The sequence below is a fragment of the Paenibacillus sp. FSL R5-0766 genome, from assembly GCF_037971845.1.
In the GTDB taxonomy this organism is placed as follows: domain Bacteria; phylum Bacillota; class Bacilli; order Paenibacillales; family Paenibacillaceae; genus Paenibacillus.
The window spans coordinates 1,038,087-1,095,757 of sequence record NZ_CP150227.1 but is presented as its reverse complement, the minus strand read 5'-3'; the positions used below and the strand labels follow the sequence as shown (position 1 = coordinate 1,095,757).

48 protein-coding genes (2 of these 48 cut by a window edge) are annotated in these 57,671 nt (G+C 46.0%); 17 read left to right on the top strand and 31 right to left on the bottom strand.

Features of this window, described 5'->3' with window-relative positions:
• The 6 genes from MKY66_RS04935 to MKY66_RS04910 all read right to left on the bottom strand — a co-directional run.
• Window positions 1–349 carry the 5' portion of a diaminobutyrate--2-oxoglutarate transaminase gene (locus MKY66_RS04935; protein ID WP_076213323.1) on the bottom strand. 1,007 nt of this gene lie to the left of the window's left edge, so only the first 349 of its 1,356 coding nucleotides appear in the window; its start codon is at window positions 347–349; the stop codon falls past the left edge of the window.
• 173 nt (window positions 350–522) lie between these two features.
• Window positions 523–1,539 carry a hypothetical protein gene (locus tag MKY66_RS04930; RefSeq protein WP_076213320.1) on the bottom strand — a complete coding sequence of 339 codons (1,017 nt, stop codon included), beginning with the start codon at window positions 1,537–1,539 and terminating at the stop codon, window positions 523–525.
• Between the two features lie 579 nt (window positions 1,540–2,118).
• Window positions 2,119–2,940, bottom strand: a complete 822-nt coding sequence (locus MKY66_RS04925; RefSeq protein WP_076213318.1) for an ABC transporter ATP-binding protein — start codon at window positions 2,938–2,940, stop codon at window positions 2,119–2,121.
• Between the two features lie 13 nt (window positions 2,941–2,953).
• Window positions 2,954–3,997: an iron ABC transporter permease gene (locus MKY66_RS04920; protein WP_076213315.1), complete on the bottom strand. Its 1,044-nt coding sequence runs from the start codon at window positions 3,995–3,997 to the stop codon at window positions 2,954–2,956.
• Window positions 3,994–5,007 (bottom strand): iron ABC transporter permease, encoded by a 1,014-nt coding sequence (locus MKY66_RS04915; protein ID WP_076213312.1) that lies wholly within the window; start codon window positions 5,005–5,007, stop codon window positions 3,994–3,996. The genes MKY66_RS04920 and MKY66_RS04915 overlap by 4 nt, the downstream gene beginning before the upstream one ends.
• Window positions 5,008–5,104: 97 nt before the next feature.
• Window positions 5,105–6,118 carry an iron-siderophore ABC transporter substrate-binding protein gene (locus MKY66_RS04910; RefSeq protein WP_076213310.1) on the bottom strand — a complete coding sequence of 338 codons (1,014 nt, stop codon included), beginning with the start codon at window positions 6,116–6,118 and terminating at the stop codon, window positions 5,105–5,107.
• Between the two features lie 423 nt (window positions 6,119–6,541).
• On the opposite strand from MKY66_RS04910, the gene MKY66_RS04905 reads away from it, so the two are divergent.
• Both MKY66_RS04905 and MKY66_RS04900 read left to right on the top strand, forming a co-directional pair.
• The gene (locus MKY66_RS04905) at window positions 6,542–7,123 is read left to right on the top strand and encodes a hypothetical protein (RefSeq protein WP_076213307.1); all 582 of its coding nucleotides are present in this window, start codon (window positions 6,542–6,544) and stop codon (window positions 7,121–7,123) included.
• A gap of 262 nt (window positions 7,124–7,385) precedes the next feature.
• Window positions 7,386–9,158, top strand: a complete 1,773-nt coding sequence (locus MKY66_RS04900; protein ID WP_076213305.1) for an alpha-glycosidase — start codon at window positions 7,386–7,388, stop codon at window positions 9,156–9,158.
• 389 nt (window positions 9,159–9,547) lie between these two features.
• Here the strand turns inward: MKY66_RS04900 and MKY66_RS04895 are convergent, their stop codons facing one another.
• Genes MKY66_RS04895 through MKY66_RS04885 form a run of 3 tightly spaced genes read right to left on the bottom strand, consistent with a single transcriptional unit; the run spans window position 9,548 to window position 13,715 of the window.
• Window positions 9,548–10,927: a fatty acid--CoA ligase family protein gene (locus MKY66_RS04895; protein ID WP_076213302.1), complete on the bottom strand. Its 1,380-nt coding sequence runs from the start codon at window positions 10,925–10,927 to the stop codon at window positions 9,548–9,550.
• Window positions 10,921–12,339, bottom strand: a complete 1,419-nt coding sequence (locus MKY66_RS04890; protein WP_076213300.1) for a hypothetical protein — start codon at window positions 12,337–12,339, stop codon at window positions 10,921–10,923. Before MKY66_RS04890 ends, MKY66_RS04895 begins: the two co-directional genes overlap by 7 nt.
• Window positions 12,336–13,715 (bottom strand): alpha/beta hydrolase-fold protein, encoded by a 1,380-nt coding sequence (locus MKY66_RS04885; RefSeq protein ID WP_076213297.1) that lies wholly within the window; start codon window positions 13,713–13,715, stop codon window positions 12,336–12,338. Before MKY66_RS04885 ends, MKY66_RS04890 begins: the two co-directional genes overlap by 4 nt.
• A gap of 447 nt (window positions 13,716–14,162) precedes the next feature.
• On the opposite strand from MKY66_RS04885, the gene MKY66_RS04880 reads away from it, so the two are divergent.
• Window positions 14,163–16,319: an alpha-amylase family glycosyl hydrolase gene (locus MKY66_RS04880; RefSeq protein WP_143760347.1), complete on the top strand. Its 2,157-nt coding sequence runs from the start codon at window positions 14,163–14,165 to the stop codon at window positions 16,317–16,319.
• 156 nt (window positions 16,320–16,475) lie between these two features.
• On the opposite strand, the gene MKY66_RS04875 is transcribed toward MKY66_RS04880, so the two are convergent.
• The 4 genes from MKY66_RS04875 to MKY66_RS04860 all read right to left on the bottom strand — a co-directional run bounded on the left by MKY66_RS04875 (window position 16,476) and on the right by MKY66_RS04860 (window position 21,681).
• Window positions 16,476–17,762: an MFS transporter gene (locus MKY66_RS04875; RefSeq protein ID WP_083657210.1), complete on the bottom strand. Its 1,287-nt coding sequence runs from the start codon at window positions 17,760–17,762 to the stop codon at window positions 16,476–16,478.
• A 147-nt stretch (window positions 17,763–17,909) separates the two neighbouring features.
• Window positions 17,910–18,746, bottom strand: a complete 837-nt coding sequence (locus MKY66_RS04870) for a sugar ABC transporter permease (RefSeq protein WP_017690474.1) — start codon at window positions 18,744–18,746, stop codon at window positions 17,910–17,912.
• Window positions 18,743–20,098, bottom strand: coding sequence for a sugar ABC transporter permease (locus tag MKY66_RS04865; RefSeq protein ID WP_076213293.1), 1,356 nt, complete (start codon window positions 20,096–20,098; stop codon window positions 18,743–18,745). The genes MKY66_RS04870 and MKY66_RS04865 overlap by 4 nt, the downstream gene beginning before the upstream one ends.
• 296 nt (window positions 20,099–20,394) lie before the next feature.
• On the bottom strand, window positions 20,395–21,681 hold the full coding sequence (locus tag MKY66_RS04860) for a maltose ABC transporter substrate-binding protein (protein ID WP_076213291.1): 1,287 nt from the start codon (window positions 21,679–21,681) through the stop codon (window positions 20,395–20,397).
• A gap of 403 nt (window positions 21,682–22,084) precedes the next feature.
• Here MKY66_RS04860 and MKY66_RS04855 point away from each other — a divergent pair, with 403 nt between their 5' ends.
• Window positions 22,085–23,119 (top strand): LacI family DNA-binding transcriptional regulator, encoded by a 1,035-nt coding sequence (locus MKY66_RS04855; protein WP_076213288.1) that lies wholly within the window; start codon window positions 22,085–22,087, stop codon window positions 23,117–23,119.
• Between the two features lie 173 nt (window positions 23,120–23,292).
• Here MKY66_RS04855 and MKY66_RS04850 read toward each other — a convergent pair whose 3' ends face one another.
• A complete protein-coding gene (locus tag MKY66_RS04850) occupies window positions 23,293–24,051 on the bottom strand; it encodes an SDR family oxidoreductase (RefSeq protein WP_076213286.1) in 759 nt (252 codons plus the stop codon).
• Between the two features lie 192 nt (window positions 24,052–24,243).
• On the opposite strand from MKY66_RS04850, the gene MKY66_RS04845 reads away from it, so the two are divergent.
• On the top strand, window positions 24,244–24,840 hold the full coding sequence (locus MKY66_RS04845) for a TetR/AcrR family transcriptional regulator (RefSeq protein ID WP_076213283.1): 597 nt from the start codon (window positions 24,244–24,246) through the stop codon (window positions 24,838–24,840).
• Between the two features lie 144 nt (window positions 24,841–24,984).
• Entirely contained in the window at window positions 24,985–25,611 is a 627-nt protein-coding gene (locus tag MKY66_RS04840) for a hypothetical protein (RefSeq protein WP_339806952.1), read from the top strand.
• A gap of 121 nt (window positions 25,612–25,732) precedes the next feature.
• Here the strand turns inward: MKY66_RS04840 and MKY66_RS04835 are convergent, their stop codons facing one another.
• The 3 genes from MKY66_RS04835 to MKY66_RS04825 all read right to left on the bottom strand — a co-directional run bounded on the left by MKY66_RS04835 (window position 25,733) and on the right by MKY66_RS04825 (window position 29,542).
• The gene (locus MKY66_RS04835) at window positions 25,733–26,872 is read right to left on the bottom strand and encodes a toxic anion resistance protein (protein WP_017690481.1); all 1,140 of its coding nucleotides are present in this window, start codon (window positions 26,870–26,872) and stop codon (window positions 25,733–25,735) included.
• A 237-nt stretch (window positions 26,873–27,109) separates the two neighbouring features.
• Complete coding sequence (locus tag MKY66_RS04830) at window positions 27,110–28,798, bottom strand: VWA domain-containing protein (RefSeq protein WP_076213278.1); 1,689 nt, start codon at window positions 28,796–28,798, stop codon at window positions 27,110–27,112.
• A gap of 12 nt (window positions 28,799–28,810) precedes the next feature.
• Entirely contained in the window at window positions 28,811–29,542 is a 732-nt protein-coding gene (locus tag MKY66_RS04825) for a hypothetical protein (protein WP_143760354.1), read from the bottom strand.
• Window positions 29,543–29,923: 381 nt separating this feature from the next.
• Here MKY66_RS04825 and MKY66_RS04820 point away from each other — a divergent pair, with 381 nt between their 5' ends.
• Both MKY66_RS04820 and MKY66_RS04815 read left to right on the top strand, forming a co-directional pair.
• A complete protein-coding gene (locus tag MKY66_RS04820) occupies window positions 29,924–30,523 on the top strand; it encodes a sigma-70 family RNA polymerase sigma factor (RefSeq protein ID WP_076213273.1) in 600 nt (199 codons plus the stop codon).
• On the top strand, window positions 30,474–31,436 hold the full coding sequence (locus MKY66_RS04815) for a hypothetical protein (protein ID WP_083657209.1): 963 nt from the start codon (window positions 30,474–30,476) through the stop codon (window positions 31,434–31,436). The genes MKY66_RS04820 and MKY66_RS04815 overlap by 50 nt, the downstream gene beginning before the upstream one ends.
• 422 nt (window positions 31,437–31,858) lie before the next feature.
• On the opposite strand, the gene MKY66_RS04810 is transcribed toward MKY66_RS04815, so the two are convergent.
• Complete coding sequence (locus MKY66_RS04810) at window positions 31,859–34,180, bottom strand: beta-L-arabinofuranosidase domain-containing protein (RefSeq protein WP_076213265.1); 2,322 nt, start codon at window positions 34,178–34,180, stop codon at window positions 31,859–31,861.
• Between the two features lie 182 nt (window positions 34,181–34,362).
• Here MKY66_RS04810 and MKY66_RS04805 point away from each other — a divergent pair, with 182 nt between their 5' ends.
• Window positions 34,363–35,127, top strand: coding sequence for an AraC family transcriptional regulator (locus MKY66_RS04805; RefSeq protein WP_143760345.1), 765 nt, complete (start codon window positions 34,363–34,365; stop codon window positions 35,125–35,127).
• Between the two features lie 129 nt (window positions 35,128–35,256).
• A complete protein-coding gene (locus MKY66_RS04800; RefSeq protein ID WP_076213262.1) occupies window positions 35,257–35,769 on the top strand; it encodes a GNAT family N-acetyltransferase in 513 nt (170 codons plus the stop codon).
• A gap of 361 nt (window positions 35,770–36,130) precedes the next feature.
• On the opposite strand, the gene MKY66_RS04795 is transcribed toward MKY66_RS04800, so the two are convergent.
• Window positions 36,131–37,174 carry a 2,3-butanediol dehydrogenase gene (locus MKY66_RS04795; protein ID WP_076213243.1) on the bottom strand — a complete coding sequence of 348 codons (1,044 nt, stop codon included), beginning with the start codon at window positions 37,172–37,174 and terminating at the stop codon, window positions 36,131–36,133.
• 331 nt (window positions 37,175–37,505) lie between these two features.
• Here MKY66_RS04795 and MKY66_RS04790 point away from each other — a divergent pair, with 331 nt between their 5' ends.
• Complete coding sequence (locus MKY66_RS04790) at window positions 37,506–38,417, top strand: LysR family transcriptional regulator (protein ID WP_076213241.1); 912 nt, start codon at window positions 37,506–37,508, stop codon at window positions 38,415–38,417.
• 115 nt (window positions 38,418–38,532) lie between these two features.
• Here MKY66_RS04790 and MKY66_RS04785 read toward each other — a convergent pair whose 3' ends face one another.
• The gene (locus tag MKY66_RS04785) at window positions 38,533–40,287 is read right to left on the bottom strand and encodes a HAMP domain-containing methyl-accepting chemotaxis protein (RefSeq protein WP_076213238.1); all 1,755 of its coding nucleotides are present in this window, start codon (window positions 40,285–40,287) and stop codon (window positions 38,533–38,535) included.
• Between the two features lie 328 nt (window positions 40,288–40,615).
• Here MKY66_RS04785 and MKY66_RS04780 point away from each other — a divergent pair, with 328 nt between their 5' ends.
• Both MKY66_RS04780 and MKY66_RS04775 read left to right on the top strand, forming a co-directional pair.
• Complete coding sequence (locus MKY66_RS04780; RefSeq protein ID WP_076213236.1) at window positions 40,616–41,245, top strand: TetR family transcriptional regulator; 630 nt, start codon at window positions 40,616–40,618, stop codon at window positions 41,243–41,245.
• Complete coding sequence (locus tag MKY66_RS04775) at window positions 41,242–42,216, top strand: alpha/beta hydrolase (protein WP_076213233.1); 975 nt, start codon at window positions 41,242–41,244, stop codon at window positions 42,214–42,216. The genes MKY66_RS04780 and MKY66_RS04775 overlap by 4 nt, the downstream gene beginning before the upstream one ends.
• Before the next feature lie 105 nt (window positions 42,217–42,321).
• Here the strand turns inward: MKY66_RS04775 and MKY66_RS04770 are convergent, their stop codons facing one another.
• The 3 genes from MKY66_RS04770 to MKY66_RS04760 form a co-directional block, all read right to left on the bottom strand.
• A complete protein-coding gene (locus MKY66_RS04770; RefSeq protein ID WP_076213231.1) occupies window positions 42,322–43,674 on the bottom strand; it encodes an amino acid permease in 1,353 nt (450 codons plus the stop codon).
• 134 nt (window positions 43,675–43,808) lie between these two features.
• Window positions 43,809–43,937, bottom strand: a complete 129-nt coding sequence (locus MKY66_RS04765) for a hypothetical protein (protein WP_256704278.1) — start codon at window positions 43,935–43,937, stop codon at window positions 43,809–43,811.
• 166 nt (window positions 43,938–44,103) lie between these two features.
• The gene (locus MKY66_RS04760; protein WP_076213228.1) at window positions 44,104–44,559 is read right to left on the bottom strand and encodes a GNAT family N-acetyltransferase; all 456 of its coding nucleotides are present in this window, start codon (window positions 44,557–44,559) and stop codon (window positions 44,104–44,106) included.
• Between the two features lie 255 nt (window positions 44,560–44,814).
• On the opposite strand from MKY66_RS04760, the gene MKY66_RS04755 reads away from it, so the two are divergent.
• Window positions 44,815–45,390, top strand: a complete 576-nt coding sequence (locus MKY66_RS04755; protein ID WP_179088549.1) for a GNAT family protein — start codon at window positions 44,815–44,817, stop codon at window positions 45,388–45,390.
• A complete protein-coding gene (locus MKY66_RS04750) occupies window positions 45,387–45,734 on the top strand; it encodes a DUF1801 domain-containing protein (RefSeq protein ID WP_076213225.1) in 348 nt (115 codons plus the stop codon). Before MKY66_RS04755 ends, MKY66_RS04750 begins: the two co-directional genes overlap by 4 nt.
• Before the next feature lie 71 nt (window positions 45,735–45,805).
• Here MKY66_RS04750 and MKY66_RS04745 read toward each other — a convergent pair whose 3' ends face one another.
• From MKY66_RS04745 to MKY66_RS04710, 8 genes are all read right to left on the bottom strand, one after another.
• A complete protein-coding gene (locus MKY66_RS04745; RefSeq protein WP_076213223.1) occupies window positions 45,806–47,110 on the bottom strand; it encodes a DUF1963 domain-containing protein in 1,305 nt (434 codons plus the stop codon).
• A gap of 107 nt (window positions 47,111–47,217) precedes the next feature.
• Complete coding sequence (locus MKY66_RS04740; RefSeq protein ID WP_076213219.1) at window positions 47,218–48,396, bottom strand: alanyl-tRNA editing protein; 1,179 nt, start codon at window positions 48,394–48,396, stop codon at window positions 47,218–47,220.
• 318 nt (window positions 48,397–48,714) lie between these two features.
• Complete coding sequence (locus MKY66_RS04735; RefSeq protein WP_076213216.1) at window positions 48,715–49,467, bottom strand: ATP-binding cassette domain-containing protein; 753 nt, start codon at window positions 49,465–49,467, stop codon at window positions 48,715–48,717.
• Window positions 49,464–50,528, bottom strand: coding sequence for an iron chelate uptake ABC transporter family permease subunit (locus MKY66_RS04730; protein WP_076213214.1), 1,065 nt, complete (start codon window positions 50,526–50,528; stop codon window positions 49,464–49,466). The genes MKY66_RS04735 and MKY66_RS04730 overlap by 4 nt, the downstream gene beginning before the upstream one ends.
• Window positions 50,525–51,550: an iron chelate uptake ABC transporter family permease subunit gene (locus tag MKY66_RS04725; protein ID WP_076213211.1), complete on the bottom strand. Its 1,026-nt coding sequence runs from the start codon at window positions 51,548–51,550 to the stop codon at window positions 50,525–50,527. Before MKY66_RS04725 ends, MKY66_RS04730 begins: the two co-directional genes overlap by 4 nt.
• A gap of 16 nt (window positions 51,551–51,566) precedes the next feature.
• Entirely contained in the window at window positions 51,567–52,604 is a 1,038-nt protein-coding gene (locus MKY66_RS04720) for a siderophore ABC transporter substrate-binding protein (RefSeq protein ID WP_076213209.1), read from the bottom strand.
• Between the two features lie 394 nt (window positions 52,605–52,998).
• Window positions 52,999–54,768, bottom strand: coding sequence for a dihydroxyacetone kinase subunit DhaK (dhaK, locus tag MKY66_RS04715; RefSeq protein ID WP_076213206.1), 1,770 nt, complete (start codon window positions 54,766–54,768; stop codon window positions 52,999–53,001).
• Window positions 54,768–55,910, bottom strand: a complete 1,143-nt coding sequence (locus tag MKY66_RS04710; protein WP_017690500.1) for a glycerol dehydrogenase — start codon at window positions 55,908–55,910, stop codon at window positions 54,768–54,770. Before MKY66_RS04710 ends, dhaK begins: the two co-directional genes overlap by 1 nt.
• 305 nt (window positions 55,911–56,215) lie before the next feature.
• Here MKY66_RS04710 and MKY66_RS04705 point away from each other — a divergent pair, with 305 nt between their 5' ends.
• Window positions 56,216–57,250, top strand: coding sequence for a PocR ligand-binding domain-containing protein (locus tag MKY66_RS04705; RefSeq protein ID WP_076213204.1), 1,035 nt, complete (start codon window positions 56,216–56,218; stop codon window positions 57,248–57,250).
• 105 nt (window positions 57,251–57,355) lie between these two features.
• On the top strand, window positions 57,356–57,671 hold the start of the coding sequence (locus MKY66_RS04700; protein ID WP_076213201.1) for an aldo/keto reductase family protein. Its footprint extends 674 nt past the window's final position; only the first 316 of its 990 coding nucleotides appear in the window; the start codon lies at window positions 57,356–57,358; its stop codon lies off the right edge, out of view.

Sequence of the window (57,671 nt, the reverse complement as noted above, 5' to 3'; positions counted from 1 at the left end):
TTGGACCACAGAACTGGATTTTGGCTTTGTCTCGCATCTCTGCCGGAAGAATGGAGAATAGTTCTTGCATATATGAAAGCTTCAGCGGTGTTGCCAGATCCAGTGTATGAAGCGGAATCTGCTGATCCAGCACATCGCGAATGGCGTTGACCACCGTGTCATGGTTATGCCCCAGCGCCAATGTTCCTGCACCAGCCAAGCAGTCGTAGAATACGCGGCCTTCCGTATCGGTAATCTTCACCCCATGGGCCTTGTTAATGACAAGCGGGAAATGTCTGGGGTACGATCTTGCATTGGATTCCTTCTCATTTTGCATCTTCAGATATTCCGTCTGCACCTCTACTGACATAGCCCTCTAACGCTCCTTATAATCGATTCAGGCTGAACCTGCTGCCTGTGTTTCTTGTTCTGCATTTTGTATGTGAAATGGTATTGGTTCAAAATCATGGTGAGGTCCGAATTAAATGATGGTATTCGTCATCTGTTATCCGTTATAACTTGTCATCTATACGTTGTTATAAGCTATATTTCTTTATATTCAAGTTGCTCCTGACACAGATATTCCAGGTATAACCGAACCACATCACGAGTTGTTCCACCATGAGGAAAGACGTGGTGTGTCAGATCTGGCAAGGCGTTCACTTCCAGGATGCCTCCCTGATCTCTGGAGATCGGGGTGCGGATATCACGACAACGAACATCAACTCCTGCTACATCGATCTGAAGAGTCTTTGCCGCCTGAATGATCATTCGGGCATTTTCGGGATGAATGATTTCGGTACAATCCTTGTAGAATTCACTGATTTTTCCGGCGGCAGAATTGCGGAGATCGTATAATTCGATTTCTTTTCCCGCGGCAGGAACTTCATCCAGTGTTGTCCCTTGTGCATGTAGTACCTCGAGCAGTCGTTCCTTTTCTGCATTAACCTCGGGAAACGCTTCATACTCGCCAATGGGTGTCATCTCGATTCGTTCCTGATTCAACTGCTCAATTAACGCCCAAACGGTTGAAGTTCCGTCTCCCTCAACATAGACAGGCCGATACTGGTTCACAGCCGCCACTTCTCCGTTGATGATCAGCACTCTATAATCGATCCCGTTCACATATTGCTGTAACATAATGCTGCTGCCGTGGACACTCGCAAGACGAATGGCTGCCTTCAGTTCATCTGCGGTACGCACATCCAACGTCACGCCCATGCTGCTGCTCGCATCCAGCGGTTTAACCACAATGGAGCCGTATCTATTCAGAAAAGCTACTGCTTCGCTCCCCATCTCCGGGATCACGATAAATGATGGTACAGGCATGCCCTGTTCATGCAACAACATATTACATGCCTGCTTGTTCTTCGCGAGCAGTCCAGCGATTAACGGCAGACGATGAGATCTGGTTTTGTTAATGATGATCTCTTGGTCCCCTACAGACAGCTTCAGGAAATCTTCGCATCCCTCAAGAAGTGGCTCACAGGTGATGCCCATTTCTCTCGCTTTGCTTATAATGAGTCGGTTTTGCAGATTATGAATCCCTTTCGGAAACACTGAAAATCCTCCTCGATCGAATGAAGGTACTGGCTCCTATATAAGTTGAATAACTGCTTTTACACGAAACCACTGCGCGGTCAGAACCATCTTCCGATCGCTGTTATCACCAGATTTTTTGAATCCCTTATTCAAAGGGGAAATCCGGTGATAAAGGCGAAGCTTATGCTTACGATGCAGCTTTCTTGCAGAAAGCTTTTAGCTTCGCTTTTTCAGGTTTTTTCTGTCCTCTCCGTTGCATGTAAATGATTAATTCAACTTATATTGCTCATACGTTCATCAATTTTTATTGTAATTTAATATTGATAATGATTATCAATATCATATAAAATCTATTTTATGGCAATTCGAGTTATATTGTCAATAATAAACTTTTAAGGAAAAATAAGATTGAATTTAGTGTAGGTTTAAGTCGATGCAGGTATGCTTTTATCGAATAATAGGCACAACAAACCGGGCAAGCCTGGGACATGGTTTTACCAACGGCTTGCCTAATTTGTCATCTGCATGGTCATGCAATGGAGTTGATGTGGAGTTTTGAATAACTTTTGAACGAATCAAAAGCGGACTTGTTGATCTTCAAGCCAATTGTGTATAACGCTGTTCCCCATTCAGCTTCCTTCCCCGTCCGTGCGGGATACAGGTTGGTGTGCCAAAGAGTGGATCAACTGCAATCTCACACTCCATCTGGAAGACTTTACGGACCATGTCCTGTGTAACAATATCTTCCGGTTTACCTTCTGCGTAGATCGACTTGTTGTGAACAGCCACAATGTGATGCGCATAACGACATGCCAGATTCAGATCATGAAGTACCATGACAATCGTGCGTCCTTCTCGTTCGTTCAACTCAAACAACAGATCAAGGATATCAATCTGATGTGTCATATCCAGATAGGTTGTAGGTTCATCCAGCAGCAGCGTTTCGGTACCCTGCGCAAGTGTCATCGCAATCCAGGCACGCTGACGCTGTCCACCAGACAGTGCATCCACAGGCCGATCCGCTAGGTCAGTCAGATGTGTGGATTCAAGTGCCAGCTTAACCATGCGCTCATCCTCACGAGACCATTGCTTCAGCCATGTTTGATGTGGATAACGTCCTTGCTTAACCAGTTGGTTCACCGTCAGGCCCTCCGGAGCAGTGGGACCTTGTGGCAGGATGGACATGCGTCTTGAAATTTCCTTGGTCGGCAGCTTTGCAATCTCTTCGCCATCCAGCAGCACCGAACCGGAGCTGGATTTCAGCAACCGAGCCATCGTACGCAGCAGCGTAGATTTACCACAGCCGTTGCTGCCAATCAGGACGGTAATCTGTCCCTTGGGAATGGTCAGGTTCAAATTTTCAATAATGGGATCTGCTCCATAGGAGATCGTAAGCTCCTTGGCTTCCAGAATACTCACAGCTCTCTCCTCCTCAAAACTGATTTCGATTCTTGAACAACAAATACAGGAAAAACGGTGCTCCTACGCCTGCGGTGAATACCCCTGCGGGAACATCAAGCGGCAGAAAGGCAGTGCGGGCAATCAGATCTGCCACAAATACAAGCAGAGCACCAACCAGTCCAGACACAATCAGCATACTGCCAAACATCCGTCCAACCAGCTTTCGGGCAATATGTGGAGCGATCAGGCCTACAAAACCAATGGTTCCGGCAACCGCAACGGCGATTCCCGCCAGCAATACACTGCATAACAACAACGCCGAACGATGCCGTTGAACGGTAACACCCAATCCCGTAGCCAGATCATCCCCGAACTCCTGTGCATTCAGACTACGGGCGAACCAGATCGCCAGCGGTACAACGATTACGATAACCGGTAAAATCGTTTGGACATCAGTCCACGATGCTCCATATACACTTCCTGTCAGCCAGATATAGGCTTGACCTGCCGTGTAGAACGGACTCAGGATCAGCATAAAGGTGGTTCCGGCTCCGGTAATAGCTGAAACTCCAATTCCGATCAGCACCAGACGGATCGGACTGACTCCCTTTTTCCAGGCAAGCACGTAGATGATCAATGCCGTCACAATTGCGCCAGCGATGGCGAACAATGGCAACAACTTGATACTTACCGCTCCACCCAGCAACGTAACAAAACCTACAGCTGCAACGGCCGCGCCGCCGGTGATGCCGATGACATCCGGTGAGGCCAGCGGATTACGGATAATGCCTTGCAGAAGTGCGCCTGACATACCGAGGGCTGCTCCTACGAGCAGAGATAATAACACCCGTGGCAGTCTTAAGGTCAGCACGACGAAGTCATGCTCTCCTGCATTCAGACCAAATATCGTTCTGAGCACATCCAGCGGAGAAATAAAGTCACTGCCTACACTGGTACCGACCACTCCTGCCATCAGGAACAAGAGGATACATACACCGATGACAACCAGTGATTTTCGTTCCATTTGCACTGAGACAGTGTCTTTTTTGTTGCGAAAAGTCAACACCTTCCTCATATCTTCGTCACCCCCTTGCGGGCAATATACACGAAGAAGGGTCCGCCAATCAGTGCAGTCATGACACCGAGTGGAACTTCCTGCGGCATGATCACCAACCTTGCAACCACATCCGCGGACAACAGCAGAATCGCTCCCCCTACAATAGAGTAAGGAACGAGCCAGCGGTAATCATTTCCCACCAGTGCACGCATGATATGTGGGACAACCAGACCGACGAGCCCGATCGAACCGGCTACGGCAACCGAACCACCCGCCAGCAATACCGTAACAATTCCCATGAGCACCTTGACCAAAAGTACATTCTGTCCCATGCCTTTGGCGATATCGTCACCCGTCAAGAGCAGATTAATGGCTCTGCCCATGAACAGAGAGACAATGGCTGCGGCTGTCATGTACGGCAGAACAGGATATAACATATCCAACGTCCGACCACTTACTGAACCGGCAAGCCAGAACAGTACATCCTGCAATCCGGTTCCATCCAACACCAGAATGGCCTGTGTGAACGAGGCAAACAACGCTGAGATAGCCGTACCTGCCAGTACAATTTTGATCGGTGTCAGGCCATCACGACCGAGGGAACCCAGTGCGTATACAATCGCCGCGGCAACCGCAGCTCCGGCAAAACCAAACCACATCATGGTAGTGAGCGAAGATACGGACAATACCACAATAGCAATGACAATAAAAAAGATCGCACCTGCATTGATCCCGAATACACTTGGTGATGCCAGCGGGTTACGTGTCAATGCCTGCATGAGTCCGCCCGCCACGGCCAGACTTGCTCCCACGACGGCAGCAATAACTGTACGTGGCAACCGTTCCGTCAGCAGAACCACATGTTCCACAGAACTCTCGTCATAGAATTGCAATGCTTCCCATGCCATCTGAAACGTGATATGTGTACGTCCCAGAATCATACTGGCTAGGCAAGCAAGTAGAAGTAATATGAATAAACCAGCCAGTCCATAGATCTTGGCGCTTGCCTTTGTAAAAAGGGGAAACATACTCTCACTCTTTCATCTGTAAAATGATAAAAGACCTGCCTGCCCATACACTTCGTTAACGAATGTCTTGGTGCATGGCAGGTCCTGCTCCTGTTAGTTAGTTCAGGTTGAACTGCTTATATAAATCGTCCAGCATCATGTTGGCCGATGTGTATCCACCTGCCATGTTCCAGGCCACTTCATCGACCTGAACCAGTTGGTTGTTCTTGACTGCATCAAGGTTTTTCCACAGTGGACTGCTGGTCCAATCATCATAATTTTTCTGGATGGCATCTGTTTCTGTGCCTGAGTTGAAGTTGAAGATCATGTCTGCATTCATATCCGGAATGTTTTCTTTGGAAGTCAATTCAACTCCCCATGTGTCTGCGTCATGTCCCGCAGGTCTCGTGAACCCAAGCTCCTTCAGAATTTTACCTGCGTATCCCATGTAGAAAATACGAACCTGATCGGCTCTGAAGTTCGTGATGGTTGCTTCAATTGGCAGACGATCCCCCATTTTCTCTTTGAAATCAGCTACACGGCCATCCCAATCAGACAACAGTTTATCCGATTGCTCAACCATATTCATCGCTTCACCCGCTACTTTCACCGTTTCTTTCCAGTCAAACAGGGTCTCCGTCACTACCGTTGGTGCGATCTGTGATAGTTGCTCATAGATCTCTTCATGTCTGATCTTCGTAGCAATAATCAAGTCGGGTTTCAACTTGTTGATCTCTTCCAGATTGGGCTGCGATTCCTGTCCTACTTGTGGAACTCCGTCCAGATCTGCTCTCAGATATTCATATACCGGCTGCTGAACCCATGATTCCACCACGCCTGTCGGTTTCACGCCAAGTGCAACAACGACATCATTTGCACCCTGGAACAGTGTCACGATCTTTTGCGGGGTTCCCTTGATTGTGGTTTCGCCCATGGCATGTTTGATCACACGGGTCTGATCTTCAGTCGCACTGGCGGTTGTATTACTTTCATTACTGCTCTCATTGCTGCTTGCAGCTTGGCTGGACGTATTCGTTGTCTCGGCACTTCCACCCGAAGCACAACCAGCAAGTAGTGAAATCATCAGAATAAGTGCTGCATAAATGTATAGCTTTTTCTTTACTTTATACATGAAATCCGTCTCCCCTTTTTATCTAAATGATATTGAATCTCATTATCAATTGTATTGTAATGGAGATGAAATCATTATACAAGCATTTTATTTGGAAAAACTTCTCACTCCCTGTCGAACTCTTCAACTTCATAAAACAACATTAAATGAAGATATATTAACCCAACCAATACAATATATATCGATATAATACGGATATACATAAACCATATATGTAATTTTTTCTCTATAACTTAACACGCACATTTCTCTTCTTACTTGTAGCTTCATCTAATATATGTCCTTTTGGCTAGTGAATCATTATTCATTCATATGCGATTAACTGATGAATCAACTGTAAAACAATTCCTGTAATTTCTTGTTGTACTATGTTAGATTATCCATTGGAATAAAATCACATCTATAGATAGGGGAATTTTTAACGTGAAGAAATCTTGGATTTTATCATTTATTATGAGTTTTGTATTGCTCGGCGGGGTGTTCGCACCTGCAGGGTCCTATGCCGCTGCTGCGGATGACTCAACCACTACATATTCGGAAGACGAATACTATGAAGAAGTTGACACGTCAGAACAAGAACCGATTCCTACAGTCGAAGAAGAAGATTTCCTCAACTACCTGGATGCATTGACTGATCCTGCCGTATACGAGAAAAAAGCCTTGAATGCAGTGGGTGGCAGCACGTACATCACATCTTCCAATCGCAAATCCTTCTATCTGAAACTAAATAATACAGCCATCCCTAACTACACCAAGTATGTCTCCATGCTGAAACAGATCAAACCGGAGAACGCTGAACTGAAAAAAATCCATGCCAAACTGATCAAAGGCAGCTATGCTCAGCTTGAAGGATATCAATTGTTCAAAAAGTCTGTTGCCAAAACAAAAGTAAACAGCAAGCTCCTTAAACAAGGTAATGACAAGATTGCATTAGGAATCAAAAGCATTCAACAATACCATGCTGAAATCAGAGCCTATGGCGAAAAACTCGGCTACCAAATGTAAAGCAGCCACACATGTATAACGTCAGACTGCACTATTCTGGCGTTCACGTGTGAATGGAATCATCGTTTTATCCTTTTTAAGAATTTTTGAAATTTAAGGAAAAAAAGTGTTTTCTTTTGCTGCGTTAGTTCGTATAATAGCACTATAATCAAAAGGCTATGCTGCCGAAAGGTACAACCTCGTGAACAATTGAGGTTGTGCCTTTTTTGCGTTTAATGGCCGCTTTTATCTGAATTTCATCATCTGACGAGGAGTGATTTACATGATTCTTGAAGCCATCTACCACCGCCCCAAACTCAATTGGTCTTATGCTTATGACCGCTCGACCATGCACCTCCGACTTCGGTCCAAACGTGGGGATCTGGATGCGGTGATTGCCATTACCGGTGACAAATATGCCTGGGATCGGACGATCACACATATCCCTATGCACATCTTTGCCCGGGATGAAATGTTCGATTATTGGGAAGCTGAGACTTCACCTCCCTATCGCAGATTGCGGTATGGATTCCAACTGATTCAGGGAGAGGAATCAGTCTGGATGACAGAACGTGGATTCGAGCAGGCGCTGCCTGATCATCCACTTGAATTTTTTGATTTTCCATTTATGAATCCAGTCGACATTTTTGAACCGCCTGCCTGGGTTAAGGACGCTGTGTTTTATCAGATTTTCCCTGAACGTTATGCCAATGGCGATCCATCCATCAGTCCCAAAAATGCAAAACCCTGGGGAGGAGAACCTACACCGGTGAACTTCTTCGGCGGTGATCTCCAAGGTGTGCTGGATCATCTGGATCATATAAGTCAGCTTGGCATCAATGCCATCTACTTCTGTCCGCTGTTCGAGGCCACGACGAATCACAAATACAATACAGGCGATTACATGAAAGTTGATCCTCACTTCGGAACCAATGAACAGTTCAAGGCGTTCGTGGACGCCTGTCATCAGCGCGGCATACGTGTCGTTCTGGATGCGGTATTCAATCATTCCGGCAGAGAGTTCCCTCCTTTTATCGATGTCATGAAGAATGGAGCCTCTTCCCCCTACGCAGATTGGTTCTATATCAAGGACTGGCCGCCACGTGTGGAGGATGGCATACCGACTTATGACACTTTTGCCTTTGAACCGCTCATGCCGAAGCTAAATACGGAACACCCTGAAGTGAAGGCATATCTGCTGGAGGTAGGACGTTTCTGGATTGAGGAGATGGACATTGACGGCTGGAGGCTCGATGTAGCCAACGAGGTGGATCATCAGTTCTGGCGCGAATTCCGTCAGACGGTAAAAGCCATCAAGCCTGACGCCTATTTGCTTGGTGAGATCTGGCATGACTCGCTCATGTGGCTTCAGGGAGACCAGTTCGATGCCGTGATGAATTATCCGTTTACCAATTCGGTATTGGACTATACGGTGCATGGCAAGCTCGATGGACTTGGATTCGCCAATGAGATCGGCAAACTGCTTGCAGCCTATTCACAGCCTGTAACGGAAGCCGCCTTCAATCTGCTTGGAAGTCATGATACACCCAGACTGCTGTCCTTGTGTGATGGAGATGAGCGCAAGATGAAACTTGCCGTTACGTTACTACTTACGTATCCAGGTGTGCCATGTATCTATTATGGAGACGAAGTGGGGCTTGACGGGGGATATGATCCGGGTTGCCGCAAGTGTATGGAGTGGGATGAGACCAAGCAGAATCGCGAGCTTCTGGAATTCTTCACCCGTACGATTTCCCTTCGCAAACAGCACCCTGCCCTGCGCAGCACGGAACTGAAGATTGTATATGCAAAAGCCGGAGACCCTTGTCTTGCCATCGAACGATTGGATTCGCAGACGGGAGAGCGCATGCTTCTTGTGCTGAATGCGGGTGATGAGCCGTGTACCCTTGAACTCCCTTTGGCAGATCGTAACGTCTGGCGAAATCTGTTCACATCAAACACCGTGGAAGCTCGGCAAAATAAACTGACCCTCGATCTGGAAGCATACGGATTCTCCCTGATGCAACTTGAGGTTAAACAACCAGCTGAGGCCTGAGATAAATACAGCTAACAAGGGAAAATAACTTCAAAAAGGCTGTCCTCCAGCTGATATGCTCCCCATAAAGTAGACAGGTAAAATAATAAAATCCTGTTACTGTATGGGTAGCATATCAGACCAAGGACAGCCTCTTCTGTATCTTATACGTCATATTCTAACGAACCCAGCTCACCTTATTCGCTTCATTATACGCGGGTTAAATGCCTAACGAATCAGAGAGACCTTATTTTGTCCAATACGTCGATTTTCGAGACCAGAAGCCGTATTTTTGAAGCAATAACGTTACTGAGATTCGTTAGGTTTTTACTTTTCTTGTTTATCCCATCAATACGATGTTTAGGGTTCGATAGCGATTCAAGCAAGGTGAAACTCTTCGAAGCAGCGACCTATTTCCCAGCCGAGGCGAAGGGTGCCGAAGTCATCGGTTTTCGTATTTTCTTCATTCTTGAACTTACAAGCGCTCCCTGTGTAATTACGATTTTCTGCGGAATCTTGTATGAAGGCAGCTTGTCCCGACAATATTCCCAGATGGATCGCCGCAGATCGGTGAGAGTACATTCTGTAGCCAGCCGGATGGTCACCTTCACCCTCTGACCAGTGATGCCACTCTGTTCTCCCGAAACTACGGCCGCTTCAATACATTCCATCTCTTCCAGAACACCCTCGACCTCGGCAGGATATACTTTCCGTCCCCCTACATTAATGATCTCGGAACGACGTCCCAGAATTCGAATATACCCCTCTTCCAGCACAGCTTCATCACCTGTTCGCAGCCACCCATCCTCTGTAAAGGGTGATGGTGCATTCAGATATCCAATCATCGCTGTTGCTGTATGAATCTGCAATTCTCCTTCCACTACCCGGTACTTGACCCCTTCATCTTGAATGGAAAACAGCAATGAGCCTGGCTCTTTGGAGCGAGTTGGCAGAATGCCCAGTTCAGACATGCCATAGGCTTGTATCGTCCTTAGTTGTGGAAATCTCCGGTTCCATGCTGCCAGTACGGATTCAGGCATCACTTCCGATCCGTATGACACAACTTCGAGACTGGATAGATCATACCCCTCATCATTTCTACCCAGCAGCAACAGATTCATGAATGTTGGAGAGACCGGAAGAGCCTGCACACGAAACTTCTCAATCGTTCGGCACACTTCTTCGGGAGATCGATCCGCAATGATACACAGACACCCCCCACTGGACAGGGATTGCAGCATGGTATTCACACCACCGATATGATCAAACATCATGAATGGAATCGTTCGCAAAGGCCGAACCTGCCGCCGAAAACCATGTAACAGTCGATCTGCACGATGCACAGTCGCTTTACTCACTCCGGTTGATCCGGATGAAAAGAGTACCAGTCCCCCTACGCCTTCCTGTGCCAGCGAGGATAACAATACAGGAACCTCTCCAGATAATTCACACGTTTGCCGAATGCACAACTTGCCTTCTTCAACGCCCAAACGCCATTTCACCTGTGCCAGTTGGATATATTCCTCTCGTTTGGCTTCAACCAGGTACCGATCCATGGGAAGCACGATACACCCTTGTCCGAGCAAAGCAACCAATGCTGCCGCCGCATAGGGGGAATAGTCTTCCTCCAGCGTTACAAGTTGCCCAGTCAGCCCTTCTGCTGTAATCCACTCACCCATAATGCCAACCTGTTCCAGCAGCCACCGATAGCTGTACTCCTGATCTTTCCAAATCAGCGCAGGTTGCTGCCCCTGCTCCGCGAATCGTTCAAGCAAAAATTGGTTCAACATCTTGCATCCTCCTCACGGTCAGGCGCCCATTGCTGTGCGAGATAATCAACAAGTGAACCCACGGTCTGATATGGGCTTTCCGGCATGGAAGCAGCAGCCATCTCGGCCAGTGCGGCTCCCATCCCCGTCCCCCATCGATCTTCGATTCCCTGCTCTACCACTGCAAGCAATGACACGAGTTCCAGCGAATCCAGTTGCCCACTTCGTCCGTACAGTGGAGCGTTACCACCCTCACCAAGTGGAATCGTTGTATTATGGTACGCGTTTAACTCCCGACAACTATCCAATACGATACGGAGCAAATCCTCCCTGTGTTCTTGTCCGATCATCGACACAGCCTGGCGCGGGAAGCAATCTGCCTGAGGTATGGAGTGCCGAAGTGACTCATACCAGTGCCATTCATCCGTGACCAACATTTTAATTACACCTGTTAGCTGTACTTTCCAGTGCTTACGCTGCTTTATCCGACTGACCTGAAGCATATTGTAGGCCTTCTCCCAACGTACGATAATTTCGCTAAATTCTCTCGCATATTGATCAAGTGGAGAACCGAGCCATAAGGCAGACTCCTGAAGAAGATCTCGAAGAAAATATCGACTCCATCGCATATCAAACAGCAGACCGGATATCAGCATTTCATTGCCCTGCTCCCCTTCATTCGCCTCATGCAGTGCATGTAACAGTTGCAGCGATACCGCATGTCCAAAATAATAATTGCGCTCTTCTTGTGTAATCGTACTGCCTGTAAGAAATTCTTCAATCTGAGTTGTCAGCGCTTGGGTCAACATTTCGCGGTAACCCGCAGAGTCAAGCTTCACAGTCGCCCGAATGTCCATGGTGCCAAACGTTCGGAGTTCTTCTTTGCGCTTGGCCTGAGCAAGCTCAGGGATGCTTTGATTTCCTTTCCAGAAGTCATGAAAGGCCCTTTGAGCAACCTTTCCCTTATACTTGGAGGGCACGGGATCGTAGACGTGAACATGCTCATCTTCCAAACCATATACGGCAATCCAATGGTCTACCAGATGTAGTCGGGAGCCCTGTTTCACATGTTTGCGAATGTACTCGGGATTCTGATAATCCTCACAGTAAGGCAGATGATAACTGGTCCCTGTAGCCAAAAAAAGCCCACCTTCGCCAATATACTGCCGGATCTGCGTCTTGCCTTCCTCGAAGCTGTCCAGCTGTCGCTGACCATACATCTCCCAGATGGGCTCTACATAATCCAGTTTGTGAAAATAAGGCTTCACCAGTCCGTTATCCCCGCACGAAGGAAGGCTGTACAACCGACTTGCCGCCAGCAGTGCCAGACTTGTGATGGATCCTTGTCGATGGAGCACTTCATGAATCAGAGGAAAATTGCAGGGATAATAATAGGGAATGTCCAGCACTGGAGCGAATGAAGGAATGATCATTTTGGGCCTCCTGTTCCCGTTTTGGCTGACGTACTGCCCCAGGATTGGATTAGGTAATGCACAGACATATCATCTGTCGCTCGAAATACCCGATTGGCAATAGGTTTGCCATCTACATCGGTCTCGAAACGACGAAAACCGCGAGTAAATCGGAAGGAGAAACCACTATCACGCGGGACTCGGTAACTACCTTCATATCGACCTTTACCAGAACGAACAAGCTTCATGCCCATACCACCATATATCGTTTCCTCCGAGTCTTCGTCGGGAGCTACCTCTGCACGAATGCAGACCTCCACATGAGTGGACAATTCAGGAATGACCGTATAGATGCGTGTAGCAGACAGTTCCCCAACAGTCAGCGTGATGGATGCATTTCCAATACCGACAGGAACCAACTCTCCACTCGCATGCACCTGAAGTATATTCGGGTCACTCGAAGTATAATTCCCATGCAGCAGACTCTGAACCAATCCACTCTCGTAGTGCATTTGTGCATTGATACACACGGTCATTCCACCCTCTAGTCCGATGACATCCCTTCCAAGCAGTTCGAGCGAGGAGGGCTTATCCACGTGGCCGAACATGTACAGTAACGGGAGGTGAACGCGTGCTCCCCAGTCACCTTCCTGATGACAGGCACCCTGCTGTTCCAGAAATGCCAATTCCTCACACGATCCTACTCCGCGTTCAAGTAATTGATGAGCTACTCTTCTGACCTGGGAAGGCAGAAACAGACCTTCCGTGTCTCCAATATCCATCCACATCCGAACGTCGGGTACCTCTTCTGGCAAGCGATACATATTTTCTTCCAACAGCCCGCTTTCCGATGTTTCGTCCAGCTGCACATCCACATAGAATGGCGACATCATGATCAGTTTTCCAAAAACATCCGGATTTCGCATCCCCATGTGCAATGTACAAAGCGCCGCGGCAGATGAACCTAACAGCCCGGTATTCTGCTTGTCTGGCAATGTCCGGTAACGATGATCAATGATCGGCTTGAGCTCATGAATGATGAAATGTTCATAGGCGATGCCTGAGCACCCCACACTCACGGCCTCTCTCTCCGGAGCGATGAAGTGGTAGAATTCGTTGTGCGTGACTGGACGAACATGCGTAATGCCGACAATAATCAGTGATTCAATCTGCCCGGAGGAAATAAGACCGTCTGCTGCCTGGTCCATATTCCATGTTTCATTGCCTGGACCGGATGGACCAAAAGCCCGTTGCCCCGCATGAACGTACAGAACCGGATAATGCCGAACTGTCTGCTCATGATAACCGGGCGGGAGGTACACATAAATGTTGCGGATATTGCCCAGCCGCGACGCCTGAATGCCTTCCAAACATTCGATGACAGAATGGGTACTCAACGATCATCAACCGCCTCTCTTCTCCCGATTCGACTGCATAATACAAATAACCCCGCCTCAGAAGAGACGGGGTTGTCCCAGAACACACGTAAGTGTTCCGGGATACATAGCCCTTATATTGTGAATCTGCGAATAGTTTAAATCCCCAGACATGCTTTTGTAAACATAAAAATAGAAAATAAATGCTCTCAAAAAAGTTATTGACATAAGATCCAATATTTCTTACGATAGCGTTGTGATCATAACTCGAGGGCCATGCTTTTAAACCTGAGCGGTTTAGGACAACCCCGGTAACTCCCGAAGGAGATGCCGGGGTTGTTGGCGTGTCAAAAGGAGGGAAGTCTTCAATCCACTGCGTAACATCCCGCTGTATTGAAAGCGCTGTTATTCAAGATCCAGGTTGGTTGTTTATCTAAACTACTACATTTACGAGAAGGGTGGATTACTATGTTTCAAATGGCCAAACGTGTACTCCTCAGCACAACACTGACACTCAGTTTACTTGCAGGGGGCGCACTTCCCTATCTGCCTGCTTCTGCCATCTATGCCGATGCAGATACCGCGGTTACCAACAAGCAAAACTTTAGTACAGATGTTATCTATCAGATCTTTACGGACCGCTTCCTGGACGGCAATCCTTCCAACAATCCTACCGGCGCTGCCTACGATGCCACTTGTAGTAACCTGAAGTTGTATTGCGGAGGCGACTGGCAGGGTTTGATCAACAAAATCAACGATAACTATTTTAGCGATCTGGGCGTTACGGCCTTGTGGATCTCCCAACCGGTCGAAAATATCTTCGCCACAATCAACTACGGCGGCGTGATCAACACAGCGTATCATGGTTACTGGGCACGTGATTTCAAGAAGACCAATCCGTATTTCGGAACGATGGCTGACTTTCAAAATCTGATTACGACTGCTCATGCCAAAGGTATCAAGATCGTAATTGACTTTGCACCAAACCACACGTCTCCTGCCATGGAAACCGATACGTCCTTTGCTGAGAATGGCAAGTTATACGATAATGGTAATCTTGTTGGCGGATATACGAACGATACGAATGGTTACTTCCATCACAACGGCGGCTCCGATTTTTCCTCCCTGGAGAATGGTATCTACAAAAACCTCTATGACCTCGCTGATCTGAATCACAATAACAGTACCATTGATCAATATTTCAAAGATGCGATCAAGCTATGGCTTGATATGGGCGTGGATGGCATTCGCGTGGATGCAGTGAAACATATGCCTCTCGGCTGGCAAAAGAGTTGGATGTCCTCCATCTATGCACATAAACCTGTATTCACCTTTGGTGAATGGTTCCTGGGATCTGCTGCATCCGATGCGGATAACACGGAATTTGCTAATGAATCCGGGATGAGCCTGCTTGATTTCCGCTTTAACTCTGCCGTACGTGATGTCTTCCGGGATAACACTTCCAACATGCATGCTCTGGATTCGATGATTACAGGCACAGCGGCAGATTACAATCAGGTGAATGATCAAGTTACGTTCATCGACAACCATGATATGGATCGGTTCAAAACAAGTGCCGTGAACAATCGTCGTCTGGAACAAGCGCTGGCCTTCACGCTGACTTCACGCGGCGTACCTGCCATCTATTATGGTACCGAGCAGTATCTGACGGGTAACGGGGACCCTGATAATCGGGCCAAAATGCCTTCCTTCTCCAAAACAACCACTGCCTTCAACGTGATCAGCAAGCTGGCCCCTCTGCGCAAATCCAATCCGGCGATTGCCTATGGCTCCACTCAGCAACGCTGGATCAATAATGATGTGTACGTTTATGAGCGCAAATTTGGCAAAAGTGTAGCTGTTGTTGCGGTGAACCGTAATCTCTCGACACCAGCAAGCATTGCGAATCTAAGCACTTCACTGCCAACAGGCAACTACACCGATGTACTGGGCGGCGCACTGAACGGTAATAACATCACTTCCACCAATGGCAACGTCTCTTCCTTCACACTGGCAGCCGGAGCAACAGCGGTATGGCAATATACAACGAGCGAAACTACACCAACGATCGGACATGTAGGTCCGGTGATGGGCAAACCGGGTAATGTCGTTACCATTAGCGGACGTGGATTCGGCTCCACCAAAGGTACCGTATACTTCGGTACAACAGCCGTTACCGGTGCTGCGATCACATCCTGGGAAGATACACAGATCAAAGTGACGATTCCAGCTGTTGCCGCAGGCAATTATGCTGTGAAAGTAGCTGCCAACGGCGTCAACAGCAATGCGTATAACAACTTTACCCTCCTTACGGGTGATCAGGTCACTGTACGATTTGTCATTAACAATGCGTCCACCACACTGGGTCAGAACATCTATCTGACAGGTAACGTGGCAGAACTGGGCAACTGGAGTACGGGCACAACAGCTATTGGTCCTGCTTTCAATCAGGTTATCCATGCCTACCCAACTTGGTACTATGATGTGAGCGTGCCTGCCGGGAAACAACTGGAGTTCAAATTTTTCAAAAAAAATGGGGCAACCATTACGTGGGAAGGTGGTTCCAACCACACGTTCACCACACCAACCAGCGGTACAGCCACAGTAAATGTAAACTGGCAATAGAATATCCAGTCCACAAGCTAACCCGGAGTTACGCTAACGCAGCGTATGCTCCGGGTTTTGCTGTACCTAGCGAAGTTGCTTAGATTGCTTCTATCCTCTCTCTGTTGAATGTGTACATGTGGGTTCAATTCATATCATTTTGATGTATCATACATGTCATTGATAGGTTCGAATCGACTTCAATGTTGTAGCAGCCAGAATACCTGTTGCCAGCAGTAATATGCCCACGCCTTGCAGCACAGAGGCTGCCCCCCATTGATCTGCCAATACGGAGACAACCGTCAATCCCAGAATAGGCGCTGTACTGGTGATTGTTCCAACTACGCCATAGACTCTTCCTTGCAGCTCGTCTGGAACGGCTGTCCTCAGCATAATCTGGGTGAGCATTGTACAGCACGCGAACATCGCACCTCCGCCCACGATGAACGGTAACGCCATAATTGGGGAGGATACATTCGCCAAAAAAATATAAAGTGGCCCTAATACAATCAGACCGATAAATACCCATCTCCCTCTTCGCTTCAATCGTTTTCCCGAAGCAATCAACAGCGCAGAGCCAATCATATATCCCAGCGGAATACAGGTCTCAATTAATCCAAACTGCACCGGATTAGCCTCCCATACCTTGACCGCCATTACTTGAACCAGCATCATGGCTGACATGAAAAATAAGATCAGCACCGGATTGAGCAATACAATGGATCGAATCAGACGATTCCGATAGATGTAGCCAAACGAACTGCGCCACTCCTGAGCAAACGTGGTCTGCTGACTAACGGATCGCTGTACCTCAGGAAAGCGGCCCGCCATCAGCACACAGACTGCGGACAACAGAAAGGTTGCCCCTGTAATTAATATGGCAACGAATCCGCCAAATGCAGCAACAGCAACCCCAGCTGCTGCTAGTCCGCTGATTCGGGCAAGATTATCCACCATATGAATGGTTCCGGTGGCTTGTTGAATATGTTCTCTGCCCACCATACTTGCTACAGAGGCGTGGAATGCAGGGGCCTGAAACAGGCTTGAAAACATGGAGAGTGAAAGCAACAGAAGCACCACCGGAAACGGAGCATGCCAACCGAACAGGCTAATCGCAATCAGCACAGCCATCACACCGCGGAATACATCCGAGGCCAGCATCAGCTTCCTGCGATCCAATCGGTCTGCAACCGTACCCGCCACCGATCCAAACAGAAAACTGACAGCCATATTGCAGATCTGTACGGCCGCCATGCTCTTTGCACTGCCTGTGGTCTGTAACACCCACAAGCTGATCGCAATCCCATTGAAGCAATCCCCGAAGACCGAGATGCCGTAGCCGTACAATATCCTCCTAAAGGTAACATTACGCCAAAGTGTTGGTGGAGCTTTAGTATTATGCAATGCAGCTTGTCCATCTTGGTATCCCATAATCTCGGGCTCACTGGACGGGTTCATGCCCATAAATCACGTTCCTCCCTAATCATGATTCGAGCCCATACAGAACCAGGCACTTCCGTAGCTTTGCCAGTCGACAAAGACATGACATCACGGAAGTGCCTGGTTGAGTGCCGCAGGGATCGCGGCTAACTATGCTGTTATGGCACAGGATTACCCTTTCGAAGCTCCTGCCGTCAGACCCTGAACCAGGAATCGTTGCAGGAAAACAAACAGCAGGGTAATTGGAATAGCGATCAGTACCGCCCCCGCAGCAAACATCGTAAAGTTACTGTCCTGATAACGGTTGACCAGATCCCACATACCCACCGCAAGCGTCCAGTTCTCTTTCGTCCGCAGCACCAGCCGGGCGAAGATAAAGTCCATCCACGCACCGGTGAAACTGGTTAGTGCCACATAAGTCAGCATCGGCTTGGATAAAGGCAGGATGATGCTGGTGAATACACGCAGGTGACTTGCACCATCCATGCGGGCTGCTTCGTCCAGACTGCGGGGAATCGTATCAAAGAAACCTTTGACGATAAATCCGCCCAGGACCGCCCCTGATGAATAGACCAGGATAAGCGCAGCGTGGGTGTCGAGCAATTTAATTTGCAGCAAAATGATATAGATGGCAATCATGCTCATGAAACTCGGGAACATGCCGAGGATTAGCATGGTGGAGAGAATCGTTTTACGTCCACGGAAGCGGAAGCGGGACAGGGCATACATCCCGAGTGTCACCATCAACGTGGAGAAGATCATCGTGAAAAAGGCAATTTTCAGCGTATTCATATACCATCTGCCGTACATAAAAGACGGGTTATTGAACAGTTCCCCGTAATGGGTAAGCGTGAATGCTTCTGGCCATAACCGTTCACTAAACAATGCCGCGCCAGGTCTCAGAGAAGAGAGAAAGATCCAGAGCACCGGATAGATGGAGACAACGGCGATGATCAGCAACAGCACATAACTCAGGGCCAAACGCAGCGGATTATTACGTGTCTTCATTGAATCATGTCCTCCTCCTTGAATGATTTGGAGCGGCGGAAGTTCCAGATAGAGAATGAAGCGATAATGAGGAAGATGATAATGCCTACCGCTGAAGCCATGTTGAATTTGTTATTGTCAAGCGTGAGCTTGTAGAGCCAGGTCACCAGCAGATCCGTGGCCCCTGCGTACTGGTAGTCTCCCCGCAATGGATTCCCGTTGGTCAGCAGGAAGATGACATTGAAGTTGTTGAAGTTTCCGGCGAACTGCATGATGAGTACCGGAGTTGTGGCAAAAAGAATGAACGGTATCGTAATGATCCGGAATTTCTGAAACGCGGATGCTCCGTCCACTTCGGCAGCCTCGTAAAGATCACGAGGGATGGCCGTCAATACACCCAGAATCAGCACCATACTGACCGGAATACCGATCCACATGTTAACGACAATGACGGTGACTTTAGCCCAGAACGGATCTGTCAGCCAGGGTAATCCCTCCAGCCCAAATGCTCTCATGTACGTATTGATCGGACCAAACTGACCATTGAACAGATTACGCATGAGCAGCAAGGAGATGATCTGTGGGATCGCATAAGGTAGGATAAAGATCGTCCGCCACAGCTTTTTGAAGCGGATGCCCCGCTGTTCAATCAACAGTGCTACAAGTACGCCACCAAAATAGGTGGTGACTGTAGCCAGAATGGCCCAGATGACCGTCCAAGTGAGCACGCCGTAAAATGTCTGGCTCCAGGATTTCAATTGAATCAGATCACTGAACGTCTTGAAGCCCACCCAGTCCACGAGTTTGGCTGGCGGAATATGATCCGGGGCCGAATAGTTCGTAAATGCAATTGTGATCGTAAACAGGATGGGCATAACGGTGAAGAAAAGAATACCCAGTGCCGGGATGGACAGGAACAGATACGGAAAGTTTTTGTCCATCATGTTCCGAAGCGAAGCCGCTGCGCCCAGGGTCTGCTTGCCTTCCTCCCTCGCAAGTCCCGTGACGTACGCATCCCGAATATTCAGAATGTAGATCAGGATAAACACAAAAAACACCAGCAGTACGATAATGCCATCAAGCAGCAAAAAGATGGAATGGTCTCCCCTTTGAAGTACGGTAGACCCATTCACTTTGACAAAACGCTGTGTATTTTCCCCCAGTGTCCATATGCCCCATACGGCCTGTGACAGGCGAGGAAGCAGGTACGCAAGCCCTGCCCCCTCCAGTAACAGTAGACAAATCCCCTTAATCCATTGTCGATTGTACAGCTGTCCAAGACCTTGCAGTATGATGGAACATATGGCCGCTGTCATCCGGTGCTGTCTTTCCCTGTTCGGTCCAACGGGCACCGGGACATGCTGCTGTTGCATTCGCTCTCTCCTCCCTGCCTATTGCTAACCTGAATACATTGAACAAAAGTGTACTTACACTGACCACTCCGATGACAGAATAAGCTTCCGATCGCTGTTATCCCCAGATTTTTTTCGATCCCTTTTCTAATTGGGAAAATCCGGTGATAAAGGCGAGCGTATGCTTCCGAAGTAGCTTTCTTTCAGAAAGCTTTTAGTTTCACTTCTTCAGCTTCCTTCTGTCCTCTCCGTTTTTGTGTAAATATGAAGTTCAATTATGCAGCTCTTATGCATATCTTCGAATTCGTCGTTCGTCCCTATTGGACGGTAGCAAGGCTTTCCTGGATCTGTTTCACGGCATTGTCCAGCGATGCCTTCACGTCCTTATCGGTATCCCAGATATCCGTAATGGCCGAAGTGATTGGTCCCCATACGCTGTCCATGGCAGGAAGCGAAGGCATTGGTGTTGAGTTGTTGAACTGTTCCAGGAATGCCTTGTTGATTGAGTCCTCTTGCAATTTCGGATCAGCAGCTACGTTTTTGTTCGCAGGAAGTGTACCGTTCAGGTCAAAGTTCTCCATCTGAGCTTCTTCATTGGAAAGGAACGCTGCCAAGAGCTTCGACGCATTTGGGTATTGCGTAAATGCATTCACATAATAGGCTTTAACACCTGAGAATGAGGTCATCGGTTTGCCATCGATTGCCGGAAGCGGAGCAACGCCAAAATCAATACCTGCATTGCGATAATCGGCAATGGTCCACGGACCATTAATGTCCATAGCGAGTTTTCCGCTGGAGAATAATCCTTTTTTGATATCATAGTTCACGTCACCCATCTTGAGCGGCAGTACTTCCGACTTCAGCGTCTGCAAGAACTGTCCACCTTTCTGGGCTCCTTCGTTATTCAGACCGAGATCCGCGCTATCCATCCCGTTGTCTCCAAAAATATAACCGCCCTGCGAAGCCAGGAACGCATAGTTATAGTAAAATTGCTGCAATTCCCACATCAGCGCATACTGATTGGACTTCACATTATTGAATGTCTTGGCGAAACTGATAATCTCATCGAAGTTTTTCGGAGCTTCTGGATAGAGTGCCTTGTTATAGAAAAGGGCGTAAGTCTCCACGCTGTACGGATAGCCGTACAGGATATCCTTGAACGTCACTGCCTTCAGCGCGTTGTCGCTGGTGTTCTCTACGGTCTCTGCTTCGAATATGTCATTGGGCAGAATAAGTCCCGCCTCTGAAGCGCTACCAATCTTATCATGCGGGAAAACAACCACATCTGCCGCCAGACCCGCTGGACCATCCGTCGTCAGCTTGGTTACCTGGTCGGTTGGAGGTAATTCCTCCATTTTGACCGTTACCCCATATTTTTCTTCGAATTTTTTGACCCTTTGCTCAATAAAGCTGCTTTGATTTTTATCCTCCCAGATCACCAGGGTTGCCCCTTCTTCCGGCTGAAGGTTCTCGGCTGTCAGTTGAACAACCTCCTCTGGATTCTCACCAGCCGTAGTTGGAGATGTGCTTGCGCCTCCAGCCCCGCACGCAGCCAGTGTAAAAGCCATCATGACGGACAATGTTGCCCCTTGCCATTTTCTCATGTAAAATGTCCCCTTCCCTCTGCTTGGTCCAACAAAGTTCGCGCTTTTCACCCTTTTGTACAAACGTTTGCTCAAATGGAAGACAAGATGACCTCTCCGTTCAATATGTAGGGGTAAAAAAGTCAAGAAGTATGTAAACCCACTGATGTAAGCGCTACAATAACAATCACATCATACAATAACGAACTTTATTTGCACAAACGTTTGCACAAGCCATATTTGCTCAATTTTAACCATTTTCTTTCTTCTACCTACAGTAATTTCCTGTTTCCTTGTTCTGACTCTTTCTTCCTTAATTTTACTTCATGAGCATCCCTTACTCGGCAGTTAGCAATTGATTTCTCGTATCCTTTGGATTACCATAGGAGAATATTTATACGATTGTTCAGAAGGGATTTTTTACATGATTACGATCAAGGATATTGCCAAATTGGCGGGTGTTTCCCCTTCTACAGTGTCACGGGTGATTTCCAACCATCCCAGAATCAGCACCAAGACATCTCTCAAAGTGAAGCAAATCATGAAAGAATTAAACTACCATCCCAACATCATCGCAAAGAGCCTGGTTTCCAAAACAACACATACCCTTGGGATTATGCTTCCGCGTCCTGCAGAAGAGTTGTTTCAGAATTACTTTTTCGGGGAACTGCTGCGAGGTATTATTACACATGCCACCCGTATGAATTATGAATTGCTGCTAACAACCGAAACATCATCAGACAATGAACTGCATGCGATATCCCGCCTTGTGCATGGCCGCAGAGTGGATGGTATTCTGTTGCTTGGGTCCAAACGAGATGATCCCATCATTTCATTTCTGGAAGCGGAAAAGTTTCCTTTTGTGTTAATCGGTCGCAGTGAAGCTCATCCAAATGCCCCCATGGTGGATAACGATAATGTGCAGACCGCTTATGATGCGACTCATCATCTGATTGCTCAGGGACATACTCGAATCGGATTTGTCAGTGGTCCTCCGGACATTACGTTATCGCATGATCGCATGTTAGGATACCAAAAAGCGCTTGCCCAAGCCGGGCTGGATGCGGATAGTGACTGGATTGTGGAAGGTGAATTTCTACAGGAAAGTGGATTCAGAGCGATGTCGCTGTTCATGTCCTTGCCGGACAGACCCACAGCAATTGTTGTCATCGATGACAACGTGGCCTTTGGGGTATTGAGAGCTCTTGCCGAGCTTCATTATCTGGTGCCTGAAGATATCAGTGTGGTCAGTTTTAACAATATTGCATTATCGGAACTGGCTTCTCCACCCCTAAGCTCTATCGACATCGGGACTTATCAGCTTGGTTATACAGCCGTTCAGGTACTGTTAAAAATTCTTAATGGGGAACCACAGCTTCATAATCCGGTCATTATCCCCCATCGTCTGATCGTGCGTGAATCCTCACTCTTTTCCAAACCAAGGCCACCCTCAGATTGATTCATTTCGGGTTTCCGTGTAGTAATGCAAACGTTTGTCCTACACGGAATATGATGCTGTTATCCACCGTACGTAGGTGCATAGGTGCAAAAAAAGGAAGCCGCTTATAATTATGCGGCTTCCTTAATTCACACACTATTTCCGTACTCCATGCTCGACTGCACTTGAATAGATTAATAAGAGCTCCAGCCAGCATCTGCTGTAACGACAGTTCCGTTCACGAAGCTGGACTCGTCAGATCCAAGGAACAAAGCCACTTTGGCGATCTCTTCGCTCGTCCCGATGCGTGGGTTGATTGCCATCCCAAGCTGTTGCCTCCCTGCACCGAAATGGCTAATACCTGTCATGGAGGAGCTGATATTGGTTGCCACAGCGCCTGGAGCGATCGCATTACAGCGAATGCCTTGCTCAGCATACATGTACCCTGTATTTTTGGTGAAGCCCACGACCGCATGTTTGGACGCCGTATAGGCTGCTCCTGCACGTCCGCCGTGTAGGCCCCCTGCCGAAGCAATGTTCACGATAACACCTTTTTGTTTTTCCAGGAAGATCGGCAATACCTTACGTGTTGTCCGCATCACACTGGTTGTGTTCACAGTAAACAATCTCTCCCACTTCTCATCCGTTATATCAGCTGCCGGCTCCATGCCATCCATAATTCCCGCATTGTTAATTAGAATATCTACTGTACCATATGTGCTCACCGTCGTATCGATCAGATTTTGCACATCTTCTTCTTTGGCTACATTGGCCAGAACGACAATCGCTTCTCCACCCTGGGCTTTAATATCATTCACTACCGCTTGTGCGGATTCTTCGTTAATATCCGATACGACGACTTTCGCGCCTTCTTGAGCATACAACGTGGCAATTGCTTTCCCCATACCTGAACCAGCACCTGTAACAACTGCAACTTTATCTTGAAGTTTCATTCCATGTATCCTCCTTTGTGTATTCGTTTACAATAAGTTAACAAACAAATGTTCATTAACTCCTATCCTTAGTATAATAAGTCATAGCGTTTCACTTCAATCAGTAAAAGCTTGTCCAGTTGTACGTTAAACAACACTAATAAGCCCGAATGTACTTTAATTAATAAAGTGAACTCGCGAGGAGGAAAATAGATGTCTGAAACTCCGAATTCGATGGACCGAAGAATCAAGAAATCAAAAGCTGCACTGAAGGATGCACTCATCCATTTGATGCAGAAACATTCCTTTAAAGAAATTTCAATTACGGATATTGTGCAGCGAGCCGACCTGAATCGGGGAACTTTCTACAGGCATTATCAGTACAAAGAAGACCTGTTCAACGAGATTATCGATGATGTAATTCAGGATCTGGTGACTTCTTTTCGTAAACCTTATCAGGATGAGGAAGAGTTCCAAGTCAATCTGATGCCCTCTTCGGCGATCACTATATTTGAGCATGTGCACCAACATGCTCAATTCTACACATTGGTTGTGAAATCTGAGGCGGCCTCCTCCAACTTCCAGCGTATGATCTGTGATGTTCTTCGGGATCTGGCCTTACAGGATCTGAACCACATCTTCCCGCAGCACATTAACCATGAACTGCTGGCAAGTTACCAGTCTCATGCGATATTCGGCATGATCATGGAGTGGATCAGACAAGACTTCAAGCACAGCCCCGCCTACATGGCTGAGGAATTGTTCAAGATCATTCATTACAGGCCTGACAATGTCGTGTTGAAAGACTGAACATTCAAATCGTCATACACCATACAGCATCGTCATTGAGAGGGATTTTAAGAAAGGTTTATCACCATAATTTTGTAAAGACATTCCTGTAATTTTCTGGTATTGATATGTTAGATTATCCATTGGAATACAAACAAAAGGAGGATGACATTACATTTGAAGAAGTCGTGGATTATATCATTGATTACCAGTTTTGTTTTGCTTGGCGGAGTGTTTCTCTCTCCAGCCGCTTCTGCCAATGCAGCCAAAGTAGCAACCTCTACATATTCAGATCAGAGTTATAGTGAAGATGATTATTTGCACGAAGAACTTATGGACGAATTAGAATTAGATGATGCCGAACAGGAGCTCACTAAAGCTCAAAAGGAATTCGAAAAATACCTTGAACAAATATCTCGTCTGGTACCTTATGAGAATAAAGCAATCGACACGTTGGGTAGTGTGGGAGGTGAGGTGAATTCAACCAATCGCAAGTCCATGTACCTCAAACTTACGAATACGGTGATCCCTAATTATACAAAAACGGTCTCCATGTTAAAACAAATCAAACCTTCCAATCCTGAACTTAAGAAAATACATGCCTATTATGTCAAGGGAAGCTACCTTCAGCTGGAAGGATACCTGTTGTACAAACAAGCCGTTTCTAAAAACAAAGTGAATTCTAAGATACTGCAACAAGGTCGTGCCAAAGTACGTGCGGCTGGCGTTCTACTTGACCAATACGAGCAGCAGATATACCCTTATGCACGGAATATCGGGTATCTACATTAGTACCAATCTTCAAAGAAGCCCAAAAAGCGACCGTTCCTCATATTTAATGAAAAACGGTTGCTTTTTCTAATTATGAATTATGATAACAATCTAATACGTAAAATTTATTGCACTCTCCTGATCACAGCCCCAGCTTCTGCCCTTTCTCCAACCGCTGAATCTGCTGCTCGCCGGTATCCGCGAGTTCACGGAACTGGTTAATCGTCTCACGCATTCTTGGCAGAGCTTCCTGCTTATAAAGACTGATTGAATCGAGTGCTGACAACACATCGGTAAACGCCTGTTTCATCGTATCCACGGAGATGCTAGCCTCATATGCTTGCTTCTGAATGGCAATCCCCTGATCCTTGAGCATCTTGGATGTTCCGGCGATCAGATCGTTGGTTGTCTGGTTCAGCAACTCAATCTTCTGCAATACAATCTTCTGATTATACAAAGCACTCGCTACTGTAACGGCAATCTTCAATGCCGAGATCGTTACATTCTTCGCCCGGTCTACGCCTCGGATCAGTTCCTTGTTGTTGCGGATCACCACTTCAATCGCCATGATGCCCTGCTGGTTCACAACCAGCATCTGCTGCAGATCCATGACCCGCTGACGGAGCGGGAACAATACTTCTTCCGTAATAAAACGAACTTTCTCGGGGTCCTCATTGCGGACCTTGGCGGCTTCAATCTGCGCATCGATGGACTCATCCATGAGCACGCCAAGCTGAATCTCCTTTTGCAGTCGTTTGGTGAGTTCCCGCAGGTTCTGCTGTTCAATCTCCAAGGTTGTATTATCGTTACGCAGGGTGGATCTGCCTTTATCCAAAGAAGTTACGATGTCAGCAATAACTGCATCCGCCTTCTGGTATTTCAGGAAATAGGCGCGAAGCGGATTGAACAATTTCCCGAGGAAACCAGTCTTGGCAAAGTCGACCACGCTTGGGTCGAGATCCTTCAGTTGCATATGCAGCTCGGTCAAACCTTTGGCGACCTGACCGCCCTCGTCTCCCGTCTTGGACAGATGTCCAACGGAGACTTGAAGCAAGGCGTTTTTCTCAGAAGAGGATCTCATCGTGTTCATGCCAAAGCCGTCAATGGATTGCAAAATCTCTTTGCGCTTCTCCAGGGATTCGAGATCCAGTGTCATGATCATCTCTACGTTGGCATTTGCCACTTGTTGAAGCTCCGCGACCTCGGCGGGCACGGGTTTCACCTCTTCTTCGATCACCTTCTGAATTTCCTTCTGGCTTGGTATTTCCATTGAAAATGACATCTACAGTTCCCCCTTTAGATACGTGCTGTAAAATGATTGATACTCCACGCGAGTGACTCCGATTGCAGTACCATCCTCCGATCGCTGTTATCCCCAGATTTCTTCATTTTCCTCATTAATCGGTTGAAATCTGGTGATAGCGTATGCTTCCGAAGCAGCTTTCTTTCAGAAAGCTTTTAGGCGAACGCTATGCTTCTTCAGATCGGTTCTGCACTCTACGTCTTCGTGTTAATAAATTTACATCTGTACGTTAAACAGGTTACCAATCTTGTACACGACATCGTCGGTATCGGCATTGATGCTTGCAGCCTCGTTAATGCTGGAGATACTCTCCAAAGCCTTGATGTCCGCGTTGTATCCAATCGTATAGATTGGCACTTTGTACGTCTCAACCAAATCCCGAATATCTTTCAGGGTATGACCTTCGTTGGTCTCGCCATCACTCAGGACAAAGATCAGCGGCTTCACGTTTGGATTAGCAGCCATATAATCTTCCAGCATCTTCATTGCTACCACGATCCCGTCAAAGGTCGCCGTACCGCCGCCAGCTTGTAGACTATCAACTGTTCCGACAAACATGGACTGCTGGTTCGTATCATACTTGGCAATCGGCAGGTTCACGGTTACCCCGCTGGAGTAAGAAACCAATCCAATACTGTTCTCGGTGCCCAGGTACTTCTGACCTTTGCGCAAAGACTCCTTCAGTCGGTTAAGCGGTTCGCCGTCCATGCTTCCAGACACGTCTGTCACGAACACGGCAGCAATAGGTTTACTGCCATTCTTCTTCTCTTTCCATACTTTCTGTGCAGACAGCAACGTGCCGCCATCCACAGTAGCCAGTTCGGATTTGTAATCCTGTAACCCGTTGAAACCGAACTCCTCCGCCGATTGTTGGTACTTCGCCTGGGTTACGAATTCCGCAAACTTCTGGATGATCTCCTTTTTGTTCTGCGGCAATTGTCCCAATGCATACAGCGGGCTATCATGTCTCACACCAAATGGTGTAAAAACGTATCCACTCTTCAGATCAGCGGTATTCACATACGTCTGGTATTCGAGTACAAAGGCATCCAGTCTGCCTGACTTGGCAGCTTCCCGCATCTGAATCGTTGTCGATGCTGTAAACGGTACATTCGTCTGGAATTTTTCGAACCCTTCAATGGCCTTCTCGCCAAGCGGGTTGGCGCTGTCATACGTATTCAGTGCAGTCACCAGGAAATTAAGTCCTGTGGAGCTGGCAAATGGATCGGTATATCCCATCGCGAGTTCATTGTTGGCAATGGCTTCGGTTACGGTTTTTACATTAACGGAGCCGTACGTATCAACTAGTGCATCATATTTCGCTTTGGAAATAACAATACCCGGAACGTTCCCGACCAATCGCTCGGATACCATCTCTGTCTTCACCCCACTGGCCTCAACCATCTCGCCCCATAGTTCATTGGAAGGTGTGAATGCATCCGGCATATACTTACCAGACTTGATATAATCGGTGGCCGTACCAGAGGCAATGTTGCGAATTTTGACCGACACCTGTTTTCCACCAATGGTAATATTAGCTTTGTTGAACTCCTCGCCCACTTCGGTTAACCAGCCGTCTACCCCGCTGCCCGACTTCTCTGTGGAAGAGAAGATTTCGACGTAATCATTTGTTGTATTCTCTACAGCAATTGCGAATTTGGAGATATCCGGCAGTGATTCTGCCACATCGACCGGGTCGAGATCAATCTGTCCTTTGACCGGTTCCGCCGTCGCTGGCGCAATGTCCGCGTACAGTTTCCCCAGTTCCTTACCTGCATTCTCTGTGCTCACCTGTGTGGTCGACTTGCCAAAGTTCGATGTTAGTGTAATTCCTGCATAGACCAGACCAAATACGAGTACCAGCATCACGATTGATATGAAAAAAAACTTTCCCTTCTTGGCCATACGAGCAACCCCTCACTGTCTGTATAATTTGGTGTGCTTGATTAACTGATCAATCTCCTGCATACAAGGCATCTGTTCAATATCTCCGGCTTCAAAGCTGTCGAGGCGTGAAATCTCCAGTAACAACTGATCGAGCTTGAGCAAGATTTCCTCATTGGTGTGTAATGCATTTTTCACATAAGACAGATAATCGTTGTATACCTTGGTTTTTTCCTGAAAAAGCTTCTGGGGAAGTGTGGAGGATTTGGATTTCATCATGTTGGCATAGTCAGCTTCATCAAATACATTCAACCGGTTCAACACACTGCGGATGTTCAGGTATAACAGCTTCTCCACTTCCAGTGTGACCGAAGCAAATTTCTTGTAGCTCAGTTCTCCTGGATCAAACCGTTGATGAAGCACATTCAGGAGGGTTTCTTTTTTCTTTTTCATTCGACTAAGTTGGGACAACCCCAGCGTAATATCTTCTTCGAGCACTTTAATGCGTCTATAAAAAGATAAGGCTTCCACATAATCTTCATGCGTTTCAATATGCTTCACGGGCAGGACTACCGGTTGTCTGAACAGCAAGGTGTAACTCCCATATAGGAGTGCCATTGCACTGCCAAACAGAAGGGTAACGGATAGTGCAGTTGTGAATGCACCCTCCTCGAAATTCAGCCCGATGAAGCCGGGTGAGAATGCCAAAACATTCACAGCCACAATACCGAGGATTAATCCCAATAATTTTATGTACTTGATCATGTTCAATCATCCGACCTCCTTTCATGTTATATATTGGTGCTTCATGTCGTAATTTTCCTGTTCAACTTATTCTTATTGTACATGATGTTAACGCTCTCAGGTGGATATGATTGGATATTGGGATACTCATAATATACGTGGTTTGGGCTTATCCCATTTCATATTTTCAGGGACAACGTGGAACCGATTTTGTAACCTCTGGAAATTGATCCGTTTATGTGGAACCATCGGTGGGAGAAAAAGAAAAGTTATCCGGTAATACGTGAAAATTTGGCGGGCGTGTCATTTTTCATACAGCTGTATCTATCTATTTATACTCAACTGTCACATTCGCTGATAGGTGATACGTAGTAAGGAGTGTAAGGGGGTGAAACTAAACCAATGGATTATTCATACATACATCAGATCGTTGTTGAGGTGCTAAAAGGGCGGACAGAGAAATTCGAGATCATTGTGCAACGATATGAAAAACCGATCTTTCGCTACTGTTATCACATGCTGGGACACCGCACAGAGGCTGAGGACAGTGGACAAGAGGTATTTCTCAAAGCCTATCGCTCACTTGACAAGTTTAAACCCGACCTATCCCTGGAAGCCTGGCTATACAAAATCGCCTATAACCAGTGCATTGATGTCATACGCAAACGAAAGCTAACAAGATACCTTCCCCTCTTCTACCGCAAAGATCAGGAGAATGCACATGTGGATCTGGCAATTGAAGCGAACTATTTCGATGAATATGTGCTGAAGGCGATGTCGAGATTATCCGCTGAGGAACGCAATCTGTTGATTCTAAGATGTGTGGAGGATAAAAGCTATGAGGAGATTAGTCAGATTCTTCAGCGGAACAGTCCAAGTCTGCGGAAAAAATATGAGCGTACCGCAGCCAAATTCCGTACCTATTACGCACTGGCGAAAGGAGATGATCCCCGTGAAAACGGAGTACAACAACGATCAGGATCTGAGAGAACTTTTTCATAACACACCGAATTTCAAGACGGATCTGACGAGTAGCGTGATGCACAGGCTACAATCTGAATCCAAACCAAAGGAGAGATTCTACGTGAAATATAAAGTGAGTTTATTGGTGCTGGCTGGCATGCTGCTGACGGTATCGTCTGGTTTTGCAGCAGTGAAGTATCATTCATTGAAGAACAGTCATGGAGAGGTCGTCTATCAGGAAAAATCAATATCAGAGGCTCCTGCTATAGCCAATTATTCAGACGAAGAACGCAAGCGGATCAGCATAGCAAATCAGGCTTATGATAAGTTGGATAAAGGAACCGCCATGCTCATTTATGTCGCATCACACAACCCTGACCATCAATTGGATATGCGTTTTACCCCTTTTATTTTCCAAAATGCAGCAGACCTTCGTAAAAAGGTTAACAACTCAGATATTAAGCTATTGGATAAAATCGAAGGGGATTACACGTTTGAATGGGCCGAAGCCTTCATGTCACCGATCACGGATGTGAAACCCCTGACCTCGGAAGAAGAGGCCGATATTGCAGAGAAACTACGCCAGAAAGCCCTGGCGTCCAATGCGGACTATGCAATGATGCCGATTGAATTCGCTGACGATTTCCGCCATATCCGCAGCTTTTACAAGCAGGGGGATAAAAAAATAGCGGTGACGACTGTAAATTACGGTGTAGGACATGGAACAGCTACCTCCTACTGGGACGATCAACTTGATCTGATCAAAGAAAAGTTTACCGTGAAGGGCACTGAAATGATCTTTACAAAGGACTCTGATGGCTCTCCTTCAGGAATAAACTGGGTGGACCAGGATGCAAAAACAGGTCAGACCTATGGATATACCGTCTCCGTGTGGGAGGGCCATGTCACGGAACAAGAGCTGCTTAACCTGGTGAAGATGTATCTTAATTAATGTTCAACTTCGTTAAAACGGTGATGTTTCCTCCAAAAGCATATCACAACAAAAGCTTGCCCCTCATCAATCGAGGGACAAGCTTTTGATCTGTTTATATATTAATGTCGTGCGAGCTTAGCCTGAACAAATGCTGAAGCGGAACCTCCAGTTCAGGATACAACACGGATTGAATCGTTTCCTGTTCTGTATATAGATGACGGGACCCACAATAAACTGGTGCGATGAAGTGGGTACTGGCGACATATCAAAAGCTTTGCCGTTAATTAATTCCCATGCCCCCTCCCAAGTTAACCAATCCTGAAAGTTATAAGTACCTTTATTATCGGGTTTTGCCACACTTCCAACCTCCTCTTCCAACTAACCGTAATTTATTTTCATTATAACATTGTGTTTTTCGCCTTTTCACACCATGCCTGTTATCACGAAAAGATGGATTCCGGTTTGCTTCGCGTGGTGCGTACCTCTACAACTTTCCCGGCACAGCCATTGTCACCCTTCGCCTGGAACATTACCGTAATGCTATCTTTGCCTGATGTAATCGTCTCAGGAATATCGTAGGTCACATAGAACACTTCGCCGATTTTGTTCATATGAATTCGTTGCTCTCCGATGACGGTTCCATCCACGGTAATGCTGAATTGTCTGTCATATAACGTACCTTCCCGTTCAAACGGGGAATGATCTCCGCCCCAATAGGCCACACATAGATAATTGGTTGCCTCACGATCCACTGCCAGTTGGTAACTGAAGTAAGCCCCACTGACGCCATAAGCCTCTCGCCACATATGCAGCTTTTTACGGCCATCTGTGGTTGAACCGTTGTGGTGCTCCCCACGGCAGTTGCTATCCAGTTGATGTCCAATCTCATCCTGCTGACCGTCAGCCTGAACCCTGTCGATCGTGATATCGTTCAACTCTTTCTCCAACGCATCTCCTTCATCGTTAAACGGCCAGTACACGGTATAAAATTGATGATGCACATCATAGAACGGAATCAGCTTCACAGCTTCGCCCGTGGAAGTGACCTCCTTGCTAAGTTCAAATGTTAACGTATCTGCATCTACAACCTTGATCCACTCTCGTACATCCTCCTGCTTCGTCCAGATCACAGGCACAGGTGCAGTCTTGGGATTCAGCGCTGTTTCGTCCACAATCGTGTCCTCTGGAAGCCCCTCGCTCCCTAGCGCACCGGCGAGTACGATTGGCCCGTACAGGAATGCCACCTTATGGGCATCATCACGCGAGGTGTACTGGCGAAGCGACATCGGCAGTGTGATTGTGATGACATCGCCCGCTGTCCATGTGCGGTCGATGGAAAGATAGCCGGGTTCCATCCGTGTATACGGATGTTCCGTATCCCCGTTAACTGTTGCCGTCATTGGCTCTTGCAGCCACGAGGGCACACGTAATCTTAGATGGGCCGAGGCGCTGCCTCCGGTGATCGTCAGGGTCACCTTTTCCGAATAAGGAAAGTCGGTTTCAAGCTTCAGGGATAATCCCTGTGACGCCCAATCCAATTGGGAAGCGATATACAGGTTGACGTACAGGTCCTGTTCATCCTCAAAATAAATCGCCTCGGCATATTTGCCCGGGTTCTCCATGCCTGATCCTGTGCAGCACCACCAAGCGGTATCGTGAGTACCATAGATTTTGTAGTGGCCTTGCAGCGTTGATGCAAAATATGTTTTGTTCCCCGTATCGGGGTCCTGCGTGCCGAGGATGTGATTATAGATGGCGTTTTCATAATAGTCCATGTAGGCGCTATCATGATTCCAGGCAAAGAGTTGCTTCGTTAGATGTAACATGTTGTGAGTACAACAGCTCTCTCCTGTTTTGATGCCAAGACTCTCCATACCCTTTGCTTCGTAATGCTCCGAAATGCTCGTCGCACCAAATACATAAGAACGATAATGCACCGTGGTGTTCCAGAAAAACTCTGCCGCTGTCCGATAACTCTCATGAGTATGGTCCTGATTGTAGATTTCGGCTGCACCGATCACTTTGGGAATCTGCGTATTGGCGTGTTTGCCTTGAAGATCGTCCTGTTTGTGCTCCAAGGGTCTCAGGATCAATTGATGGGTGAACTTATTAGCGATCTCAAGATATAAGGCTTTACCGGTAATACCATACAAGTGTGCGAATACTTCATTCATGCCCCCGTGTTCACTTTGAAGCATCGTCTGCATCTGTTCTTCTGTCATCGGGAGCAAACCTTCGACCGCCCAGTCTGCAAATCGAGTAACTACATCAAGTGCCTGTCCGTTGCCAGTGAGTTTATGGGCATCAATTAGGCCGCGATAGATTTTGTGCACACTGTACCAGGGAACCCAGTATTCACCGATATTGAATCCACCGATATTCTCTGCTCGAAAAGCCATGTGGAAAGGTTCTTCGGACAAACCACCGATATACCCGCTCCCCGTGGTTTGCTGTATTCTCGCCAGTTCAGTGACAGCATAATCCAGTCTTTCTTTTAACGTGATATTCCCGGTTGCCTGATACGTCACAGCCAGGGCAGACAGATAATGTCCGAGGGAATGTCCGCTGATGGTACGTGCCTCCCAACCCGCGTAACGCTCTTTTCGGGCAGGTAAACCATGAGCTTCGAAGCATGGAGCCAGGAATCGATCAATATCCAGCGATAACAGGTAACGCTCCCCCACCTCTTGTGATGTTTGGAACACACCATTTAACAGATCTACATGTTCCGGTCCCAGAAATCTTTTTTTCGTATCAATCATGACACTCACTCCTTCTCGGGATGTAATAGATATCCATTCATTCTTAAGGGGTAAAATCCGTGTTCTGTTCCATATGACTAATACTCATCAATCTACTGTAGAGCTTGAATATCCCCATAATATCAAATAAAATACAATTACATCAGACTCATAATCCAAGAAAAGGTGGATAAATCCGTCCTATGCAAAAGCCACTGGAACATTACCTGTGCGGCAAGTTCATATCCGAAGGCAACTGGAGCCACATGAGACGCAGCATGCCTGTGCATGAGATCATTTTGATGTTGGAAGGTGAGATGTACATCGCGGAGGAAGACGAAAAGTACGTGGTTCGTGCCAATGATCTGTTGTTCCTGCGCGCCGGACGCACCCATTACGGCTACCAGATTAGCGATACACCCGTCAGCTTTTACTGGGTTCACTATGATGCCATTTCGGCAGAATTCAACCAGTTTAGGACACATGCCACCATTCAGGTGCCTTCCATGGCCAATCAGTTATTCAAGCAGTTGCTGCATGTGTCATCCTTCTCACCAGAAGAAGCCGACGCTGCTTTGTTACTGTTGTTCAAGGAGCTGGAGCGCAATATAGAGGCGGATTATCGCCCGCACAATGCAATTGTGGACCATATCTGCAAGTGGGTCGATATTCATCTGCATACAAACATTACGGTGAGTCAGATTGCGGAAAATTTTAATTTTAACAAAGACTATATCTCCAAAATGGTGAAACGCGAGAAAGGTACTGGACTCAAAACCTATATCCTCACAGAACGTATTCGCCGGGCAAAACAGTTGCTGCTCAACACCAATGCCAGTGTAAAAGAAATCGCCGGACAGTGCGGCTTCTCCGATTACAAGCTGTTCCTGCGCATGTTCAAGCAATACGAAGGCAATACACCAACCGAATATCGCAATCATCTGTATTCCACACAGCTCAATCGCTGATATGCTTTGATCTATAGAAATGACTGAGTTACCTATAGAAAATTTGAATGAATCGGATTGAATCCGTTATGGTAAAATGCAAGAAAACTGTATTCCATACTTAACCCATAAGAGAAGGGGAATTATAAGATGACAACGGCTGCCGTTACGATTCATCCTGCCACAGAAGCAGACCATCCTGAGATTGTAGATATCCTTGTTGCAAGTTATGCCGAGTATCGGGAGACTTTTGAGCAAAATGAACGATGGGAGGCCTACCTCAAAGATATTCGAGAGTCTGTGGTTAATCCGTACCTGACACAATTATGGATCGCGAAGATTGATGATCAGATTGTCGGTACAGTCCAATTATTCGAAACAGCACGCAAGGCTTATCCAAACTTTGAATTGCCAATCGATTATCCGTTTATTCGGCTGCTGGGTGTTGATCCAAAATGGAGAGGTCACGGGATTGCCAGAGTATTGCTCCAGCAATGCGTAGATTCTGCCAAAGAAATGGGCAAAAAAACGGTGTATTTATATACAGGCGGTCAGATGGTCAATGCCATCCGGTTATATGAGCGTTTTGGATTTACAGAGGATGAGGAATTCAGCTCCGAGAGTAGCGAGGGCAAGGCGATCTGTTACCGTTATGATTCCTAGTGTTGGCTAACACCAACACGGGATCAGCCAGCAGAGAATGAAATGTAAAACAGACCGATCATCTTCATGGACGGTCTTTTTTACATTTATAGATGTCAACTATATAAGTTGCACTAATCATTTACACGATAACGGAGAGGACTGAAAAAACCTGAAAAAGCGAAGCGTTCGCCTAAAAGCTTTCTGAAAGAAAGCTGCATCGGAAGCATACGCGATCCCCGGATTTTCCCTTGAGAAAAGGAAGTCGAAAAAATCTGGGGATAACAGCGATTGAAAGGTTGTTCTGTCAGCGTAGTGTCAGTGTAAATAATCTTTAGTTCAACTTATATAGCATTTGAAATGATACAACGCTATTGATTTTTTAGCCGCCAATCTCCACCAAAATCTTCGCATGGCTCTTGTCGCTCATTAACAGCTCAAGCCCTTCCTGCACGATATCGTCCAGTTTGATTTTCTTGGTGATGACCTGTTTCACATCGAGCGACCCTTCAGCAATCAGTGAAATCACTTCAGGGAAAATGTGGCGATATGCCAGCGTTGCCGTTAGATTCGCTTCTTTGACCAGAAGATCGAAGAAGTTCACTTGAAGCGGATTTGGAATCGCTGCGATGACAACAACTTCTCCACCTTTTTTGACAACCGCAATGGCGCTATCCATCGTTGGTTGCACACCCGCTGCTTCATAAGCCACATCAATACCACCCGATTGTTGCAAGATCACCTCGGTTGCATTGACTTTGGCACTGTTCACCGGAATCGCTCCCAGCTTGGCTGCCAGGTCCAGACGTTCCCCAAATACATCAACTGCATAGATTTCAGAGGCTCCTGCTGCTTTGGCAGACAGAATGGTCAATAATCCAATTGGACCTGCTCCATATACGGCTACTTTGTTCCCCACTTTCAGCTTGCTGTGACGAACCGCGTGAAAAGCTACTGCTGTAGGCTCTACGAGCGCGCCTTCTTCGAAAGATACGTTATCCGGTATGGGATGAACCATGTATGCTTCAACAACAACATACTCCGCAAAACCACCATCACCATTCAGTCCAACGAATCCAAATTGAGTGCATTGGTTGTAACGACCCTGGATACAGTACTCACATTTTCCGCAATGGTACAACGGCTCTACCACAACTCGATCCCCTACACTGATACCGCTTACATTACTCCCCAATTCACTCACGGTTCCTGCAAATTCATGACCCAATGTCAATGGTGCTTTCTGTCCTGAGAGCGGATGATTCTCGCCTTCTTGAATCCCCACACCATGATGATAGGCATGCAAGTCACTGCCGCAGATCCCCGCATATTCCACTTTGATTTTGACCTGACCCGCTTGAGCAACCGGAACCTCCCGCTCTTCCACACGCACGTCTTTATGGCCGTACCATACTGCTGCTTTCATGAAGTTCATCCCCTTTATATGCTTGTCTATATAAGTTGAACTAGAAATGTTACACCTAATTACGCTGATTGCAGTACCATTTTCGATCGCTCTTATCCCCAGATTTTCTTCATCCCCTTGATGCAAGGGAAAAATCCGGTGATAAAGGCGCACGCTCTGCTTCTTCAGATTGGTTCTGCACTCTGCGTTTCTGGTGTAAAAGTAAGGTTCTACTTATATAGTAAAGAACTATAACGCTTGTCTATATATTATATCGCTGTTCATGTATTATTCATATTTATAGATACTAATGTTAACATTAGTTGTATTAATGCTAAACGGAGATGAAATCATGAATCTGGAACAGCTCGAATATGTCGTTGAAATTGCGAAAACGAAATCATTCTCCGCCGCCTCGGAGCATCTACATGTCACACAATCGGCGATCAGCCAATCGGTTCATCGTCTGGAGAAAGAATTGGGTATCATCCTGTTCGAACGCTCGCGGCAGGGAACTCATCCCACTCCCGAAGGCAAACAATTCATTGCCAAGGCACTGGATATTTTACAGCGGATTGATGAATTGAAATCCCTGAACGCAGAAGCCTCCTCACTTAGCGGAGAGCTTCATGTGGCTACTTTTCCAAGTGTTATGCCCTATCTTGTCCAGTCTGCTGCGGATATGAAGCGTGAGCACCCGCAACTTAACATCTCCATTGAAGAGAAAGGGTCCATGGAAATTATCGAGGATATTCGCAATAACAAAACCCATTTGGGCTTTATAGCGATCTATGCGAAACAGCTGCGGGAATTCGATGGACTTCACTTCAGTCCCATGTACTCGGGTAAGCTGGTCGTCGGTACGCATCACCTGTCTGAACTTGCCAAGCACAGCCGTGTTTCACCTGATCAATTAAAAGAACACAAACTGGCACTCTATCGAGATGGTTTCATCGAAGACTTCATCAAGGAATTCACCTATGATCATGGACCTCTGTCCATTCTGTTTAAAACAAATAATTCAGAAGCGATCAACATGGTGTTAAGAAACGATATTGCCGCGACAATTGGTCACGACTTTTCCTTTCACCAAAATCCCTTATGGAAAGAAGGTCTGGTGAAGATGGTAGAGATCGCTGGAATCGATCAACCCAAGATGCAAATTGGCTTCGTACAGACGGAGTCCAAGGAGGCCGCTGTAGCCGCAGAACGATTCGCCCGACGCTTCAGACAAGCGATAGAGCTGGATCATTTAACAGTTTAAATCTAAAAAAAGTGTTCCACCCTTTGAAGGAAGTTTGGGATGAACACCAACTTCTCCAAGAGCGGAACACTTTTCTGACTATCTCTTGCGTTACTATTACTACATTTAACTCAAACTATACTTTAACTTTACGTACAGCTTCACTCATCTCGGTGGTCTGCTGCTCCAGCATGGTGGAGGTCTGCGCCACCCTGTTGAACATAGCCGATTGTTCACGCATTAAGCGATAGATTTCATCCGAATGATCCGACACCCCGGCTGAGATCTGCGAGATCGTATTGACGGAGGCTGCAGCCTCTTCCGATCCTGCCGAGATTTCCTCTGCCGCAGCGGAGACTTCCTGAATGCGACTGGTCACCAGTTGGAACGCGTCAACTACATGAGCGAAAGCTTGCTCGGCTTCTGCGGTAATTGTAACCCCTTGTCCAATCTCGGTTGCAGTAACCCCCATCTGTGAGCCAATCTGCTGTGATTCTTGTTGAATACGAAGCAGTAAGTCGGAGATCCGTTCCATGGATGTGCTTGAGGCCTCAGCAAGCTTCCGAACTTCATCCGCCACAACCGCAAAACCTTTACCGTGTTCTCCTGCATGTGCTGCCTCTATGGATGCATTAAGCGCAAGCAGCTTCGTCTGACTCGCAAAATCACGAACCGTATGCAGGGCACCACCAATTTCCTGGGAGTAATTGTTCAGCACCTGAACCATCGCTACAACTTCACTTGAGACATTTGAGATGCTCTCCATCTGTGTTTTCATCAGTGTCATGCTCTGTTTACCGGACTCCGCCGTAGAAAGCGCACTTGTTGCTGCATCCGATACAATCATCGAGGATTCGGAAATATCCGTTATGCCTTTTGCAATCTCTTCCATCGCGTGCGCGCTATCGCTTGCACCCTGCTTCTGCGTATGTGCACCCTGCCTAATCTGTTCGACAGATTGATCAACCGTCTTGCCCATCTCAAGCATCTCTTCGGTACTGCGATTAAATTCCTTCGTTGATTCCGATAAAATATCTGTGGTTACTGCTACACCTTCAACCATGTTACTCACAATTTTATTCAAGTTCCCGGACATATGTATCATCGCTTGATATGTTGTTCCAATCTCATCTTGGCTGCGCAAACGATACGACGTCAAAATTTGATTCGCTTCTGCAAGCTCACCCTGTGCCATTTTTTCCACACTCGCCTTCAGCGGTTGAAGTGGTCGCAGTCCTCTTACGATAAACCACGTGACAACAGCAATGCCTATAAGTGTAATCAGTAGCAATAAGGCATAGAAGGGAATACTCGATTTCATTATATCTGACTCAATGCTTCCGATCACCGATACCGCCGTATCGATCCCAATTACACCTGTTACAGCGCCGTTACTATCCAGCATGGGAGCGTAAGAGGAAATATAGTCGCCGTACTCCTCATTGTTAATAATTGAAGAACTGGCTGTTTGCCCCTGCAACAGCTTCTGCACAGCTTCCTGAGGGACATCCGTAACTTCATTAATCGGTGAGGCTTTATCTGCATCCTTCATACCATCCACCATAATAAGTGGCGTACCTTTGTCATCTATTTTGACGAAATACACATACATTGCACCAATGCTTACGCGAAAGTCATCCAGTTCATCACGAATCTTCAAGAATTCGTCATTCTCCTTGGGGTCCTTGGCAAACTCAGCATAAGATGCTGTATCCAGCTGATTCACATAACTCTGAGCAATCTGGATGTTGTAACTCGAAATGGCCTCCTGCGCAGCTAGTTTCATATTGGCCACCTGTAACAGCATGCTTCCCACGGCTATAATCGTAATGACCAGTGTGACTACTGCAACAATGCGCACAACCAAACGTTTTCTAAAAAAAACAATCATCCGCTCCTCTTCCTCTCCCGTGAACCCAAGCCTTTTTGACTAGGCGCTACCAAAAAAACACATGCTTGAAGCACTATGTATGGGAAAATAGTAAATGAATATGTCGAATTAGGCAAGAAAATATTGGGTTTACATAAAAACGCTATCATGACTGTGGTAACTTTGTTGGATGCAATAAAAAAAACTCCAATGCAAGCATCAGAGTATGTTCAAAGATTAGTGCAACTGAATGAATAACTTACTATTGCCATAAGGAGTTAATTCAGATATATTATTAATTAATTGATCAGTTAATTAATTAAATCGAAATGATGAAAGGAGAATTCATTTGGCCAGACCGATTAATGAGGAAAAGAGACTCGAGCGGCGTAAACGAATCCTAAAAGAAGCCGTGATCCTTTTTGCCGAAAGCGGATATTCCAATACCACAACGGCTATTATCGCAAAAACTGCAGGAGTAACTTCCGGAACCATCTTTCAATACTTCCCAAGCAAAGAAGCTCTGTTCCATGCCGCTGTACTTGAACCGCTTGATGATATTCAGAAGAAATCACTTGCTTCTCTACAACAAAAAGGAACACCAGGTACGTTGATTAAAAACATGGTAGAAGAACAATTCAGTCATATTTACTTCTATACCAATGAGTTACGACTCGCTCAATCTGTCTTGGGGCAACGAACCAGATTCCCCGAACTTACACAGAAGGTCCTTGAAAGCATAAAAATAATGACCGATACGATTGAAGCTGTCTATACAAAGGGGCAATCCATGGGGGAGTTCAACAAAAGTTTCTCTCCAGCAATGATCTCTCGGAGCTATATTTCTTTTTTGAATGGAGTAGCCTTGACTCTCGGGGAAGACATTCTTCATCATCCTGAGTGGGAGAATCTGAAGGGACATGCCTTTTATCTGTTTGCACCAATACAACATGATGAAACACTGGAGGAATCTGAATGAGTCAACCATCTTTACCACCCGTTCTGACATTTAAAGGTCGCATGGAGAAACGCAAGAAACTGTTATGGGGCCTGGGGATTGCGTTTGCGCTTATTGTAGCTCTTGTATTCTTTGTATCCTATAAAGTAGTAGACACGTTATTACACCATCCACGAGATACCAATGTCAGTTACGAGTTGAATATGAAGAAAACACCTTACGAAGAAGTCGAATTCAAGAGTTTGAAAAATGATAATACGATTCGAGGAACTTTCTTTCCAGCGAGTATATCTTCAGGCACAGCAAATAACAAAACAATTATTATCGTACATGGGTATACGAGTAATCGTTTAGTCAAAGGGCGTACTCCCAAGTTGGTAGAGCATTTCGTCCCAAAGGGGTATAACGTACTGGCCTTTGATCTCAGCTCACAGGGTAAGTCCGATGGAGATTTGATTACGCTGGGTCTACATGAGAAATACGATTTACTTGGGGCTGTAGACTATCTAAAATCCAGAGATCATGCGGGAGACCATATTGGAGTTATCGGCTTCTCTATGGGGGCTGCTACTTCTCTACTGGCCACAAGTGAAAGTGATGATATCCAGGCTGTAATTGCAGATAGTCCATTTCGTAATGCAGGTTTATTTCTGAGAGAGGGCCTGCCATTCTTCTCAGGTTTACCTGCATTCCCTTTCAGTTATACATCGACATGGATGGCGGATTGGGTCTTTAACGTTGATCTTGATTCCGTATCACCTATGGACGCGGTTAAAAAGATGCAAGACAAGCCCGTTATGCTCATTCACGGTACCGGGGATCAGCAAATAAGTTATAAAAATACAGAAAAGATCTATGAGTCCTTGAAAAATAATCCCAATGCAGAAGTATGGTATCCTCAAAATACGGAACACATTGATGCGATTAATCATTATCCAACTGATTATTTCCAAAGAGTAGATCGCTTTATGGATAAGTATGTAGGACAATAAATTGAAAATACCAAAAGATTATTAACACAAAGAACATCCCGGCTCGAATACCAACGCCGGGATGTTCTTTGTTACGTATTATCTCACATTTATATATTACAAATACTAAACTGTTCGTCCATTCGTCTTCCTGAATCGAATCAGGGACCAGATAATCAACAACGCGAGCACGGCAAGACAGATGCTAATGCTGAACCGATTACCTTCATCAAACACAAACATCACCGCAATCACACTAAGACATACTACCACGACTCCGGTTATGTAAGGGAATCCCCAAACTTTGAAGGTCGGTTGAACCGGATATCTCTTCCGCAGTTTTAACTGTGATGAGGCAATACAGATCCACACAAGGATTACGACAAACCCCGGAACTGCGAGCAATATGCGGAACAGTTGATCCTGCGCGAACAGGCCAAGCAAGGAACCTCCAAGCAAAACTACTGAGCACACCAGAAGTGTGTTAACAGGGCTACCGTTGCGATTGGTCTGTGACAATGCCTTCGGAGCTTCCCCGCCCACTGCCATGGAGTGCATCATCCGGGATGCACCATAAATCCCTGAATTCGCAGCAGATAGAACTGCCGTCACCAAAATGAAGTTCATTATGTGTGCTGCTCCCGGCAGTCCCGTGGAGGCAAGCACCTGTACAAATGGACTGCTCTCCGGCCCGATCTCATTCCATGGAATGAGACCACAGATGATGAGAATCGGCAAGGTGAAGAACAGAATAATTCTGAGCATGAAATTGCCCACGATTTTGGGCATAACTTTTTCTGCATTTTCCGTCTCGGTCAGGGTCAGACCAATCAGCTCTGATCCCCCGTAAGAGAACATAACCACAAGCAGTGCCGAGAAGATCGATGACCATCCGTTCGGGAAGAAGCCTCCTGCTTGCGTATAATTCTGCAGATATGGCGTGTTATCACTTGGGATAATACCAAAGATCAACCCTGCACCCAGGAAGATAAAAATAATGATCATGGCAATTTTGATCCCGGCCAGCCAAAACTCAAATTCCCCGAACACACCTACACTTAACAGATTAACGAGTATAATGAACGCCGCACAAGCCAGACTCAGCATCCACAGCGGTACTTCCGTGAACCAATACTGCAAAAAACTCCCGGCAGCAATCACCTCAATGACACATACCGATAACCACAGAAAGCAATACATCCATCCCATAACAAAGGATACTCGGCTACCAAATGCCTCCTGCACGAAGTCTTTCATATTTTTGTTCTTGTACACTGTAGCCATCTCCGCCATCGCGGCCATAACAACCAGCAGCAATAATCCGGCAAAAATGTACGTGACAATCACGCCCGGACCTGCGAGTCCAATCGTCTCTGCACTGCCTTTGAAAATTCCCGTTCCAATGACACCACCCATAGCCATAAAACTGATGTGTCTTGGTTTAAGCTTCTTCTGTAATGTTCCTTCTGTCTGAGCCAATTCAAGTCCTCCTGATGTAAAAAACGTCTGTAATGTCTTGTTTCATAGACATAATGTCCAGTATACCCTATTGTCCATCAATCAGCCCAGAAGTTCCTTATGGCCAATTCATCCCAAACGTATAGGGACATAACCTATGTTTTATACCCCACAATCGCATGAACCAATCTATATACAATCCAGCTGAGTACCACAGCAATGATGGGACATAACACCAAGACGGCAAACAGCGGATTCATATGATCGAACAACCAATATATCATGCACGACTCCCTCCACATTCTTCGTCACAAGGCCACGTTGCTTTAATGCTGTATTATTTAGTTTATTCTACTCGTTTTCCAACTCTTAAAATGTACGATATGTTGCACAATAAAAAAACCAGCATCCTGTAAAAAAACAGAATACCGGTTTCTCATGCGATTCCACTTAGATTGTTTTTGTCATAAACATGCTGTTCGGGTCCAATATATAATCTGCGAATGGTTCGCAATATTCGAAACCGAAGTCTTCGTACAATTTCCGTGCCGGGATAAATGAATCCATTGAACCCGTCTCCAGACTGATTCGCTTATAACCACGGTCTGTGGCAACCTTCATAATATGAGCCAAAATTTTTCTCGCTACGCCTTTTCTCAGATGAGCCGAAGCGGTACGCATCGATTTCAACTCTGCATGCTCTGGATCAAGTTCTTTGATGGCCCCGCAACCGAGCAAGTCATCCCCTTCCCAAGCACACCAGAAAGTAATCTCGGGCTTCTTGAGTCCATCCAGATTCAACGCATGAATACTCTCTGGAGGCGAATCTGCCGCCATCCCTTGCAAGTGCTCCGCAATTAAAGCCTTAACTTGGACTCCACTCAAATCATCCACTTTGATCTGCAAAACGTACCACTCCTGCCGTCATTTTTATTGGTTTTATCACTGAATGTATATCAATCATTTTATCTTACTACCGTGTTAGGTTATATGACAAGAGGTTACTTATATCCACTGAAATACGCTATTGTGATTCACCTATAATTTCCAGTATGATGAGGCTATCAGATGCCAAAGGGGCGAGGTCTATTGCGAATTATACATAGAGTTAAATGTGAAACTAAGGTGAAGCCATCTTAACCTATTTTAAAGGAGACCCCTATGACACTAACTACGGACAACCTGTTTTATAGCAAACGATTAAAGATGACTCCACCACGTCCTGAAGACGTGCAGACCATGCTGCAATGGAACGAAGACCCGGAGTACCTTCGGAATGTGGATACTGATCTGGCCATTCCCTATTCAGAGAAACAGTTGGAAGATGAGGGCGAAACAAAGAACAAGGAAGTTTACTTCAGACTGCGCACGCATGATGAGGATACGCTGATTGGTTTTGTCGTCATTCATAGCATTGAATGGAACAACCGCTGCGGACAACTTGCTATTGGCATCGGACTTGCCAAACATCGTAACAAGGGATATGGTACGGAAGCGTTGAATCTTATTTTACGATATGCATTCCATGAAATGAATCTGGACCGGGTTGGCCTCGATGTCATCGCCTACAATGCCAAAGCAATCCGTTCCTATGAGAAGGTTGGTTTTCAGTTGGAAGGTCGGGCACGTTCAGCTGTATATCGTGATGGTAAGCGTTATGACCGCTTGATGATGGGAATCCTAAAACCAGAATGGGAAATACACAATCAGATCCATACGGAGGGTGAACAAGTATGACCAAGAATGCAGAAGTTACTGCGTTTATTGAACAGATTCAGATCCCCTGGCAAATACAAGTCGCTGAACAATTGCGCCAGTTGGTGCATGATACCATCCCTGATGTAGAAGAACGTGTGCAATACAAGAAACCTCATTTTTTGAAAAACGGAAAGTATGCTTCGGTCATCTCACCATCCAAACAGGCCGTATCCTTCACCATCTTCCATGCAACCGGACTCGATCTACCCGATGGGATATTTGAAGGCCCGGAAGAACGCAAAACGATCAAACTCAAGGAAAAAGATACGCCTGATTATGATTGGCTGGCAGGATTGCTGAAGCAGGCATCTGCAGAATTGTAGGAAAATCTGACGACATAAAAAGGCATCCCATGAAGTTCAAGAACTTACGGGATGCCTCATTGCTTCCACCATCAAGATTGCTGGTATGATACGGCGGTCATCTGGCACGGCTCACATATGAACATGTAATACATACCCTCACCATATTCCTCAACCTCGCCCCAATCCAGTTGTGCGACAGCCTTCATTCTCGTGGAACAGCTTGGACATGTTGGATACTCCGCATCCTGAACCCATCCTGGATGGCCGCCGACCTGAGATAACGATGGCTCCATCGCCCACTCACTGGCATGGAATGCATGCCGCGATGCATTCGCAATCCGAAACTGCTGGCCAACATCCGGTGCAAATTTACCATAGTCGTCCAGGTCAATCTCGTCCATTCCCATAGGCATGACATTATGTGAACTCCATAACGGTTCCCCTGCCGCGTCCAGCTCCATGTAAACCACACCGTAACTGCTGCATATCACGCAAGTCTGTATCTGAAGTTGCTGGGCATGCCAAGACACGTCCTTCAGAGCGGGATGCTTAACATCCAGACTAATTAAGGTGGTTAACGCATTGCCACACCATGGACAACAATTAGCGCTAGAATTCAGCATCGAGAGTGAATTTCCGGTTACCTCCACGTTAGGCCCTTCATTCTCTTTAACTTTATAGAGTGAATAACTTGGGGTGATGAATAATTCCCTGCGCTGCCCGTCTTTTGTAAGCTCCCAACCAGCTTCAGTGGTGTAATGCTCAGGTGTCACGTATAATTCACTCGCCCAAGATGGCGGAGACTGCCTCCACTGCCGGAACTGCTGCACAACAACGTCATCTCCGATATGGGCCAGCATGAGCAATATGTGATTCCGATTCTCATCATCGGTGTTCACCTGCTGCAAGAGACGATCACGAACCTCACCCGAGGCACTTTTATACAAAATGGCAGGATAATAGATCTCCTGTTCCAGCAGCTCAGGAATTTCGGCAGTCAACGATATATCATGGTAGCAGACCAGATATACCAGAATGTCTTTGCCCGTATCTTCATCACCTGTACGAATCCGTTGCATCGCGTAATCCTTCATCTGATCTTGTTGCTCTACAGACAAAGATAGATATACCTGTTCCTCGGATTGTTCATAGGGTGTATAACGAATTAGTGGATCGCGAACCTGAGGTTTGTGCATGATTTTCAAAATTTCGACCGGGTCTGTGATACCTGCATACAAGTTCACGTCACGTCGATTCGCTTCAATGTATCTCTGGCGCTCCTCGCGTTCCATCTCCTGTTTGCAAGGCATGCAATACCCACCTGTTCTGGCAGCCGTTGCTGGCAAAATGGTATTTGCACACCCCTCCCGTATACACGGAATTCGTTCTGTCATATTCCAACCTCCTTCAACTATTGGCAATGGAAAACACGCCACAATGTGACGTGCTTGTCCCTTACTCATATTTCAATACCTGCGTGTCTCATAAAGGAAAATACGAATCAGTGATGTCCCAACTGGTCCTTGGTAAACTCATAAAAGGCAAGCGCATCTTCACTGCTGGCAAAGCCTGCCTGAGCCATCTTTTCACTACCTCCACCTTTGCCTTGGTAGGCTCCAAGATTGCCTTTGAAGAAAGGTCCACAAGCCCATTCAGGCGGTTGGCCGTTCTGTGCCAGAACTACTTTGGCCTCTGAGATACTGGCAAAGAGTACAAGCCCCTCATGGTCTGCCGTCAGCTTCGTTGCCAGGCTCTGCATATCCTTGAGCGATTTGTCTTCAAAGACCTGAGCAATCACCAGCCCTTGCCGAGCGGCCAGAAGTTCCTCCGCATAATAGGCATCGTTGGTTGTTTTCACTGCATTCAGCTCGGTTTGCAGCTGCTTTTGCTCCAGTTCCATTTTCTCAATACGCTCCAATAATTCGTCCTTGCTGGTCTTTAATTTAACCATGATGCTATTGAGCACGTTTTGTGTGGATGTAAATTCATTTAGCGCCCTTGTTCCACATTTGAAATAAATGCGGGTGCCACCCTTCACTTTTTCGGTTTTCAACAGTTTGATGATGCCGATCTCACCTGTCGCCGACACATGAGTTCCACCGCAGGCGTTATACTCCACACCCTCGATCTCAACGATGCGAATGTCCTCTGTCACCGTAGGTTGCTTCACCAGTGGTAATTGTGCAGCCTCTTCTGTTGTAACCCAGGACGTGTTGATGCGAGCGTTACGATAGATCTGACGATTCACTTCTTGTTCAATGGCGGTTAATTGATTCGCTCCCAGTTCAGCCGCAGCCACATCAATCGTGTCATACTCCGTTCCAAGATGGAAACTGAGTGTCATCGCTTCAGTCAGCTTTAGCGTGATTGCCGATAACAAATGCTGACCCGTATGCTGCTGCATATGATCGAATCTGCGCTCCCAGTCAATATCACAATGTACTTCGTTCTGCTCAGGGGCACGTTCCAGCTTGTGCCACACCTCTCCATCTTCGATGTTCACATCCAGAACAGTGATGCCGCCAATTTGCCCCAGATCACAAGGTTGTCCGCCCCCATGCGGGTAAAAAGCAGTCTCCGCCAGCGTGACATATACACCATCTTCCTTGTCCACTTTGCCTGTAATTGTTGTATGCCACTCTCTTGTATAAGCAGAGTCATAATAGATTTTTTGCGTCATTGAATCATCCCGATCCCTTCTCGTTCAAATGGGTTTTCATAATCTCCAGATTACACTATCTGGAACCCTCAAGCCAATTTATGGCATAGAGTATCCCCTTTTTCTATCCAAAAGATTACTCTGTGAGCGAAAATAGCTATTAATCGAAAAAGGAACGTTTGCAGGAAGATGCTTCTGGTAAAGGCTTATCGTTCTATGATGTTTTTAAGATAAACTTTCAAACTGTCTTGTTCGACTTTAATAAAAAAAAGCAGAGTGAATAATCACTCTACTTTCTGAAAACCATTTTAACAAACAACTTTTCATTAAATCTTGTAGCTAATAGATCGCTATCGGTCCATACGGACCATCGATAATTTCAATTTTTGTTTCAAAAATATCTGTTAAAATTTCGGGGTCCATCACTTCATCTACGGTTCCAAAAGCGGCGATTTGACCATCTTTCATGGCACATATTCGATCCGAATATTTGGCGGCAAAATTGATATCATGCATAACCGTCAGAATGGTTCTTCCAAATTCATTAGCGGCATATCTCAAATGCTCCATCATCCGAACAGAACGAGCAACATCCAGATTGTTCAGAGGCTCGTCCAAAAGTACATATTCCGTCTCCTGACACAAAACCATTGCGACATAAGCTCTTTGCCTCTGACCACCAGAAAGCTCATCTAAGTATCTATTTTCCAGATCAGTTAAGTCTAGAAAATCAATATATTTAGAGATAATAGCTTCATCCTCATCTGTTAATCTTCCCTTGGAATAAGGAAACCGTCCGAATCCGGCAAGTTGTCTAACGGTAAGCCTTGTGACAAAATGATTTTCTTGTCGTAAAACCGTTATAATCTTGGCCAAGTCTTTTGACTTGGTCGTGGAAACATCCATATTGGCAACCTTGATCTGACCTTCGTCCAAATCCAAAAGTCTTCCGATCATCAGAAGTGTCGTCGACTTCCCCGCACCATTGGGTCCAATTAAAGAAGTAAGACCGGCTTTGGGTATATGAATATTCAAAGGGCCTATCTCTACCTCGGCTGCATAGGACTTTTTGACATTATTGATCTGTATCATAAAGAACCCTTCCTTAAAATCACAATTAAAAATGTTAGTCCGCCAACCAATTCTATAATGATGGAGACAACACCTTGGGCATTGAAGACATGATTCATAATAAAGTACGCACCGGTTAAGATCACAAACCCTATCGCAAGAGCCATTGGGAAAACATATCTGTGATCATAGGTTTGCGCGGCCTGATAACTCAAAATCGCAACTAAAAATCCATAGAATGTAAGTGGTCCAACCAAAGCCGTCGAAATGGCCATCAATATGGAAACCAGGACCAGCGTATAAATCACACTACTTTGATGTTTAGTTCCCAAGGAAGTCGAGACATCCTTACCCAGCGACAGTACATTTAACCTCTTGGCATTAGCAAGTAGCAGGATTGCTGCAATGATGACGATAGGAATCGCAATCGGGAAATAGGCAGAATCCGCATTATTCACGGAAGCAAACATTCTTGCCTGTAAAATATCAAACTCAGACGGTGCAAGAAGTCTTCTCATAAACGAGGATACGGATCTCAGCCCGGTCCCAATGATAATGCCGACCAGAAGTAAAAGTTGTAAATTACCGTATTTTCCGGAAAGCAGCCATCCATAAAGGATCAAACACATGATGACCATTGCAGCAACTTGATATAAGAAGGAATCAACACCGCTAAAATTCACAAATACCGTAGCACCAAGGAAAAATATAGTACTCGTATGAATGGTTGAATATATAGCATCAAAACCTAAAAGGGACGGAGTTATAATTCTGTTATTCGTAATCGATTGAAAAGCAACCGTGGATAAACTTTGGCAAATTGCAGCGATCAGCATGGAAACCAGAGCAACTACCCTTCTTGTAACAAAAGGTATGAAAGAAGGCGAAGACACAGGGACCGGATTGTTATAAATCAGTAGCCCAACCGATGCAAAAACGCCCAGAACACTTAATGTTATCAGCAAAATCCAATAGCGCTTTTCTTCTTTCTTGGTACGGAAGGCTCTAGCTGATCTTTTTTTAGGACGACGGCTAGAATCGATTTCGATATTTAGTGGATTTTTACTTGCTAAGTCGCTCATCTTACCCTCCTTGTTGACCGCCTTTGTCTTAACAAAATGACAATAAATACGACGGCTCCCACTGTTCCAAGGATCATCGAGACAGGTATTTCAAAAGGCATGATAATGACACGAGAAAGGATATCACACACAATGATGCTGCCCATCCCTAATAAGCACACCCATGGCAAATTGCTCCTGAGATCGTCACCCCTAAACATGGAGACAATATTGGGGACAATTAACCCTAGAAAAGGCAAGTTCCCAATGACCGCTGCAACGATTCCAACGGCTAGTGAAATAAGCGCAGTACCCAAAAGAATGATCCTGTCATAATTTACGCCAAGACTGGTAGCGACATCTTCCCCTAGTCCGGCTAATGTCAGCCGATCAGCAAAAACAAATATAAGAATAGTCACCAATACGATGAGCCATAAATATTCATACCTGCCAATTTGAACAGATGAAAAGGAGCCTGCAAACCAGCTTTCGATATTTTGAGTCATTTGGAACACAAGCCCCACGAAAGTTGAAAATGCAGAAATGACTGCTCCAAGCATCATCCCAATTATGGGGACAACCAAAGAGGAACGGAGTTTAACTTTCTTTAGAAACATAAAAAAAATCATCGTTCCTATAAAAGAAAAAATGATTGCACCAGTCATTCTTAGCGTTAAGCTCGGAGCAGGAAAGACCAGATATATAAACATGATCCCCAGTCCTGACCATTCCATTGTTCCGGTAGTGGTAGGTTCCACCAAGCGATTCTGTGTAATAAGCTGCATGACCAGTCCTGCCATTGCCATGGCGGCACCGGTAAGCATTAATGCAACAGTTCTTGGGACACGAGTAATGAAGAACATCTCCATTCCATCCGCTTGTCCTCGTATGTCATAGACTCCAATAAGCAGTGATGTAATGCCTAAAATAATAGTGGCTATAATCGCAATGATAAAAGGTATGGTCCATAGCTTTTTGGGATTATGACGCTGGGGTTGAGAATTCTCAACCCCAGCTAATTTTGGTATTAAATTTTTCTGCACTGCAGCATACTCCTTTTTACTGTTTAGCTAAAGCTTTCGTAAGGTTGTTAATCAACTCCAAGAAAGTTTCGATGGATTCATTGGTGTACGTGTCGTTTGGAGCATAAACGATTTGTTTTTGAGTAATAGCAGTGGTGTTTTTCAGCGCAGGTGAGTTATCAATAACGTCTTGAGCCGGAACGGCACCTTCTTCAGCAGATACAGCTGCATCCCGATCCAGTACGAAAATCCAATCCGGATTACTTTGGGCGATCGCTTCAACAGAAATATCATCACCTTGATGGTCAGAAGAAGATTTGTCCACTTCTAGTGCCGGAACCCAGCCGAAAATGTCATACAATGGTCCCCACACGCGTCCAGTAAGAGGAGCCGAGAAACCAATGTTTCCACCAGATACGACAACACTCATAATTTTATCTTCACCGTTATAAGCGGCCTTAGCTTCTTCAATAGCTTTATCAAAATCAGCAATCAATTGAGTAGCTTCTTCTTGCTTTTCAAAAATTTTACCTAGATTGGTTGTTGCATCTTTAAGTCCATTAACAAAGTTTTCCCCAGGTGATGCTGTTTCTTCAAGCTCAATATTAAGGTCTATTACTGCTGCATTAGGTACTAATTTTTTGATGTCTTCATAAAAGCCAGCAAATCGTTGACCAACAATGACAAGGTCAGGCTGTATTGATGCCAATAGTTCAAGGTTTGGTTCGCGATGATTTCCAATATTTATTACCGATTCATCCGCCACATATGGTGAATCCGCAGGCATTACATCCTTCGGCGCTGCTGCTAATTTGACGCCCCAAGTGGACAGAGTCTCAAATGTTCTGTTATCCAGAGCAACGACCTTCGTTGGATTTACAGGCACAGTTACCGTTCCATGAGCATCCGTAATTTCAACTGTTGTGGCTGTAGCTGTAGTAGCAGCATCAGAAGTTGCAGCCTCTGTATTAGCCGTATCCGTCGAAGCAGGTCCATTACTTGAACAAGCTGCCAACACCAAAGTTATAGCTGCAACCATGATAAACATTAATTTTGAAGAAATAGACTTTCTCATTTAATTTATATCCCCCTAAATTTAGAAAATTTGGATTCCAACGCAGCGTACTGTGTTGGATAAACTCAGTATCATATACCTCCTCAGACGTAAATTTTAGAGAAAAACTTAACCCCTTTTCACTGTAGTGCTGAGTAACAAAACAACAAATGATAGTGATTATCAATATCAATAGGTTATATTATAACAAGTTAGAAGGCATTTTCAACAACCTAATTGTTTTAATTCATGGCGAAATTATGAATCAAATATTCCATTATATGTATTTATATGCATATAAAATCGACATTTCAATACAAAAAAGAAGCATCACTATGTGATACTTCTTTTGCGGTAAGAACACTTTATACATTTATATTTCTCATCGAAATGATCTAATGTTTCACCAACATTCTTATTTCATCGACTCAGATAATTCTGTGAAAATAACACCCAGCGCATACGCGCCAGCATCCGGGTAACCCAGACTACGATCGCCGACGGCACCTGCACGTCCCATACGTGCCACGATATCTTCGGTTTTCTTCGCACCTTCAACGGCTGCTGCTGCACCTTTGGCAAATGCTGTTTTGAAGTCATCGCCAGACTCCGCACTTTGAGTCCATGAATCGGCACACGGAACGAGTGCATCGATCAAGGTTTTATCACCTACAACGGCACCACGTCCGAAGGAACGTTCTCCTGTAGACTGAATCCCTTGCACCGCTGCATGGATCATCTCGGCGAATTCAGCAACGTTTAATTGCTGTTTATCCCCTACTGCTTTGCCAGCCGCACGGAATGCCGAACCCCAGATTGGGCCGGATGCGCCGCCACAATATTCCATGATGACCAAGGAACATGCATCGAGGAATGATCCGATGTCTTTTTTATCTTCGTTAATGATGTGATTCCATTCGCGTTTCAACTGGCGGAAGCCTTTTGCCACACTCATACCGAAATCGCCATCACCAGCATGGGAATCCAATTCACAGAATGGTACTTCATTCTTGATGATGATCTCACCCATTTTATCGATCAGATAGACGACATTGTCCAGTGAAAATTGATTGCCTTTGATGACCGCAGCTGATGCATCCGTCTCCACTTCGTAAGATACAGGAGCGTCTTCACCCACAACAGCTTCCAGCGCTTCGGAATACGCCACTTGTGCTGCTGGAGGGCCGGATACTTTAAATGCAGGTGTATCACTTTCCTTGAACAACAGCGTTTTTAGTTCCTCATCCAGTTTCAGGATCGTAACCGATGCCCCCGCCATATCGATACTTGTCATGTAGTTGCCTACAAACGTAGTAGCGACCTTCAGACCTGCATGTCCAGCAAGCTCACGCTGCACGGAATTGTTGAGCAGGTACAGTTCTTGCAGTGGTGTTGCACCAAAACCATTCACAAGCACCGCAATCTCAGCAGAAGCATCCGTATCCAGCTTCATATCGGCAAGCAATGCTTCGACCATACGTCCTGCCAATTCATCAGCTGATACGATTTTCTCCCGGCGAATGCCTGGCTCACCATGAATCCCTACACCGAATTCCATCTCATCTTCAGCAATTTCGAATGTAGGCGTGCCTTTAGCTGGCACGGTACAGGATGTGAATCCAAAACCAATACTGCGTACGTTCTGAGCTGCTTTCTCGGCAACGGATTTCACATCTGCCAGACTGCGACCTTCCTCCGCTGCTGCTCCGGAAATTTTGTGAACCAGTACAGTTCCGGCAACGCCGCGACGTCCAACGGTATACAAGCTGTCTTGTACAGCGATGTCATCCTCAACACGCACATACTGTACGTCGATGCCATCTTCTTCAGCCAGATGCGCTGCATTTTTGAAGTTCATCATGTCGCCACTGTAGTTCTTGATGATCAGAAGTGTACCCTTGTTGCTGGCTGTTGCCTTGATCGCTTGATACACCTGGATTTGGGAAGGAGATGCGAATACATCTCCACACACCGCTGCATCCAGCATGCCTTTCCCCACATAACCAGCGTGAGCCGGTTCATGTCCACTGCCGCCACCACTGATCAGGCTGACTTTATCCGCCTGGATCTCTCTGCGTTTGATGACTTTATATTTTTTCAGAAATTCAAGCTCCGGGTGTGCAAGCGCAATCCCGTTGCACATTTCCATAACAACATGTTCGGCCTGGTTAATAATTTTCTTCATTATTTTACCTCCCGGCGAGCTGCTTTGTACTCACGACCCATACGGTCAGCCGCTGCAATGGCAGCAGCCACTTCAGGAACAGTGATTGGGAACGGCATAGCGTGAATGGATTCTTCCGGAATACAAGCGATCTCTGCCACTTTCAACAACTCTTCCTGACTAATCGTGTCTACACCGATATCCGCCAAGCTGATCGGGAGTCCCACTTCAAGACAGAAGTCCATGACTTCATGCAGCTCTTCGGTTGGTGCATTTTCGAGTACAAGTTGTGCAATCGTACCGAATGATACTTTTTCACCGTGGAAGAAGTGATGTGTGCCTTCCAGAACAGTCAAACCGTTGTGAATCGCATGTGCTGCGGCCAGACCGCCACTTTCGAATCCAAGACCTGACAACAGAATGTTGGTCTCCACGATGTTTTCCAGCGCTTGTGTCACGACGTTACTGTCACTCGCTACTTTTGCTTTTGCACCGTCAGTCAGCAGCATTTCATAACACAGTTTTGCCAGTGCAAGTGCCGCATTGGTACCTACTGCTGATGGTGTGTATCCTTCGCGGGAACCCATTGGCAGACTTGCGTTTACACGGGAATAGGATTTCGCTGTTGCTCTTGCTTCGAAGTATGTAGAGAGCGCATCTCCCATACCGGATACGAGGAAACGTGTTGGTGCATTGGCAATTACGGTTGTATCAACGAGAACCACACTTGGGCTTTGTTTGAAGTAAGCATAGTCATCAAAAGAACCGTCCGGTGTGTACAATACAGCGGAGTGGCTTGTCGGTGCGTCTGTTGCCGCAATCGTAGGGCAGATGATCAGTGCTTCGCCTTCAGCTACACATTTAGCCGCATCAATGGCTTTACCACCACCAAGACCGATCGTAGAGTCACATCCTTTTTCCTTCGCGATCGCTTGCAGACGAGCAACTTCCTCACGGGAACATTCCCCTTTAAAACCGCTTTCAACAAACGTAATATTAAATTTCTCGGCTGTTGCATCCAGCTTAGCTTTGACACGCTGTACATCATCGGGATGTGCAATCAGCAAAGCAGATTCTCCGAAGGATTTAACAAAGTACCCCAGGTTCAACAACTCGTCTTCGCCTTGTACATATTTAGTTGGGCTGATAAATGCTTTTCTCATAATATTATATGCCTCCTAAGGATATGAAATAGTGTAGTGATTAAATCAAATTTTAATTTCTTACAATTGACCTTAATATAACGCATGAGCAGCAGGTTTACAGTGGACTTTGATAACAAATTATTATAATTTTCAATCGTAATTTTTTGCTTTTTGGCACAATCATGGTATCTTATTGTCATGAGATGGTTGAATTTTGACCTCCCATTATACATTACCCGTCATCATTACATCTTAATATGTACAACTTGCTAACTTTTAACGGCCTAAATTATGAATCTGGTTAGCCTATGGAGGTTGCACCAATGATCAAAGAATATCTGCATATCAATAAAATTCTGGACCTAAATAAATGGAAGCGTCTACAAGATTCTCTCGCAACAGTAACCAAACTGGCGATCCTCACCGTTGATTATAAAGGCATTCCCGTAACCAGTCACAGCAGCTGTCAGGTTTTCTGCCAGAATGTCCGTAAAGACCCGGAGCTTCTCCCCTACTGTCAAAAATGTGATTCACGCGGTGGTCTGGAAGCCGTTCGATTGAATGAACCTTATGTGTATTTATGCCATTTCAATATTATAGATATCGCGATTCCGATCACGATTGATGGCAAATATATCGGCGCCGTCATGGCAGGACAAGTGAAACTCGCCGATCCGGAAAAGGGTAGCGACTTGGAGCAAATAGTCACGTCCAAAAACGTACCCATGCATGCAGCCAAGCTGGAGGAATTAAAGGATGATTACGCTCAGCTGCCTGTGATGACCTATGAAGAGATTGTGAAAATCTCCAACATGTTATCCCTGCTCTGCAACTACATTGTGGAAGAAGCGCTAAACAAAAATCTGTTAGTTGAAATGTTCGAGAAAGCTTCAGGCAATCAGGAGACTCTAAACCTCTCCACCATTCTGCCGGGTTACTCCATTCGTAATATCGAGTCGATCAAAAAAGAGATGACCAATGCGATAGCGGATGCTTATCTCAAAAATAGCCCAAGTGACACGGAAAGCTCCAGCCCGGTGCTCCAGCCTGCTTTTGAATACATTCACAGTCACAAAAGCGAACAAGTTTCACTCAAACAAATGGCCGATCTATGCCACCTGAGTCCGAGTTATTTCAGCAGGCTGTTTGCCAAGGAAACGGGTGAGAACTTCACAACCTACCTGGCAAAACTCAAGATTAAGTGGGCCAAGCAATTGCTGGAGGTCACCGACATGCCTGTCTCACAGATCAGTGATGAGCTGGGATTTAATGAATCGGGATATTTTATCAAAATATTCAAAAAGTTCGAGGAAATTACGCCTGCCCTCTATCGCAAATACCTTCAAGAGAAAATGTAGGTTCACTGATACTTTTTTCGTATCAAAGATGAGGTTAAAAGATATTTCACCTATTAATCTGCCATTGTTACAATGGAGTCCAGATGACTTAGGGAGGCGACATGAATGGAATATCGCAAATTAGGAAACAGTGGATTAACCGTCAGTGAGATTTCACTCGGCAACTGGATTACGCATGGAGCGCAAGTCGAGGATGGAATAGCAGAAGCTTGTGTTCAAGCCGCATTGGAGGCAGGTATTACTACATTTGATACCGCAGACGTGTACTCCAATACCAAGGCAGAAACCGTACTGGGACAGGCTCTTAAGGATATACGAAGAGAAAGTATTGAACTATGCACCAAAGTCTGTCACCCAACCGGCACAGGTCATAATGACCGCGGACTTTCACGTAAACACATCATGGAAGCCTGCAATGGTT

Coding starts and splice junctions, on each gene's coding strand:
- MKY66_RS04920 (WP_076213315.1), bottom strand. CDS start 3,997: ATGAGGAAGGTGTTGACTTTTCGCAACAAAAAAGACACTGTCTCAGTG.
- MKY66_RS04915 (WP_076213312.1), bottom strand. CDS start 5,007: ATGTTTCCCCTTTTTACAAAGGCAAGCGCCAAGATCTATGGACTGGCT.
- MKY66_RS04910 (WP_076213310.1), bottom strand. CDS start 6,118: ATGTATAAAGTAAAGAAAAAGCTATACATTTATGCAGCACTTATTCTG.
- MKY66_RS04900 (WP_076213305.1), top strand. CDS start 7,386: ATGATTCTTGAAGCCATCTACCACCGCCCCAAACTCAATTGGTCTTAT.
- MKY66_RS04895 (WP_076213302.1), bottom strand. CDS start 10,927: ATGTTGAACCAATTTTTGCTTGAACGATTCGCGGAGCAGGGGCAGCAA.
- MKY66_RS04890 (WP_076213300.1), bottom strand. CDS start 12,339: ATGATCATTCCTTCATTCGCTCCAGTGCTGGACATTCCCTATTATTAT.
- MKY66_RS04880 (WP_143760347.1), top strand. CDS start 14,163: ATGTTTCAAATGGCCAAACGTGTACTCCTCAGCACAACACTGACACTC.
- MKY66_RS04875 (WP_083657210.1), bottom strand. CDS start 17,762: ATGGGCATGAACCCGTCCAGTGAGCCCGAGATTATGGGATACCAAGAT.
- MKY66_RS04870 (WP_017690474.1), bottom strand. CDS start 18,746: ATGAAGACACGTAATAATCCGCTGCGTTTGGCCCTGAGTTATGTGCTG.
- MKY66_RS04865 (WP_076213293.1), bottom strand. CDS start 20,098: ATGCAACAGCAGCATGTCCCGGTGCCCGTTGGACCGAACAGGGAAAGA.
- MKY66_RS04860 (WP_076213291.1), bottom strand. CDS start 21,681: ATGAGAAAATGGCAAGGGGCAACATTGTCCGTCATGATGGCTTTTACA.
- MKY66_RS04855 (WP_076213288.1), top strand. CDS start 22,085: ATGATTACGATCAAGGATATTGCCAAATTGGCGGGTGTTTCCCCTTCT.
- MKY66_RS04850 (WP_076213286.1), bottom strand. CDS start 24,051: ATGAAACTTCAAGATAAAGTTGCAGTTGTTACAGGTGCTGGTTCAGGT.
- MKY66_RS04845 (WP_076213283.1), top strand. CDS start 24,244: ATGTCTGAAACTCCGAATTCGATGGACCGAAGAATCAAGAAATCAAAA.
- MKY66_RS04840 (WP_339806952.1), top strand. CDS start 24,985: ATGACATTACATTTGAAGAAGTCGTGGATTATATCATTGATTACCAGT.
- MKY66_RS04835 (WP_017690481.1), bottom strand. CDS start 26,872: ATGTCATTTTCAATGGAAATACCAAGCCAGAAGGAAATTCAGAAGGTG.
- MKY66_RS04830 (WP_076213278.1), bottom strand. CDS start 28,798: ATGGCCAAGAAGGGAAAGTTTTTTTTCATATCAATCGTGATGCTGGTA.
- MKY66_RS04825 (WP_143760354.1), bottom strand. CDS start 29,542: ATGATCAAGTACATAAAATTATTGGGATTAATCCTCGGTATTGTGGCT.
- MKY66_RS04820 (WP_076213273.1), top strand. CDS start 29,924: ATGGATTATTCATACATACATCAGATCGTTGTTGAGGTGCTAAAAGGG.
- MKY66_RS04810 (WP_076213265.1), bottom strand. CDS start 34,180: ATGATTGATACGAAAAAAAGATTTCTGGGACCGGAACATGTAGATCTG.
- MKY66_RS04805 (WP_143760345.1), top strand. CDS start 34,363: ATGCAAAAGCCACTGGAACATTACCTGTGCGGCAAGTTCATATCCGAA.
- MKY66_RS04800 (WP_076213262.1), top strand. CDS start 35,257: ATGACAACGGCTGCCGTTACGATTCATCCTGCCACAGAAGCAGACCAT.
- MKY66_RS04795 (WP_076213243.1), bottom strand. CDS start 37,174: ATGAAAGCAGCAGTATGGTACGGCCATAAAGACGTGCGTGTGGAAGAG.
- MKY66_RS04790 (WP_076213241.1), top strand. CDS start 37,506: ATGAATCTGGAACAGCTCGAATATGTCGTTGAAATTGCGAAAACGAAA.
- MKY66_RS04785 (WP_076213238.1), bottom strand. CDS start 40,287: ATGATTGTTTTTTTTAGAAAACGTTTGGTTGTGCGCATTGTTGCAGTA.
- MKY66_RS04775 (WP_076213233.1), top strand. CDS start 41,242: ATGAGTCAACCATCTTTACCACCCGTTCTGACATTTAAAGGTCGCATG.
- MKY66_RS04765 (WP_256704278.1), bottom strand. CDS start 43,937: ATGATATATTGGTTGTTCGATCATATGAATCCGCTGTTTGCCGTCTTG.
- MKY66_RS04755 (WP_179088549.1), top strand. CDS start 44,815: ATGACACTAACTACGGACAACCTGTTTTATAGCAAACGATTAAAGATG.
- MKY66_RS04750 (WP_076213225.1), top strand. CDS start 45,387: ATGACCAAGAATGCAGAAGTTACTGCGTTTATTGAACAGATTCAGATC.
- MKY66_RS04745 (WP_076213223.1), bottom strand. CDS start 47,110: ATGACAGAACGAATTCCGTGTATACGGGAGGGGTGTGCAAATACCATT.
- MKY66_RS04740 (WP_076213219.1), bottom strand. CDS start 48,396: ATGACGCAAAAAATCTATTATGACTCTGCTTATACAAGAGAGTGGCAT.
- MKY66_RS04735 (WP_076213216.1), bottom strand. CDS start 49,467: ATGATACAGATCAATAATGTCAAAAAGTCCTATGCAGCCGAGGTAGAG.
- MKY66_RS04730 (WP_076213214.1), bottom strand. CDS start 50,528: ATGAGCGACTTAGCAAGTAAAAATCCACTAAATATCGAAATCGATTCT.
- MKY66_RS04720 (WP_076213209.1), bottom strand. CDS start 52,604: ATGAGAAAGTCTATTTCTTCAAAATTAATGTTTATCATGGTTGCAGCT.
- dhaK (WP_076213206.1), bottom strand. CDS start 54,768: ATGAAGAAAATTATTAACCAGGCCGAACATGTTGTTATGGAAATGTGC.
- MKY66_RS04710 (WP_017690500.1), bottom strand. CDS start 55,910: ATGAGAAAAGCATTTATCAGCCCAACTAAATATGTACAAGGCGAAGAC.
- MKY66_RS04705 (WP_076213204.1), top strand. CDS start 56,216: ATGATCAAAGAATATCTGCATATCAATAAAATTCTGGACCTAAATAAA.